The sequence below is a fragment of the Rhodanobacter glycinis genome, from assembly GCF_006438785.1.
GTDB lineage: Bacteria > Pseudomonadota > Gammaproteobacteria > Xanthomonadales > Rhodanobacteraceae > Rhodanobacter > Rhodanobacter glycinis_A.
In genome coordinates this window covers 1,479,265-1,532,792 of record NZ_RCZB01000001.1, presented here as the reverse complement: position 1 = coordinate 1,532,792, position 53,528 = coordinate 1,479,265, and the positions used below count along the sequence as shown (strand labels likewise).

The following is a 53,528-nucleotide window of genomic DNA, read 5'->3' as shown; positions in this document are numbered from 1 at the left end:
CCGCCAGGCGTTGCGCCGTGCCCCACGCGAGCACTGGCTGCAATGCCTGGCCCGCGCCTCGCGGATCGACCGCATGGTCAAGGGTCGCGAAGCCGGCAACCCATGGCAGGAGGCCGAACGGCTGATCGCCGCCATCGCCGAACCGCGCGCAGCCAAGGCGCTGGCGTGAAACCGCTGGCCATTTTTGGCGGCACCTTCGATCCGGTGCACCTTGGCCACCTCAGTGTGGCGTGGGAAGCATCCGAATTGCTCGATGCCGAGGTACGCCTGATGCCGGCCAGCGTGCCGCCGCATCGCCCACCGCCGATCGCTTCCGCGTCACAACGCGTGGCCATGCTGCGTGCCGCGCTGCAAAACCAGGCGCGCCTGGCTCTGGATACCCGCGAGTTGGAACGCGGAGGTCCGTCATACACGATCGACACCCTGGTCGAGTTGCGCATGGAGCAGGGTGAGCGCCCACTCGTGCTGCTGATCGGCGCCGATGCGTTCGCCGGCTTGCCCAGCTGGCATCGCTGGCGTGAGCTGTTCGACGTGGCGCATGTCGGTGTGTTGAGCCGGCCAGGCGTGGCGGCGGCGCTGCCGGATGATCTGCAGCGGATGGTGGCTCAGCGTCGGGTTGATGATGTCGCGACGTTGCGCGGCGTGCCTGCCGGCAAGGTGATCGAACTGGCAGTCACCCCGCTGGAAATTTCGGCGACCCGCATCCGCGAGCTGCTCGCCGCGGGGCGCGATCCGCGCTATCTGCTGCCTGCCGGCCTGTTCGACGATGCCGAGCTGCTGGCGCCGTATCGGCACTGATTGCCGACTGCGGGACCTGCGATCCAGCGCTCACCGTGCGGAGTCCGCTGTCCCTTCCGGCGCGCCGCGCCCGAGCACATCCGGCAACGCGTCGCCATCCTCGACAAAGCCCAGCGAGACCGAATTGAGGCAATGGCGGTTGCCTGTCGGCGGCGGACCATCGGGGAAGATGTGGCCCAGATGGCTGCCGCAGCGTGCACAGACTTCCTCGACGCGGATCATGCCGTAGCTGGTATCGCGAATGCTGCGGATGTGCGCTTCATCGTACGGCTGGAAGAAGCTCGGCCAGCCAGTGCCGGAATCGAACTTCGCGCTGGAGCGGAACAGTGGCAATCCGCAGAAGCGGCAGGTGTAGACGCCGTCCTTGTGGTTGTCCAGGAACACGCCACAGAACGCCGCCTCGGTGCCGTGTTCCAGCAGCACGCGCCTTTCGTCGGCGGCGAGGCCTGCGGTGATGTTGCGGCGCTGCTCGTCGCTGGGTGGGGCCAGGTCGAAGATGGTCATGCTGAACTCCTGTCCGGCCGAATGCCGGGGTGACGTCGTGCTTTCGATGTTGGGGTGGTTCCGGTTACCCCAACCCTTGTCCCGATGTGGCATTCAACTGCCCCTGCACCTCGTTGATCGAATCGCGGATGCGTTTGCTGAATACCGAATCGTCGTGGTGGATCAGAAGCAGGTGTTCGGTGGCGCGGGTCATCGCGACGTAGAGCAGGCGCGCCTCGTCGGCTTCGGTCTGGCCGGGCTTGGGCAGCGAGCCGAGGCCGGGGATGATCACGAACGGAAATTCCAGGCCCTTGCTGGAATGCATGGTGACCAGCTTGACGCTGTCCTCGACGACGAACAGGGTGTGTTTGCCGGTGCTGTCGGCAAGCCGGCTGGGAATGCCGATGCGCTGCAATGCTTCGTGCAGCTTCTCGCCTTCCCACTGGTTGCGGAACAGTACGGCCATGTCCGAATACGGGCGGCCGCTGGCATGCTCATCGCGCAGTCGCGCGATCAACACGTCGAGCTGGGCACCGGCGGTGTCGGTGCGAACGAGTTCGGGCAGGGCACCACGGCGGCCGGCGCTTTCCGGCGCGATCAGCGGCACGCCGTCGTCGTCGTCACCGCGCGAGTCGAGCAATTCGTTGGCGAACACACGCGCCACCGAGAGGATTTCCAGCGTGTTGCGGTAGTTGAGCTTGAGGATGGTGGTGCGGCCCTGCGCCTGCACGCCAAGGCTCTTCCAGCTGATCTTGCGGCGATCGGCGTTGCCGTAGATGTTCTGTGCGTCGTCGTACAGCACCAGCAGCGAATTGGTGGCCGGATCGATCATCTGCACGATCAGTTTGTACCAGTCCGGCTCGAAATCGTGACCCTCGTCGATCAGCACGGCGCCGTACTGGAAGCGCGGAATCTGGCCGCGATCCACGCCGGCGATCACCGCCGGCGGCAACGCTGCGAAGAATGCCTTGCCGTTGCCCGGCGGCAGCGGTTCGTTATAGGCCACCAGCATCTTGCGGCACCACTTGTGGAAGTTGTAGACCTGCACTTTCTCGCCGAGGCCGCGCTCGCCGATCAGCTGTTCGAGCCGCGCGGCCAGCGTCTTGTTGTAGCAGAGCACCAGGATCGGCTTGGCGAGCTCACGCGCGAGCTGCATAGCGCGGAAGCCGAGGATCATCGTCTTGCCGGAGCCGGCGACGCCGTGAATGATTCGGTGCTCGTCGCCGAGCGAACGCGCCAGCTGCTCCTGCTGTGAGTCCATCACCTTGACCAGGTCGGGAATCTCCAGCGGGCGCACGGCCGCAGCGGTGGGACCGAAGAGGCCGAACTGGCCGCTGCCCGGCTCCACCCGCAGCTCGGGAAACAGGTGCCAGCGCACGCGGTCGATCTGCGGCAGGGTCAGCGTCACCGGATATACCTGCGGGAACATCGCCCACAGCCGTTCCTGGAACGCCTCGGCGTCGACTGTTTCGTACAGTTCGTCGCGGCAGATCGCCAGATGCTCGGGCAGCACGTCGCCCAGCCCGCCGTCGTCGAATTGTTTGCGGGTGATGTTGGCCAGCACCACGCCCCAGGCCCACGGCATGATCAGCTTGCCGGCGTGGCGGGAGCCTTGCGGATGGCGCAGCGCGGGATCGCGCTCCAGCACCACGCCGATTTCCAGCGCATAGGCGCGCGCCTGCAGCAGCGGATTGTTCTCCTTGACCAGACCACGCTCGGTGACCAGGGTGAACTGGGTGCTGTCGGCATGGCGGATGGTGTCGGCCTTCCAATCCTTCACCTCCAGCACCAGCAGGCCGCGGCGCGGGTGGAACACCACGAAGTCCGGGTGGCGCTGTTTCAGCCCGACCGGTACGTCGTACCACAGCAGGTAGTCGTCCTCGAGCTTCTGTTCCAGCCGCTCGGAAACGCGTTTCTCGCCGCCGGTCATGCGCGGCAGGCAGCTGTTGCGGGTCGGAATGAGTGTTGCCACAGGCGCCCCTGGCTGACGTGTCCATGGGACGTTAGCCGATAGCGCGGGGCTGTCAATGCCACGCCGGCCGCCATGAATCTACGCCCAGTGCTGCAACTGCTCCGCTGGCACGTCCATGCGCCGGCAGGCGCGGCTGGCGATGCCGTCTTTCAACGCAGCGCGGAACACCGGCGCGACTGCCCACAGCGCGTGCTGCGCCAATCCGGCCTGGCGCTGTTGGCGGGGTGTGCGGCCCAACAACTCGATCGCCCAGTCCGGAAGAAGGGCAGCACCAGCGTGCAGAAACAGGTCGCGCGACAAGCCGGCAGCCGGGACCGGCAAACGTACCTGCGACAACAGGCCGAGCACGATACGCGAGCGTTCGGTGTATGCCAGTTCGGGCTGGATGCGTTGGAAGTACGCGTCGACAGTGTGTGCGGAGGCCGGCACCGAGCTGGCACCGAGTGCCTCGGCAATCCGCCGTACCTCGCTGTAGTAGCGATCGGCCGCGCCGACGGGCAGGGCTACATGGCTGTAGCGGCGGTAACCCTGCAGGAAGCTGTACGCCTCGGTGACATGCACCCAGGTCAGCAGCGCAGGATCGTTTGCCGCATATGGACGTCCATCTTCGCCATGGCCGGTGATGTGCATGTGGATCTGCCGCACGTGTTCGATCAGCGCCTCGGTCTGCGCGCTCGGCGCGTAGGTAGTGCCACCCACAAACGCGGTGGTGCGACGCAGGCGCCCGAGCAAATCGCCGCGGAAATTGGAGTGATCCCACACGCCGGCCAGCGCCAGCGGATGCAGCGACTGCAGAGTCAGTGCGGCCAGTCCTCCGGCCAGCATGCCGGGGAAATCCGAGTGCACGCGCCATGTGGCGCTATCCGGCCCGAACCAGCCCGGATCGCCATGCGGATGGTCGTAGTCGACGCTGCCGGCCTGGGCGCGCGGAAAAGCACTCAGCACCCAATGCCGGATCGCGGCGCGAACCGGACGGATCGGCGCGCCGGCAACCCGGGCAAGGAAACTCGATGGCGATGGCATGGCGCCAGTCTAACGGGCACGGTCACGCCCGCGCCGGTCGGGGGATCAGGCTTCCAGCGTCGCGTCCAGCGTGATGGTGGCCTTGAGCACCTTCGAGACCGGGCAGCCGAGCTTGGTTTCCTGCGCGATCTTCTCGAACGTGGCCGCATCGACACCCGGAACCTTCGCCTTGCAGTCCAGATGCACGGCGGTGATCGAGAACCCGTCGCCATCCTTCTCCAGCGTCACCGTCGCATGAGTGTCGATGCTGTCGGCAGTGAGCCCGGCATTGCCCAGTCCGAGCGACAGGGCCATCGAATAGCAGCCGGCATGGGCGGCCGCGATCAGCTCCTCCGGGTTGGTGCCGGGGCCATCCTCGAAACGGGACTTGAAGCCGTACGGTGCCTCGCGCAGCACATTGGTATCCGTCGAGATCGTTCCCTGGCCATCCTTGATGTCGCCAGACCAATGCGCAGATGCTGATTTCTTCATGGGGTGCTCCTGTTGGGCGATGGCAGACAGGCGCGCACTGTGCCGGATGGTTCATGCAGCTGGCGCGAACGGATCGGCGATCGGGCTTCACACGCGGTTGCCCCCTGCACACCGTATGCTTATGGATTGTCTTTCAGCCTGGAGTCCTTATGCCATTTGCCATCCAGCACGATCGCGCCGCACATCGTTTCGAGACGAAGGTTGACGGCGCCGAATGCGAACTCGACTACACCTTGACTACTGGCCTGGCTCCAGCGGTGATGACGATCACCCATACTGGAGTGCCGCCTGAAGTCGGCGGGCGCGGCATCGCGTCGGCACTGGTGCAGGCTGCATTCGAAGCAGCACGCAGCGAAGGCTGGAAAGTCGTGCCGGCGTGCTCGTATGCCGCTGCGTGGATCGGACGACACCCGGAATATCGCGATCTGTGCGCCTGAAACTCCCGCTATGATCGTTGCGTGCCGGCGCCGATGGTTGCGCCATGGAGGCTTGCGTGAGTAGCGACGAAACTGGCGTGGCGACTCCGCGGAAAAGGCGCCGCTGGCGGCCGTTCCACTATGTGAAGGCACGGCCGCGGATGGTCGTGTCGCTGATCATTTTCCTGGTGGCCAGTGCCGTGCTGGTGGACATGAAGCTGCGCGTGGCCACCGCCATCCTGCTGGCGTTCGACCTGGCCGCCGTGGTGTTCCTGAGCATCCTGGCACGGCTGTTCAACAAGGCTGAGACGAGCCAGATGCGCAGTCAGGCACAGGCGCAGGACACCGGGCGCTGGGGCATCCTGTGGAGCGGTATCGTGCTGTCGACGGTGGTGCTGGTGGCGCTGGGCAACGAACTGCACGCGGCCAAGGTCGGTGGCATGCTGGCGCTGGCAGTGGGGGCGCTCAGCGTGGTGTTGAGCTGGCTGTTCCTCAACACCATGTTCGCGATCCATTACGCGCACGGCTTCTACGGCGATTTCGGCGACAAGCACACCGGGCTGGATTTCCCCGGCACCGAGCAACCGGACTACTGGGATTTCGTCTATTTCGCGATCGTGATCGGCATGTGCTTTCAAGTGTCCGACGTGCAGATCACCAGCCGCTACCTGCGCCGCGTGGTGTTGCTGCACAGCGTGATCGCGTTCTTCTTCAACGTGTTCATCATCGCGATCACGGTGAACATCGTGGCTGGGCAGGGCGGCTAGCGCCGTCGCCTCGGCCCGGATTGCCGCCGATGTAACTCCCGGCCGGCGTGCGGCGAATGAAGGGGGAGACGGCATGACCGTCTCCCCCCTTTTTCTTGCCAGGACTTCCCATGAACGTTCGCCTTGCCACACTTCTCGCCGCCGCCATGACCTGCGGTCTTGCTGCCACCGCCTCGTTCGCGCAGGACGCGATGGCCGCCAGCTCCAGCTCCGCGATGTCGCACGACGCGATGCAGAAAGGCTCCATGAAGCACGACTCGATGAAGGCCGGCTCCATGAAGCACGGTTCGATGAAGCACGGTTCCATGAAAAAGGATGCGATGAAGCACGATGCCATGAAAGCCGATTCGATGAAGAAAGACGATGCGATGGACGCCGGTCACTAAGTTCGGTCATGGAGCGGGAGAGCTGCATGGCTCTCCCGCTCGCACAGACTTTCAGAGTCAGGAGAGGATCATGCGCATATCGACTCGCGCGCTGTTCTGGTTCGATTGGGCACCGCTGCCGCTGCGGCTGGTGATCGGGTTCGGTTTCATGGCGCACGGCTGGGCAAAATTCAGTCGCGGCCCGGACAAGTTCGCCGACCTGCTGCACTGGCTCGGGGTGCCGCTGCCGCACGTCGCTGCCTGGGTAGTCACGCTGCTGGAGCTTTCGACCGGGCTGGCCATGTTCGTGGGCGCCTTCGTCATGCTCATCAGCATTCCGATGGCCGCCACCCTGCTGGTGGCGATGTTCACGGTGCACCTGCCGTACGGCTTCAGTTCGGTCAACACGATCGGTCTGACCGCCAGCGGGCCGCAATTCGGTCCGCCCGGGTTCGAGGTCAATCTGCTCTATCTCGGTGGCTTGCTGATGCTGGCGATGGGTACAGGCGCCGGCGCGCTGTCGGTGGATCGCCTGCGCCGGCGCAGGCATGACGCGGCCGGTTGAACGTCATCGGTGTTCGACTGTCATCGTGACGGTATGTGGCCAGCGCCGCTCGTTGCCACGGGTTTATCTCCAGCCAGTCCACCGCGCATACTTGATCGCCCATTCATCGAACAGGTGCCGCGCATGACCTCGCCCTTCGCCGATCGGCTCGGCATCGAGCATCCGCTGATCCAGGCGCCGATGGCCGGCTCGACGCCGCCGGAACTGGTCGCGGCGGTATCCGGTGCTGGTGGCTTGGGCTCGCTCGGCGCCGGTTATCTGGAGCCGCAAACCATCCTCGCGCAGGCGACGCAGATCCGCGCACTCGGCGACCGGCCGTATGCGATCGGGCTGTTCGTGTTGCCGGATGAGTTCGATGCCGACATGGCGGCGGTAGCGAAGGCGCGCGAGCAGCTCGATGCGCTGATGGCGCGCGAAGGCCTCGACGTGCGCACCAGCCTGCCGCCGCGCTGGGCACCGCGCTTCTCCGACCAGTTCGCCGCGCTGTGCGAGGCGCGCCCGGCGGTGGCGATTTTCGCGTTCGGGGTGATCGCGCCGGCGCAGTTGCGCGAGCTGCATCAGCGCGGCATCTACGTGATCGGCACCGCCACGACGGTGGCCGAGGCGCGCGCCTGGGCCGACGCGGGCGCCGACGCGGTGTCCATGCAGGGCGCCGAGGCCGGCGGCCATCGCGGCAGTTTCCTGCACGACGCCGAGGACGCGATGATCGGCCTGTTCGCGCTGTTGCCGCTCGCCGTGCGCGCGATGACGGCACTTGTCCGGGATGTTCCGGTGATCGCCGCTGGCGGCATCATGGACGGCCGCGGCATGCTGGCGGCGGAGACTCTCGGTGCCGCGGCCAGCCAGCTCGGCACCGCCTTCCTCACTTGTCCGGAGTGCTCAGCGGCGGAGGCGTGGAAGCGGGATCTGCCCCACGTCGAGGATCATCAGGTCACCACGATCCGCGGCTTCTCCGGACGTGCAGCCCGTGGCTTGCGCAACCGCTTTGTCGAGGCGATGCCGGAGGCGGCGCAGGGTTTGCCCTATCCGGTGCTGAACGCGCTGACCGCACCGTTGCGCCGTGCTGCCGCGGAGGCCGGGCGCGGTGATCTGCTGTCCGAATGGTGCGGGCAGGCGGCCGGCCTGGTACGCCCGCAGCCGGCCGCCGAGCTGGTCGCGCGCCTGATGTACGAGCACCGGCTGGCCGCACGGACCCTGACGGGCACCCAAAATACCCCTTGACGGCTGGGCGGTTATACTGCGCACGCGCCATTTCGCGCTGCTCTCCCGCATTGAGGCTCACCCTCTTGAGTACTGCCCGTACGAACAAGTCCGTCACCACGGCCACCCTGCGCAAGTCGGTCATCGACGCGCTCGAAGAACTGAAAGCCAAGGATGTGCGCGAAATCGACGTTCGCGGCAAGACCTCCATCGCCGACCTGCTGGTGATTGCTTCCGGCACCTCCGCCCGCCACGTAAAGTCCATTGCCGACGAAGTCAGCAAGTTCGCCAAGAAAGCGGGCGTGGTGCCGCTGGGTGTTGAAGGCGAGCAGGAAGGCGAATGGGTACTGGTCGACCTGGGCGACGTGATCGTTCACGTGATGCTGCCGCGCATCCGCGAGTTCTACGGCCTGGAGCGGTTGTGGACGGTGGGCGACCACGGCCACGAAGTCGACGCTGCGCAAGCAAGCTGATTTTTGTGTGGGGTGAGCCGCAAGATTGGCCCCTCACCGCAATCCTCTCTCCGGCAGGGAGAGGAGGCCGACGCTGCACTACGTGCGTTTTATCTGATAAAGACGCGACATGCGCGCACGCCTGATTGCAGTCGGGGAACGTATGCCTGGCTGGGTGGCCGAAGGCTTTGCCGAATACCGCAAGCGGCTCTCGCATGAGCTGCCGCTGGAACTGATCGAATTGAAACCCGGCATGCGCGGTAAAGGCCGCGACGATGCGCGGGCGATCCAGGATGAAGGCGCCGCGATACTCGCCGCGTTGCCGCACGATTGCCATGTGGTCGCGCTCGATGGCCGCGGCAGGATCTGGTCCAGCGAAGAGCTGGCCGAACAACTGGCGAAGTGGCGCATGACCGGGCGCGATCTGGCCTTCCTGATTGGCGGCCCCGACGGCCACGCGCCCGAAGTGCTGGCGCGCGCGGACCAGCGCTGGTCGCTTGGCCCGCTGACCCTGCCGCACATGCTGGTGCGGCTGGTGCTGGCCGAACAGCTGTATCGCGCCACCACGATCATGGCCGGGCATCCCTACCATCGCGGCTAGAGGCCGGCGCTGCAGTGCGCATGACGGCGAAGGCGATATGCTTGCTCTACCCGGACTCCCCAGCGCGAACGCCATGCCCTTTCATATCCGCCAGGCCACCGTCCTCGACCTCGACACGCTGGCGCCGCTGTTTGACGGTTACCGCCAGTTCTATGGCCAGCCGGCCGATCTGGTACGGGCGCACGATTTTCTGGCCGAGCGCATCCACAAGCATGAGTCGCTGATCCTGCTGGCGCGTGGCGACCATGGCCAGGGGCTGGGGTTCACCCAGCTCTATCCGCTGTTTTCCTCGGTGCGCACCGTGCGCACCTGGCTGCTCAACGACCTGTTTGTTGCTGCATCGGCGCGTCGGCAGGGCGTGGCGGCGGCGCTGCTGGGTGCCGCCACGGAGCATGCGCTGGCCCTGGGTGCGGCCAGCCTGTCGCTGTCGACGGCGTTGGACAATGCGCCGGCGCAGGCGCTGTACGAATCGCTGGGCTGGCAACGCGACCGACAGTTCTGCGAGTACAGCCTCACCCTGTGAGCCGTTACGCTGGCGGCTACTCAGTCGGCTGGAATCCCCATGCTTCATCTCGCTTCGCAATCGCCGCGTCGTCGCCAGTTGCTGGAACAGATCGGAGTGGAGTTCGCCGTACTCGATGTCGAGGTGGTCGAGCAGCGTGCACCGGATGAAGCGCCGCAGGAGTACGTGAGCCGTGTGGCGCGCGACAAGGCGCGTGCCGGGTTGATCAGGCTGGGCCATGCAGACGATGTCGTGGTACTGGGCGCTGACACCGAAGTGGTGCTGGACGATGAAGTGTTCGGCAAGCCGCAGGATGCGGATGCGGCAGCGGCCATGCTGCGTCGACTGTCGGGGCGCACGCATGCAGTGGTCTCGGCGATCTGGCTGGTCGGTACCGCGCGGGAACAGTGTGAGGTGTGCGTGTCACAGGTGCGCTTTGCGACGCTGGACGAATCCACCATTGCCGCTTATGTCGCCACCGGTGAGCCGTTCGGCAAGGCGGGTGCCTATGCGATCCAGGGCCGTGGCGCGATGCTGGTCGAGCATTTGCAGGGCAGCTATTCCGGAGTGATGGGCTTGCCGGTGTTCGAGACGGCACGCCTGCTGCGTGGCTTCGGCATCGCGCCGGGATGAAGCCGTTCAGCCGGGCAGGTTGAGCGCCACGAACCAGCCTGCCACGCCCACCAGGTTGTTGAGGCCGTGGGCGAGCACGGCAGGCCAGATCGAGCCCGAACGCAGCCGCAACCAGGTCAGTGCCAGCGCCAGCAAGGCTAGGTCCGGCAATGCGTACCACTGGAACTGCAGGCCGGGCAGGTGGATCAGCGCAAACACCAGCGAGCTGATCACCACGCTCCAGCCGACATGCCAGCGTTGCAACAGTGCCGACAACAGCACGCCGCGGAACAGCAATTCCTCTGCCAGCGGCCCCACGCTCACCACCACCAGCACCAGTGGAATGCGCAGCTCCGGTGGCGTACTGCTGCCCAGTTGCTGGATGCCCTGCGTCACCGCATGGCCGTGTGCCAGCAACTGGGTCAACAACGCGCCCAGCCATGGTGCCGTCAATCCGACCGCAACAGCCAGTCCGAAGAACAGCCGACGGCGCGGCCACGCAACGCCGAAGCCTGGTGGCTGCGTCCGCGACCACAGTCGCGGCCATTTCCAGCGTGCCAGCAACAGCGTCAGCGGCGCGGCGATACCGAGCGAGAGCGTGGCCAGCAACGCCTGCATGGCAGGTTGTTCCAGCGTCGCGGGGATTGCATGGTCAAGGCCTTGCCAGCCGTGCTGGAAAGCCGTCGTCACGCTGATCGCCAGCACCGTCAACGTACTGGCCGCCACCTGCAGCACAAAATACGTTGCAATCAATCCCGCCGCGCTCCACAGGCTTGGAACGCGTCCTTGCGCAGGCGGCGCGAAAGCAGGCGGAGCGGGAGGCAGCGAGGCAGCTTGGGTGTGGATGACTTCCATGTGGGAACTATGCCTGACAAGCTGCGCGTTGACCGCTGCTACGAATGCCGCGATCGGCGTCGAGATGGTTACGCCATCAGTTGCTGCTTGCAGTGGGAAATCATGCCGGTAGCATCACTGACGCAGACGATCACAGGGGAGTGTCGATGGCGACCGATTTTGGCAGGATAGCCGGCGATTATGCGCGCCACCGGGCAGGGTTTCCCGATACCTTCTTCGAGCGCGTGTTCGCCGACGGCAGCGTACGCAAAGGTGATGTCGCGCTCGACCTGGGCACCGGTACCGGCACGGTCGCCCGTGGTCTGGCTCTGCGTGGCTGCGAGGTCACCGGGCTTGATCACTCCGCGCCGTTGCTGGCGCGGGCCGCCGAGATGGATCGCGCGGCGGGTGTGTTGGTGAAGCAGGTGCGCGCGCGGGTCGAGAATGCGGACTTTCCGCCAGCCTCGTTCGATGCGATCACCGCCGGCCAGTGCTGGCACTGGTTCGACCGCCCGCGAACGGCCGCGCTGGTGCGTCGCTGGTTGCGGCCGGGTGGACACCTGCTGATCGCGCATTTCGACTGGCTGCCGCTGGCCGGCAACATGGTGCAGGACACCGAACGCCTGATCCTCAGCTACAACCCCGGCTGGACCCTGCACAGCGGCAGCGGACTGTACCCGGCGTGGCTGAAGGATGTGGCCGAAGCGGGCTTTGTCGACTTGCGTACCTGGTCGTTCGATCTGGACGTGCCGTACAGCCATGCCGACTGGCGTGGCCGTATCCGTGCCAGCGCCGGCGTCGGCGCCGCGCTGGACGCAACAAGGGTGCAGCGCTGCGACGCGGAACTGGCCACGATGCTTGCGACCCATCATGCCGCGGAGCCGATGGCCGTGCCGCATCGCGTGTGGGCCTTGAGTGCGGTTGCGCCTGGCCTGCCGGGCTGAGCGCGGCACTCCGGGTTCAACCGATCAGCATGGCGCGACCTACACCGAACGCTGCCATTACCAGCACGGCAACCCAGGCAATCAGACCGAGCGTGAAGCCCGGGCCGCGCTTGCCGGCATCAGCGAGATAGGCCATCGCGTACCAGATCCGGCCGACGATCCATACCAGCCCGGCCACGCCAGCCCAGCCGCTGAAGCCGTAGTTCGCAGCGAGCCACAACAAGGGCAGGAACATCACGGTCTGCTCCAGCGTGTTCATCTGTACCCGATAGGCGCGTTCGAACGCCGGATCGCCACTGGTCGCCGGCGCCTTGATGCCGTACTTGCCGCGGGCATGGCCGACGGCCCACATGGTGCCGAACAGCAGTAGTACGGTGAGCAGGGTAACCAGGGCGGGCAGATGGGTCATGCGGGATTCCTCACGAAGGGTGGCCTACTTTAGCCGCAGCGCCACCTTGGCATTGGCGCGATCGACGCGCTATCGTCGCCCGACGGCGTCGGGACGCATGCATCGTCAACGAGGAACTTATGGATTGGCAGAAAGGCGGCAGCAGCAACAACGTCGAGGTCGACAGCGGCAGCGGTGGCGGAGGTCGGGGCTTTGGCGGCGGCGGGCGCATGGGAATCGGCGGCCTGATCGTGCTGGCCATCTTGGGCTGGGTCTTCTTCAAAAATCCGCTGGCGTTGCTCGATCAGGGCGGCAGCCAGTCGTATGCGCCGACGCAGACAAGCGTACCGGCGCAGGTCGATCCGCAGCAGAAGGCCTTCGTCAGCGCGATCCTGCATTCGACTGAGCAGACCTGGGGCGAAATTTTCCAGGCCAAAGGTGCGACCTATGTCGACCCCAAGCTGCACCTGTTCAGCGGCGGCGTGAGCACGGCTTGCGGCGGTGCCACCACGGCGGTGGGGCCGTTCTATTGCCCGAGCGACCAGAAGGTGTATCTGGATGTGGCGTTCTTCCAGCAATTGCAGGATGAGCTGCATTCTTCCGGCGATTTCGCCCGCGCCTACGTGATCGCGCACGAGGTCGGTCATCATGTGCAGAAGCTGACCGGTGTGTTCGACAAGGTCGACGCGGCACGTCGTAGTGGCGCGCCGATGGATGGCGCGGATGGCCTGTCCGTGCGGCAGGAGCTGCAGGCGGATTGCTACGCGGGCGTGTGGGCCAACCACAGCCAGCAGGAGCTGAACTGGCTGCAGCCGGGCGACATCGAGTCGGCGCTCAACGCCGCCAGCCATATCGGCGACGACACCCTGCAACAGCAGGCACAGGGTCGGGTGCGTCCCGACACGTTCACCCACGGCACTTCGGCGCAGCGGGTGAAGTGGTTCAAGACCGGCTTCAGCGGCGGCGACATGGACCAGTGCGATACGTTTGCCGGGAAACCGTAGGAAGGTTCGGCGTTCGTGAAGGAGGCCTGCCGTACGGCAGGCCTTTTACGTTCTAGAATCGCAGGCTGCGCGCCTCGGGGTGCGCCATGGTCGGCTTGATGAAACATCCCTGTCTGCGTTGCGGTGCGTGCTGTGCCTTCTTCCGTGTGTCATTCCACTGGTCGGAAGCGGATGCATCGCTCGGTGGATGCGTGCCGCCCGAGCTAACCGAGAAGCTTGATCCGCATCGGTCGGTGATGCTCGGCACCGATGCCGCGCAGCCGCGCTGCGTGGCTCTGCAAGGCACCATAGGTGTGGAAGCGCATTGTGGCATCTACGCGCGCCGGCCGTCGGTATGCCGCGAGGTGTCGCCGTCGTGGGAGTTCGGCACGATCAGCCCTCAATGCGACAAGGGACGCCTCGCGCATGGGCTGCCGGTGCTGACGCCGCAGGACTGGCTCGAACCATTCGATACCGATACGCCGCCGCTGCCGCAGGTCGCCTGATCGTTATCGGGGTGGATTCGCGGCCGGTGTGCCGGCATCGTTCTGGAAGGCGAGCACGAACTGCTTCAGATCGCCGGCGCTGACGTCGGAGATGGCGACATAGCGCATGCCTTCGGCTGTCCAGCGGATGACGGTGTACCCGTGGCGCTGCACTTCGGGTGGCGCTGTCGCTGTCGAATCCGCCGGCCACTGGTAGAGGTTGATCACATGCAGGTGCCGCTTGTAGATCAGGGCGGCGACACTGCGCCCGTCGATCGCATCGAGACGGCCACCGATCAACGGAAACCCTTCACTGGCCAGATCCTTCACGCGCGGCGAGAAATCGAGCTTGCCCTCGAACCAGGGTTTCACCGTGTGCTGGTCGGTCGACACCACGTCCATCAGGTGCTGCACCTGCAGCGAGCGGATGTGGCTGGAGATGGCCTCGGCCACGACCGGATTGCTGTCCGCGCCGGGCTGCTGCAAGACGATGATCCAGGCCGGGCTGGTGAGCAGCAGCGCACCGGCAAAGCCGGCAGCCATCGCGTAGACGAGCGGCGCGCGCCGGGACTGGAAGGATGCGGGCCTCGCCACGGGTTGCGCGAGACGCCAGCGTTCGCGCAACGCGTCCGGCGCGCGATGGTACAGCCCCGGTTGCGCCAGCGCCTTGCGCAGCCGGCCGTGGAGGCCATAGCTGGCCGCGCACGCGGGGCAGTCCTGCAGGTGCCGGGCCATGGCCGCGCTCTGCGCAGCGTCCAGCTCGTCATCGAGATAGGCGTGCATCAGCAGCTTGGTGTCATCACAGGTCATGACGACGTACCTCCTTGGGACGACAGGTCAGTTCTACTTTCAGGCGTTCGCGCGCACGGGCGAGCCGGGACATGACGGTGCCGATCTTCTGTTCGGTGATCGCGGCGATTTCCTTGTAGGAACACTCTTCCAGCTCGCGCAGCACGAGCACTTCGCGCAGCGGGGATGGCAGGCGTTCCAGCGCGAGCTGCAGCGTGCCGACGTCCACTGCCAGCAAGGTCAGGGTTTCCGGGGAAGGGCCTTCATCGACGAGCGCGTGGGTGTCTTCGTCCAATGACTCGTGCAGGCCGCTTTGCGGAGTTTTCGTGCGCAGTGTGTAGTAGGTGTTCCGCACAATGGCGAGCAGCCAGACCCGCACATCGTTGCCGTGGAAGCTGTCGAAATAGCGCAGCGCCCTCAGCATCGCTTCCTGCACCACATCCTGCGCATCCGCATCATTGCGCGCGAGCCAGCGTGCAAGATTGTAGGCCGCGTCCAGACACGGCAGCACGAGCACCTCGAAGCGTGCGCTGCGGACACTGTCCGGGTTTGGCGGCATGACATGCAAATCGGCGGGCATAAGAGGGATTACCTCGGCTGACTCGACTTTATTCCCGATGTGCGAAAGCGGGAATAGGCGATCCGGACGATCGGTAATGCATGGAGAAGGGCAGCAAGGCATACGCGGCCTCCCGATTCCCGGAGCAGTCGTTCGACCGCTCTCTCCTGCGGAGTGTTCATCATGCAAAACCACGACAACGAAGCCGGCAACCGCCGCCAGTTCCTCAAATGCATGGCCTGGGCCGGCGCCGGTACGCTCTGGCTGATGAAGGGCGGTGTGCTGCGCGCCCAGGCGTTCGGTGATGGCGCGACGACGGCATCCATGGCGGACGCCAGTTTCAGCTTCGCGCAGATCAGCGATTCCCATATCGGTTTCCACAAGGAGCCGAACATGGATGTGGTGGGCACGCTGCGTGCCTCGGTGGCACTGGTCAATGCGCAGGCTGCACGCCCGGACTTTCTGCTGCATACCGGCGATCTCACCCATCTGTCGAAGCCCGAGGAGTTCGACACGCTGGCCGGCGTGATGCAGGATTCGCACACCCGCAAGGTGTTCTACGTGCCGGGCGAACACGACGTGATCGGCGACAACGGTGCCGAATTCTTCCGCCGCTTCGGTGAACGCCAGCGCGCCGGTGGCTGGTACAGCTTCGACCATCGCGGCGTGCACTTCGTCGGTTTGATCAACGTGCTCAACCTCAAGGCCGGGGGACTGGGTTCGCTGGGAGCGGAGCAACTGGCCTGGCTGAAAAAGGATCTCGCCGGGCTATCCGCCGAAACGCCGTTGGTGGTATTCGCCCACATGCCGCTGTGGCCGCTGTATCCGCCGTGGGGCTGGGGCACGGACGACAGCACCGAGGCGATGTCGTACCTGCGGCGGTTCGGCTCGGTCAGCGTGCTCAATGGCCATATCCACCAGATCCAGCAGAAGGTGGAAGGCAACATCACGTTCTACACGGCGCGCTCGACCGCCTATCCGCAGCCGACACCGGGCGTCGGACCCGGACCTGGGCCGATGAAGGAGGTAGCGCCTGGTGCGCTGCATCACTATCTCGGCATCCGCGACGTGCGCCATGTGCAGGGCAGGCAGGCACTCGCCGTGACCGAGGAGGTGCTGTCATGAAAGCGATCGCCCATGGATATGCACGACTGCACGTGCCGCGTTGGCGCCTCGGCACATTGCTGGTGATGGGCGTGCTTTGCGGCGTCATCCTTGCATCGCCTGCCGTGATGGCGGCGAGTGCGTCTGCCTCCAGGAAGGTGCAGACGCAGCAGATCGAGATACGCAACTTTGCCTTCGCGCCCGCCACGCTGACGGTGCCGGCGGGTACCCGCGTGGTATGGACCAACCAGGACGAGGAGCCGCACGTGATCACCAGTGCCGGCTCGCTGTTCGCTTCCTCGAAGGGGCTGGATACCAGCGACTCCTACGCCGTGACGTTTTCCAAGCCGGGCACCTATGCCTACTACTGCTCGATCCACCCGATGATGGTCGGCACGATCATCGTGCAGTGAGCGGGGCGCGCGATTTGTCGGAGGTCGGGCCGTCGAAGCGGTAGATGTCCATCGCCAGCAGGCCCATGTCGATGCCCGCGTCGATCCGTTGCGCTTGTGCGTTCGCGCCCGCCGCGCCCAACGCCACGAACAACGGCAGCAGGTGCTCGTCGGTGGGATGGGCACGCTCGGCGAACGGTGCCTGGCGGCGGTAGTCGAGCAGCGCGTCGACATCGCCGGCGGCGAGCTTCTGTTCGATCCAGTCGATGAACGGCTTCACGTACGGCGCCTGCCGCTCGTCGCTGTAGCCGGCGCCGAGGTCGTGCAGGTTGTGGGTGATGCTGCCGGAGCCGATCACCAGCACGCCTTCGTCGCGCAACGGCGCCAGCGCCTGACCCAGCGCGTACTGATGTGCCGGGCCGAGTTCCGGCTGGATCGAGACCGGCACCACCGGAATGTCGGCGTCCGGATACAGCAGGCGCAAGGGCACCCAGGCGCCGTGATCCAGACCGCGTTCGGGATGGATCGCCGGGGCCAGGCCGGCGTGATCCAGCAACTGCATAATGCGCTCAGCCAGCGCCGGATCGCCCGGTGCCGGATAGCGCAGTTGATACAGCGCGGCAGGGAAGCCACCGAAATCGTGGATGGTCTCGGGCATGGCTGCACTGCCGACCTGCGGTCGTCGAGACAGCCAATGGGCGCTGGCCATCACGATCGCCTTCGGTCGCGGCAATACAGCGGCCAGCTCGGCCAGTCGTTTGCCGGTCAGACCGGGTTGCAGCGCGGTCATCGGCGAACCGTGCGAGATGTACAGGCTGGGCAGGGTGGTCATTCGGGGTTTGCTCCGCGGGAATCCATGCCGTCATGGTGGGGGCGCGTCGGAGATTTGCCGAGCCTGTTGGCGGAAACGATGTGTCGCCGGCAGCGCACGATCGTGGTGCATCACTTGATCGTGGGGATGCCCAGCCCGAATCGCAGTGGATCGAGCAACGTGCCGTAATGGGCCGCGCGTGCGGTATCGCGTTGCAGCGGTTGCCGCACCTGCGCCGCGCTGGCGGTGCGCACGCTGCGCGTTGCCTGGTGGTAGTCGAGGCAGGCTGGATCGAACGGCAGCCCGCAGAACGCCAGCAGCGCGCGGATCTCATGCTCCGGCCCGGCCAGCAGCGCTTCGTAGCGCTGGATGCGGATGCGTTGCGGATCGGCGGCCTGCCACAACGCCATCACGCGCTCGTAGTCGCGGATATAGGCGGCTATGTCGGTCAGGGTGCAGGCGAAATGAGGTAGCCGGTAGAACTGCTGCTTGTAGCAGGACCAGCCGGCCTCCAGCGCATCGCGGCGGGCGTCCACGATGCGCGCGCCGGGCAGCATCGCAGCGAGCACGCCGCTGAGCAGCCAGTTCGACGGCAGCTTGTCGGTATGTCGCGGCTTGGCCTGGCGCCAGCGCGCGGTGCGTTCCAGATAGCGCTGGCCCAGTCGCTGCCAGTCGTCGGCGCTGGCGATACCGATCCACTGCAGCAACGGCTGGCGGCGACGAGCGGATTCCTCGCTGAGCACCTGTTCCAGATCGGGCAGCTCACTGGCGCCTTCGACGTCGGGATGGGCGGCGAGGATCTGCTCGAACAGGGTGGAGCCGGAGCGCGGCAGCCCGACGATGAAGATCACCTCGTGACCGAGCGTGGCATCCGCCGGTGCCGGCAGTCTGGCCGAGGCGGCGAGCATCGCGTCGACGTGCGTGTGGAACGCCCCGGCATGCCATGTCGCCAGCTCGCGCAGCTGCGCGTTGGCTGCATTCAGTGCGGCAAACGCCCGCTCATGGTTACCCTGGTCTTCGCATACCTTGCCCAGCGCGAAGCCCATCGCGATGCGGTCAGGCGGATTGATGTCGGTGCGACGCAGCGCCGTCGCCAGCTGCTCGCGATCGGTCTCGGACAAGGGCCGCGTCTTCATGTTTGCCAGCCCACGCCAGGCGTCGCCGCAGGCCGGATGCAACGCGAGTGCCGCGCGATAGCGTGCATCGGCATCGTCGAAACGGCCGGCGTGCACCAGTGCGTCGCCAAGCAGGATCAACGCGGGCAAAAAATCCGGCGTCAGTGCATGCGCCTGCTGCAGCGCTTCGATCGCTCCGTCGGTATCGCCATGTTGCTGCAGATTGCGGCCGAGGTTGAACCACGGCATCGCTGCCTCCGGCGCCAGCACACAGGCGTGTCGCCAGCTGGCGAACGCCGCCTCCATTTCGCCGGCTGCCTGTTGTGCATTGCCCAGATCCGAATGGGCCAGCGCGTAGTCCGGCCATTGCGCGATGGCCCGCTGCAGCGCGGCCTGCGCTTCGGCATGTCGTTGCGCGCGGGTGTGCAGGATGCCGTACAGCCGCAACGCTTCCGGATGCTCCGGCGTCATGGCGAGGACAGCATCCAGAGCCTGCCTTGCGGTGCCTTCGGCACCATCACGGATGGCATGCGCCGCGACCCGCAACTGTCGCACGGCCGCCGGTGTGAGACCGGCAAGACACGGTTCGGCACGGCTGAGCTGGCGGTGTTCGACGGAAGGGCTGGACATGCGGCGGTTTCGCAGCGGCGATGATCCGGCCGATGGTACGTTGTCGCGAGGGTGCTTATCGAGCGGCCTGTCGCCTTCCTGTTTCAGCGTGCATCAATCGCAAAGACAAGATGTTCGCGCCGCTGGCAAGGGGCGAGCGGCGCGATCCGGAACGGTTACTTGCGACGCGGCGGTTTGCCGCCGCTCGGCCGCGGCTTGAAGCTGCCGGGTTTCTTGAAGCCGCCCGGCTTGTGCGATGGCGGTGCGCTGGTGCCGGTGTCGGTGCCGTCCCATTCGTGGATGCGCAACTGCTGCTGCACCACCCACACTTTCTTGAGGTGCTCGAACACTTCTGCCGGCATGCCGTCGGGCAGGTCGATCAGGCTGTAATGGTCGCGGATGCTGAGGCGGCCGATGAACTGGCTTTCCAGGCCGGCCTCGTTGGCGATCGCACCGACGATGTTGCCCGGCTTCACGCCGTGTTCGTGACCGACCTCGACGCGATACGTGCGCTTGCCTTCCTCGGTGGCATGCGCGCGCACCGGGCGATGACCGAAGTCGCGCGGCGGGGTGCTTTCATGCGCGCTGTGTCGCGGTGGTGCGTTCTCATGCGCGCCGTGTTCGCGCGGCCGCTGTTCATGCGGCCTGGACTCGCGTGGCGGATGGCTGGCGGCGGTTGCGTCGCGTCCACTTGGCGGACGTCGCTCGCTGCTCGTGCGCTCGCGTGGCACTGCGCGGTCGACGCGCTCACGCGAGGCGGGTTCGTACTTTTCACGCTTCGGCGGGGCCAGCAGCAGCGGCTGGTCGCCCTGGGCGATGCGCGCCAGCGCGGCGGCGATCTCGAGCGCTGGCACGTTGTGTTCCTGTTCGTACTGCTCGATCAGCTGCTGGAACTGGCCGAGGTCGCCCTGCGCCAGCATGTCGCTGATGCGCTGCTTGAACTTGCCGATGCGCACGTCGTTGACCACGTCGACCGACGGCAGCTGCATCTGCTCGATCGGCTGCTTGGTGGCCCGTTCGATCGCGTTCAGCATGCCCCGCTCGCGTGGACTGACGAACAGGATCGCCTCGCCGCTGCGCCCGGCGCGCCCGGTGCGACCGATGCGGTGCACATAGCTTTCGGTGTCGTACGGGATGTCGTAGTTGAACACGTGGCTGATGCGATCCACGTCGAGGCCGCGCGCGGCCACGTCGGTAGCGACCAGGATGTCCAGCTTGCCGTCTTTCAGCTGCTGGATCACCCGCTCGCGCTGCGGTTGGGCGATGTCGCCGTTGATCGCGGCGGCAGCCAGCCCGCGTGCCTGCAGTTTGCCGGCGAGTTCGTCGGTGGCCTGCTTGGTGCGCGCGAAGATGATCATCGCGTCGAACGGTTCGGCCTCCAGGATGCGTGTCAGCGCATCGAGCTTGTGCATGCCGCTGACGAACCAGTAGCGCTGGCGAATGTTCGGCGTGGTGCTGGCCGAGGACTTGATGTTGATCTCGATCGGGTCTTTCAGATGGCGCTGGGCGATCTTGCGGATGACGGTGGGCATGGTCGCCGAGAACAGCGCGACCTGGCGCTCCGGTGGGGTCGCCTGCAGCACTTTCTCGACGTCGTCGATGAAGCCCATGCGCAGCATTTCGTCGGCTTCGTCAAGCACCAGAAAACGCAACTCGGACAGATCCAGCGTGCCCTTGTTCATGTGATCGATCACACGCCCAGGCGTGCCGACCACCACGTGTACGCCGCGCTTGAGCGAGTGCAGCTGCGGGCCGTAGCTTTGGCCACCGTAGATCGGCAGCACCTGGAAACCGGGGATGTGCGCCGCATAACGCTGGAACGCTTCGGCCACCTGGATGGCCAGTTCGCGCGTGGGCGCGAGCACCAGTGCCTGCGGCTTGCCGGCGCGCGGGGTGAGGCGCGACAGGATCGGCAGCGCGAACGCGGCGGTCTTGCCGGTGCCGGTCTGCGCCTGGCCGAGCACGTCGCGGCCTTCCATCAGGGGAGGGATGGTGGCGGCCTGGATCGGCGAGGGCGATTCATAGCCGACGTCGGCGAGGACGCGCAGAACGTCAGGGTGCAGCGCGAGTGCGCCAAAACCGGACGGAACCGGGGCGTTGTCGGAAACGGGGGATGACATGGGGGTACCTCAAAACGGATGGCAGCGTCGGGAATGCGGCGCGCAAGTCGTGCATTCTATCAGTCTCCGCGCTGGCGCGTCCCGCTTATCGCTGAACGCGATCCGGCGCGGGTACACGGTTATGCTCTGCAGCTTGCCGAACGCGAGGATGCGCATGCTCGAAACGATCTCCGAACAGCGCCTTCACGGCGGCGTGCAGGGCTTTTACCGGCATCATTCGGAGGCCTGCGCCGGACCGATGCGCTTTGCCGTGTATCAGCCGCCGCAAGCCGCACGGCAACTGTGTCCGGTGCTGTATTTCCTGGCCGGGCTCGCCTGCAGCGAGGAAACCGCCACGATCAAGGCCGGCGCGCAACGGCTGGCCGCCGAACTGGGACTGGTGCTGGTGATGCCCGATACCAGTCCGCGTGCTACCGGCATCGACGGTGCCACCGGCGACTGGGAGTTTGGCGAGGGGGCGGGGTTCTACGTCGACGCCACCGTAGCGCCATGGTCGTCGCGCTTTCGCATGCACAGTTATGTGGCGGACGAGTTGCCTGCACTGATCGCCGCGCAGTTCCCGGTTGACACCTCGCGCAGCGGCATCTGCGGCCACTCGATGGGTGGCCATGGTGCGCTGACGATCGCCCTGAAGCACCCCCGGCGCTACCGCTCGGTGTCGGCGTTTGCGCCGATCGTGGCGCCCAGCCAGGTACCGTGGGGGCGCAAGGCATTGCCGCGTTATCTGGGCGACGATTCCGCTGCCTGGGCCGACTATGACGCCTGTGAACTGGTGCGGCGACAGACTTTTTCCGGCACGATCCTGATCGATCAGGGCGACGCCGACTCGTTCCTCGAAGCCCAGTTGAAACCCGAACTGTTCGACCAGGCCTGCGCCGAGGCAGGGCAGCCGCTGCTGCTGCGCCGACACGCCGGCTACGACCACAGTTACTGGTTCATCGCCAGTTTCATCGAGGATCACCTGCGCCATCACGCGGGGACGTTGCTGCCGTAAGGCTCCAAACGAATGTGGCGGCCATCAGGCCGCCACATTCGTTGTCACTCGAGCGATCGATCAGGCCTTGGCGGCCGGGCGCGAATTCGAACGACGTCGCTGATTGCCGGCGGCGTGATCGCCGCGCCCCTGGGGCGCATAGCCGTTCGGCCGGGCCGCGCCTGCGGGCTTGCCCTGACGCGGCGCGCGCGATTGACGTTGTCCACCGCCGCCACCGCCACCACCACCCTGCTTCGGGCGCGGCGCGCCGGCATCCAGACGCAGCGGTGCGGACGGCTCGTAGCCGGCGATCGGCGTGATCGCAATGTCCTGCTTGAGCAGTTTGCGGATATCGAACAGCAGGCCGGACTCGTCGTGACTGACCAGCGACACGGCGAGGCCTTCCATGCCGGCCCGACCGGTGCGGCCGATGCGGTGCACGTAGTCTTCGGCGACCGACGGCAGGTCGAAGTTGATCACGATCGGCAACTGCTCGATGTCGATGCCGCGCGCGGCGATATCGGTGGCCACCAGCACGGTGACGCGGCCGCTCTTGAAATCGCTGAGCGCGCGCGTGCGGGCATTCTGGCTCTTGTTGCCGTGGATCGCGGCGGTGCGCAGACCCGAGGCATTGAGGTAGGTCACCAGCTTGTCGGCGCCATGCTTGGTGCGGCTGAACACCAGCGACTGGCGGCGACTATCGGCCGACAGCAGGTGCAGCAACAGGTCGCGCTTGCGCGAGGTGTCGACCGGGTGCACCTGATGGCTGACCAGGGTGGCGACCGCATTCGGCGTCGAGACCGAGATCTCGCGCGGGTTGTGCATGAACTCCATCGCCAGCGTCTTGATCGCCGGTGCGAAGGTGGCCGAGAACAGCAGTGTCTGCCGCTTCTTCGGCAACGCCACGAGGATACGCTTCAGTGCGGGCAGGAAGCCCATGTCGAGCATGCGGTCGGCTTCGTCCAGAATCAGCGTTTCCACGCCGGAGAGGTCCAGCGTGCGCTGCTGCATGTGATCCATCAGCCGGCCGGGGGTGGCGATGACGACATCCACGCCACGACGCAGCGCATTGATCTGCGGACCCATGCTGACGCCGCCGAAGATGGTGGTGGCGCTGACCTGCATGTGCTTGCCGTAGTCGCGCAGGTTTTCATGCACCTGGGCGGCCAGCTCGCGGGTCGGGGTGAGTATCAGCGCGCGCGGGCGACGAGTCATCGTCTGACCGCTGGTGGACAGTTTCTGCAGCAGCGGCAGCGCGAACGCGGCGGTCTTGCCGGTGCCGGTCTGGGCCGCGGCGAGCAGGTCGTGACCTGCCAGTGCCAGCGGAATCGCGGCGGACTGGATCGGGGTGGGCTGGGTGTAGCCGTAATCGGCAAGCGCACGCAGCAACGCGGGCGCAAGGCCCAGCGAATCAAAAGACATGTAACACTCCTGAGCAACCCGGAGTGTTCATACCGTGTTGCAGACTAAGGGGAAAGGGCGGCAATGCGCCGCAGCAGTCAGGGCGACTGCGCCGGCAAGTATAGCGGGACAAGGGCCCGGCGTCTGCATGGGCGGCGATCAAACTGAACGGAACCGTTGTCGAGGGTCGTGAAGACGCCTCAGCGGTGCGCCCGCGCCACGATCAGATAGCTGTTGTACGGGGTGCGTCCGCGCAGTGATTCGATGCACACATCAAGCCCGGCGTCTTCCAGCGGCCTGCGCAATTCGGCCGCCGTGGGATAGTGCTGCGCGCCGCCGGGAATCCAGCCCGAGACGCGCAGGAAAAATTCCTCCACGCGGGTGGCATGAAAGCGCCAGTTCGGTTCGCGCAGCACACTGCGGATGACCAGACAGCCATCGGGCGCCAGGTGCCCTGTGGCTGCCTGCAGCAAACTGCGTTGTCGCTCGGCGCTCAGATAATGCAGCACGTCGAGCATGGCAACGTGGCCATGCATGGCGGGGGGTTCATCTGCGCCAGCATGTTGCAGGTTCACCACGGCGTCGAGTCCGCCGCGATGTGCAGCACTTTGCGCAGCAACGATCTTGCGGTGATCGTGGTCAATCCCGACGTACGGCTGCACATGTCCCATGGCGTTCAGGTACTGACCGAGCAGACCGAGGCCGCAACCGATGTCGAGCAACGGCAGCGGGGTGCCCGCGATGGCCGCCGCGGTGGCGGCGTACGCGGGGTCGACGCGGAGCTTCCAGCGCACATGGCATCGCTGCAGCCGACCGTCGTAGCGCCTGGCGATCATTTCGCGGGTGGTGCGATCCATCCTGATCCTGCGTGTCGGTGGATGCTGGCAGCCTAGGTCATCGCATGCGGGTGCGCCATCGACCGTCGCATGACCGCGGTTGCGCGGTTGGTCACTGCGGCGTTTACGATATGGCCTTGTGCCATACGTTCCGGGGAGAGTCCAGATGTCGCTGCTTGCACCCCTGCGTGAACTCGATTCCACCCAGCGGCACACGGTGCTGGCCAGTTTTCTCGGCTGGACGCTGGATGCATTCGACTACTTCCTGCTGACCTTCGTCATCGTCACGGTGGCGAAGGAGTTCGAGGTGGGTACGGCGCAGATCACCTACGCGCTGTTCCTGACCCTGGCTGCACGGCCGCTGGGCGCGTTGCTGTTCGGGCGGCTGGCCGACCGCTTCGGGCGACGGCCGATCCTGATGTTCGACGTGATCCTGTTTTCGGTGTTCGAGTTTGCTACGGCGTTCTCGACATCGCTCACCATGCTGCTGGTGCTGCGCTTCCTGTTCGGCGTGGCGATGGGCGGCGAGTGGGGCATCGGGGCGTCGCTGGCGATGGAGTCGATTCCGGCCAAGGCCCGCGGCGCGGTATCGGGCCTGCTGCAAAGTGGCTACCCCTGCGGCTTCTTCCTCGCCGCGCTGGCGAACTGGCTGCTGGTCGACCACATCGGTTGGCGCGGGCTGTTCGTGGTCGGTGCGATCCCGGCCTTGCTGGTGCTGTACATCCGCCGCAAGGTGCCGGAGTCGGCGGTATGGCAGGAAGGACGAAAGGCAGCGAAGCGGCCCGGCCTGCTGCAGGCCATGCGCGGCCAGTGGAAACTGGCGGTCTATCTGATGCTGCTGATGATGGCGTTCAACATGTTCAGCCACGGCTCGCAGGACATGTACCACACGTTCGAGGAGACCAACCTGCACCTGCCCACGGGCTCGGCGATGGCCTTTGTGCTGGTGGCGCTGCTGAATCTTGGCGCCTTGGTCGGTGGCCTGTATTTCGGTGCATTGTCGGAACGGATCGGTCGGCGCAGGGCGATGATGATTGCCGCATTGCTGGCGATACCGGTTATTCCGTTGTGGATGTATGGCGGCTCGTTGATCCTGCTGGGCATCGGCGCGTTCCTGATCCAGGTGATGGTGCAGGGTGCCTGGGGCGTGGTGCCGACCCATCTGAACGAACTGTCGCCAGCGGCAGTGCGTGGCACCTTGCCTGGGTTTGCCTATCAGATGGGCAACCTGCTGGCAGCCGTCACCGCCACCGCGCAGACCTGGCTGGCCCAGTGGCATGGCGGTGATTTCGCATTCGCGATGTCGCTGTGGATGGTGCTGGTGGCCTTGCTGCTGGCCTTGCTGCTGTGGTTGGGGCCGGAGGCGCGCGGGGTGGGTTTCGGTCAGGCAGAGTCATCCTCATGATCTGCGGCTGCGGGTCCACGTGCTGCTAGAATCCGCCGTTTGATCCCATCGACGAGACAGGCAATGAAGGCTGGCAAGGACAAGGTCATCGCAATTCACTACACCCTGACGGTGGACGGTGAAAAGGTTGAGAGCTCGCACGATCGCGACGAGCAACTGTGGATCCTGCTCGGTCACGGCCAGCTGATTCCTGGTCTGGAGAGCGCGCTGGAAGGGCATGAGGCTGGCGATACATTGTCGGTGGATGTGGCTGCCGCCGATGGCTATGGCGAGCGTCAGGAGGGCCAGATCCAGCGCATGTCGAAGAAGTATTTCCCGCAGGCCAATCGCCTCAAGCCGGGCATGGCCACCGTGCTGCAATTGAAGGATGGCGGCCAGCGCGCGGTGACCGTGCACAAGGTCGGCATGAGCACGATCGATGTGGACGTGAACCACCCGATGGCTGGCAAGACGCTGCATTTCGACGTGGCGGTCGGCGAAGTGCGCGATGCCACGGAAGAAGAGATCGAACACCGGCACGCGCATGCGCCGGGTAGCGACGCGCACTGAGCTGGGTGTGTTCGCAAACCAATGACGGCGCCTGCGGGCGCCGTCATTGTCTGGATGGTCGACGTGCCTGCCCCAATGGGCCTGTTTCAATCCAGCACGCGCTTGCCGTATGCAAAGTGATCGCCCCAGTACGGCCCGTCAATGTCGTCCAGTCGCACCGTTCCCCCGCTGTTCGGTGCGTGCACGAAACGGCCCTTGCCCACATACACGCCTACGTGGCTGATCGCGCCGTTGATGTCGAAGAAAACCAGGTCGCCGCTGGCCAGCTGGGTCATCCGGCGTACGTTGCGGCCGTCCATCGCCGCCATGTCATGCGAGGTGCGCGGCAGCTTGATGCGGGCGGCAGTGCGATAGATGTAATCGACCAGACCGCTGCAATCGAAACCGCCTGCCGGGGTGTTGCCGCCCCAGCGATACGGGGTGCCGACCAGCGCGATCGCGCGGAACAGGATGTCGTTCGCCTCACCGGCGCTGGCGGCCGACGGCGCACGTGGTGGCAGATCCGCCAGACCGGAGTGCGAGGTCCTGAAGGTGGGCTGGCGTCGATGCGGAGTGCTGGCGCAAGCGGCCAGCAACAGAATCAGGGCACCCAATGACAGCAACTTTGCGCCACCCGCTGGCGACAGCCTGGAGGTAAATCGGAATGCTGGGTGGGGGTGCATGCGATAACCTCGGCTTGAGTCAGGTCGAGGTTATCAAATCAATAAGTTGGATGGAAGTTCTCAGGAATTAGGCGAAGCATGGGGCGGCGCAGGCGGTAGCGGATCCAGGCTGAATTTGACGGGTACCCGGGCATGACTTTCGACCGGCTTGCCTCCTTTCGTACCGGGGCTGAAGCGCCATTGTGCTGCTGCTTCGCTGGCAGCCGCGATCAGACTTGGTGCTGCGTTGCTGCCGCGCTCCGCTTCGATCTTTCTTGGTGTGCCGTCCGTGCCTACCAGCACACTCAGCACCACGGTGCCCTCTTGCCTGTTCTTGACTGCATCCGCCGGATAACGAGGTTGGAATTGCGTGTTGTAGCCCACGTCGGCTGTGGCTTGCTGGTCAGGTGCGGGGGGTGTCGTGGCCTGCGCGAAGAACACGCTGCCGGCCATGATTGCGGTTAGACATACGAATCCGATCTGGCGACGTAAAATGCCGGGACGACGATGCTGGATCATGCTCAGTCGCTCCTTCAGTTGTGGCTCCGCGAGCCACGGAATCAATGCCGGCGCAGTGTTCTGGCCGGTACTGTGTAGCAGGGTGCGTGCATACCGCGCTGCGTCCTGCGGCGATTGGTGCAGCACGCGTTCGTCGCAGGCCAGCTCCTGATCCAGCCGTAGCCGTGGCAGCGCAAACCAGGCCAGTGGATGAAACCAGAGCAGGGCGGCTGCCAATTCGGCCAGCAGGCTCCATAACGCATCGCCGCGGCGCAGATGCATGCTTTCATGCTGCAGTACCAGCCGTCGTTCGTCGGCATCGAAGCGGTCCAGGAAATCTGCCGGCAGCAGCACCCGGCTTTGCGGTGCCCATAACACCGCCGGCCCAGCCGGGTGCAGCCGCAGGCGGCGCGGATCCAGGTCGCCCAGGTCTGCTTGCAATACGCACAGCATGTCAGCGGGCAGTTGGTGGCTCTGCCGCAACAGGCGTTCGTAATGCATCGTCAGGCGCAGCAGGCATGCCAGGGTGCCGATCAACCAGAGCAGCAGGGGCCAGCGCAGGGGCGACGCGGCTGACATGGACAGCGCGCCGAATGCCGCCGTCGCAGGCAGTACCAACAGCGTCGGCGTGGTTGCCCATGTCGCGGGCAATGTCGGCAACCATGGCCGCATCGTCAGCAGCGGCGGCAACAACCACAGCGTGAATGCCGGCCCGGCACCGAACATCCGTCGCGCCGGCTTGCGCCATGCCAGCACCAAGGCCAGTCCAAGAGTCACGTACGTCAGTACGCCAGGCATCGTCAGCGCCCCTTCTTCTCGATGGCGTCAATCAGCTTGCGCAGTTCGGCTACCTCTTTCGTCGAGAGTTTCTCGTGCTGACTGAAGTGCGTCAGTAGCGGCGCAACCTTGCCGCCAAACACGCGATCCAGCAGGCTGCGGCTCTCCTGCTGTTGCCACACCTCACGGCGCAACAGGGGCGTATAGAGGTAGCGCCGGCCGTCCTTCTGCGCGCTTACGGCACCCTTGCCGAGCAGGCGGTTGAGCAGGGTACGGATGGTCTTTTCGTGCCAGCCGGTGGGTTCCAGCAGGGTGGCAACGATGTCTTCCGAGGTTTGCGGTGCGCGCTGCCACAGCACATCCATCACCCGACTTTCGGCATCGCTGATGGCAATCTGCTTGTTCGGCATGGAGGGTTCCTGTTTAGGATTACACGTGTAGTTTAAAAGTGGACTGTATAGCACCTCCGTCGACTACTGCAATGCCCCTCTTGGGCAAACAGCGGCTTGCACAGGTGCATACGGGTGCAGGACAGACGAAGGCCAGGCTGCACTCCCGGCAGCGGCGATCACCCGCCAGGCGCCGCGTCAAATTGGCGCCTTCCTCCCACCGGTGCCGCGAACATCAAAGGCCGGCGATGCCGCCGCAGAGAAGTAATGCTTCACCGCGTGAATCAACCATCGGCGCATAGCTGCCATCCATAACAAATACCCTTGCGTGCAAGCGCAGGCAAACCTAATCTGGTGGCAGGTAACGCATGGGAAGCAAGTCATGCATCAGCGCCTGTTTACCGCTACATGGGTCTTGCTCGGGATTGCGTCTATCTGCGTTGAGGTCCACGCAGGGCAGAAAACGCTGGGAAACCTGCTTGAGGGTATACAGCCGCTTACCCAGGAACTCCCCCGTTACAGCTACCTTGTTGCGACGATACCCCTGCTGCCGAAAGCGGATCAGCCAATGGGTCAGCAGCTGCTGGCATCCAGCGAAGCCGAGTTGGGCCTGTACAGCGAGGCCGTCCGTGATTTTCCGCTACGCAGTCGTCTGCCGTCTGACTTGGTGCCGCCCAAGGCAGCAGACTGGCAAGCAGTGGACGCGGTTGATGCCATTGTCACCTTGGCCCGCGATCGCCGCATCGTGATGGTGAATGAGGCGCATCACGATGCGCATACGCGTGAGCTGACCCTGGCTCTGCTGCCGCGTCTGCGCGCCATGGGATTCACCTACTTCGCTGCCGAGGCCCTCGACGAACGAGAGGCTTCACTAATGAAACGAGGCTATCCGGTTAGCCAGAGTGGCAGTGAATATCTCCACGAGCCGTTGTATGGCGACATCGTGCGCGAAGCCATCAAGCTTGGCTTCGTCATCGTCCCCTACGATGCGGACGGAACACCACAGGAGCGCGAGGACGGTGAGGCCGAAAATCTGTACGAACGAGTCTTCGCCAGGAATCCCGAGGCGAAGTTGTTTGTGCATGCTGGCTACGCGCATATCGACAAGCAGCGCGGGAGACTCGGGCCGGTCAAGCCGATGGCCATGCAACTGAGCAAGCTCAGCGGAATCGCCCCTTTGTCCGTCGATCAGACCGACATCCGGGAAGAAAATCCCAGGAGCGAAGTACTGGCGTACAACGTCTTCAAACACGCACTGAAGAAGTTTGAAACCATCCAGCAGCCCATGTTGCCTCGGCCTGGCTGGGGTCCCGGCGACGTGCCGGAGCGGCCCAGCATGGATGCCTACGCCCTGATCATCGCCGAGTTTCACCCCACGCGTGCCATCGTGTTGCTGCATGACTCTGGCCGAACTCCCTGGAGCGCCAGGCCCACTGTCTATGACCTCAGCGTGATTCTGCCTCAGGCCAATTCAGCACCTTCCGATTACACACAAGGTGCGATCCAGCTGCGCATCGATAACCAGAGACGGCCGGTAATGCCACCAGCGAACGGGGGGCACCGTCCTGACTGGCTCTCGCTCGATGGTCAGCGTGTCGAGGTACCGGTCGACACCGAATTCTGTGCGCGGAAATTCCCATGCCTGGTCGAGGCGCACTACGCAGCAGAGTCAGCTGCCGCGATTCCAGCCGATCGCTACCTGTTCCTGCAGGATGCGAAAAATGTGCTCTATCTGCGTCCAGGCTCGTACCGGTTAAGCACAGTCGACGTCGACGGCGACACCTTGAACGAACAGGACATCCAGGTCGCGAATCCGTGATCGACCGGAATTCGTTTCACCGTGAATGATCGACCAACCGGTCTGCCCAAGTCCCCGACGAAGGACACTTGCCGGCTTGTCGGGAGTCGCGTGTGAACTATCGCGGTTGGACGTTGATGACTTGCTCGGAGAGGGTTCTGCCGCGGATATCCCAGGCTCGCAAACGGTAGCGCCCGGGTCGCAGATACAGCTTGCTCACCGTATCGCCCTGCATGAAGGTGTACCGATCGGCAGCGATGGCATCGTTGGACTCATCGATGTAGTGCGCATCGACGACACAGGGTGTGGTGACCTTGCAGAGCGTCGTGCTGACCGTATACGGAAAGCGCTGGTCATGCAGGGTGAGCCACTCGGGGCGCTGTGTATTGACGAAGTGCGCCAGCATGGGCTGGCTGCGCACCATGTCGTGCACGATCGTCGAGGGTTGCACGTATCCGCTCTCGACAGCTCCCAAGCCTGAGGGTGGCAGGATCACATTGAGGTCGTACAACTCCGGATGGGCGCTCCACGGTTGATTGCCGGCCCGGTTGAGCAAGACGGTAGGGCCCTCGGGTTTGAACGCAGCAATGAGGTTCTGGTAGGCGTCCTGCTCACTCGGGATCTGTTCGCGGAACTGGGTCTGGTCGATCGACAGTGGCACGATGCCGGTCAACTTCTGCAGCTGCACGGCCATCGGCAGGGTCTTGCCCAAGCGTCCCTTGGCCTTGTCGATATGCGCGTAGCCGGCGTGGACGAACAGACGGGCGTTGGGATCCCTGGCAAACACCTTTCGGTTCAGGTTCTCTGCCTGACCGAGTTCACGTTCCTGCGTGGTGCCGTTGTCCACATCGTAGGACACGACCTTGAAGCCCAGTTTGATCGCCAGGCGCACGATGTCGCCGTACGAGGGTTCGCGGAGGTATTCGGTGCCGCTGCTCTTGACCGGATAGCCTCGTTGCATCAGCTGATCATCCTTGTCCAGCAGCGCTTCGGCGGCGAAGTAGTTGAACCCAAGCGCCCGCAGGCGTGGCAGCAGGGCCAGCGTAAGTTGCCGGGTGTGGGCGTCGTGGTGCGCCTCGTTGATCAGCACGAGGCGATGGTCGCCGGCCAGCTTCGTGATGACGTCGGCGGCGTCGGCGGACTTCCATTCAGCCACGGTTGGAAGCGTGGTGTCTGCCGCCACATGACTCTTCAGCGGGAAGTCGCGGAGGGCTTCGTTGTACAGGCCGAGTTCGTCTTCGGTGGAGGCAAACATCTGCATCGCGAGCGCACGGTCGGATACCGGAAGTTCGGGCATCGTCCTGACCAGGTAGACGTAACGGGCCAGATCGTTGGGTTGCTGGTTCAGCGCGTTGAACATCGCGATAGCCGCGGGACTGAAGTTTTGTGCCAGCGCTGCCGGTATCAGCAACGCGCCGACACAGACCACGATGGAAACCATTCTGGACCGCGCTCGGATCGGCATGTTCAAACCCATGGGGATGATTCGGGTCAAGCGTGCCCGCGAATCAGCCGCCAAGCAAGCACCCGGCGACCTGGATTCGGTCGACCCGTTCGCGATGCGGTGAAGGCGAAAGGGTCGCAACCTGAAAGGTGGGCATTAGTGTCGGTTTGACGGTGACGCCAGCCGGCATGCGGTAGATTCGGAACAACTCACGAGGACGCTTCAATGACGGCAAGCCATGACCTGATCGTGCTCGGCGCTGGCTCCGGCGGCCTGGCTACCGCCTTTCGCGCCGCGCAGCATGGCGCGCGGGTTGCCTTGCTGGATCCGGGCGCGTTGGGTGGCACCTGCGTGCATCGCGGTTGCGTGCCAAAGAAGGCTCTGTGGTTTGCCGCGCAGTGGGCACAGGCGCAGCAGTTTGCGGTCGACGTGGGCTTCGCCTCGCAGCCGGGCTCGCTGGATTGGGAACGCTTCCGCCAGGTGCGCACACGCTACATCGACGCGATCGACCAGCGTTACGCGCAGCGTCTGCATGAGGCGGGTGTGGAATTGATTCGTCAGGCCGGCCGCTTCGTCACCGCCGACACGATCGAACTGACCGATGGCAGCCAGCTGCATGCCGCTCGGATCGTGATCGCCACCGGCGCCCGTCCGCGCACGTTGCCCTTGCCGGGTTTTCGGTTGGGCATGGTGTCCGACGATGTGTTTGCGTTGCAGGCATTGCCGCACCACCTGGCGATTGTGGGCGGTGGCTATGTGGCGGTGGAATTTGCCGGTTTGCTGCAGGCGCTCGGCAGTGAGGTGGAGATGTTGGCGCACGATCGCCTGCTGGAAGGCTTCGATGCGGAAATGGTGGACGCATTGCAGGAGCTGATGGCGGCGCAGGGCATTCGCATCACTATGCAAAGCGCCGTGCAGACGGTGCATCGTGCTGACGGCGGCATTCTGATCGACGATGCCGTGGCCGGTTCCCGCGGGCCGTACGACGCCTTGCTGTGGGCAGTCGGGCGGGTGCCCAACACCGAAGCATTGCAGCTTGGATCGATCGGCGTGGTTACCGACGACTGCGGTCATGTGCTGACCGATGCACGGCAGGACACCCATGTTGCGGGCGTGCATGCGGTCGGCGACGTGACCGCGCGCAAGGCGTTGACGCCGGTAGCCGTGGCGGCTGGTCGGCGGTTGGCGGATCGGCTGTTTGGCGGTCAACCAGACGCTCAGCTTAACTACGAAAATATTCCCAGCGTGGTGTTTTCCAAACCACCGCTCGGCATGGTCGGCCTGACCGAGGAGGCAGCTCGCGAGCTGCATGGCGATGCAGTCATCGTCTATCGCCGCCGATTTACGCCGATGCAGTGGGCGCTGACTGGTTGGCATGGACAGAGCCTGATGAAGCTGGTCTGCGTGGGCAGCGATGAGCGCGTGCTTGGCATCCACGTGCTGGGCCCGGGTGCTGACGAAATACTGCAAGGCTTTGCGGTTGCCCTGAAGCTAGGTCTGCGCAAACGCGATCTGGATGCGACAGTGGCGATCCACCCCAGCTCAGCGGAAGAACTCGTGCTGATGGACTGAGTACAATGCCACGCATGGCCAACTTCACTCTGCAGCGCGGCCGCGTGCCGCTGCTGATCAGCCTGCCGCATGACGGCAGCTTCATTCCGGACGACATCGCCGCGCGCATGCACCCCGCAGCGCGCCGCTCGCCGGATACCGACTGGCATGTGGGACGGCTGTACGAGCCGTTGGCGCAGGCGCTGGGTGCCGGCGTGCTGAAGCCGTTGGCGTCGCGCTACGTGATCGACCTCAACCGACCGACCGACGGGCACGCGCTATATCCGGGGCAACGCGAGACCGGCCTGATACCGACAATCGGATTCGATGGCGAACCGCTGTATCTGGAGGGAGGCGCGCCGGATAGCAGCGAAGTTCAATGGCGGATAAATGAATTCTGGCAGCCCTATCATCAGGCCCTGACGCATGAACTTGCGAGACTGTGTGCAGAACACGGTCGAGCGGTGCTGTGGGAGGGGCACTCCATCCGCGGCCAGGTGCCGATGCTGTTCGAGGGGCGCTTGCCCGACTTCAACCTCGGCACGGCGACGGGGGCGAGTTGCGGTACGTTGCTGCAATCGCAACTGCAGGCTTGCCTGGAATCGCAGCCGCGCTTCAGTTTTGCCGTCAATGGCCGGTTCAAGGGCGGCTACATCACCCGGCACTACGGCAATCCCGAGGCGGGCGTGCAGGCCGTGCAGCTGGAGCTGGTACAGCTCAATTACATGGATGAAGCAAGCTTCGAATACGACGAGGAGAGGGCACCGGCGGTGCAGGAATTGATTGGCCGGATGCTGCGGTTTTGCCTGGAATAGACGCAGGTTATTGCGTGTTCGATCGCGCTGGATGAAAGTCAAGATCTTGCGTGCGCCGGGTGTGGAGTGGCCCGCATGGCGTTCAGCCCCGGTATCTCGTTTTCGCCGCATTGTCGGTACGTCGCGCCACCCGAGTTGCCGGGTTCCGGCCGGGTTCGCGATACCTTGATCATTCGAGGCTCTACATCATGATGCGTAAACTTCTGATTGCTTCCCTGCTCGTTGTTGGCGTTGCGCTTTCCGGTTCCGTGCTGGCTCAGACTGCGGCTCCGCAGGCGGCTGCGTCAGCGGCACAGGCAGCACCTGCAGCCGCACCCGCCGCAGCTCCGGCGGCGGCTGCAGCGCCCAAGGCTCATCACCACAAGCACCACCATCACAAGGCCGCTGCCACCCCGGCTTCTGCCAGCACAGCGGGCTGACAGTCGGTTGGTTGAATTGTTGTGGACCGAAACCTCGCCGGTGCAGATCGGCGGGGTTTTTCATGAGTGCTGCCTGATCGGCTTGCATTCGCCAAGGGCGAAGTTGTCAGCCCTGGCTTGCTGAAAGCGCTGCGACGCATTTCAGTTCGATCGCGATCGGCGTCGGCAGGGCACTGATGCCCAGCGTGGTACGGCAGGCGTCGACCCCGGCAAAATATTCCGCATACAGCCGGTTGTAGGTGGCGAAGTCGCGTTGCATGTCGGTCAGGAATACGGTGACATCGACTAGGTCGGTCCACGCGGTTCCGCTGGCCTCCAGCACGGCGCGCACGTTCGCGAATACCTGTCGGCATTGCGCCTCGATGTCGTAACTCACCAGCCGACCGTCCGCGTCGTGCACGTTGCCTGGGATCACGTTGTCGCCGGGTTGGCGCGGGCCGACGCCGGAGAGGAACAGCAGGTTGCCGACACGGCGTGCATGTGGGTAGGCGCCGACGGGGGCGGGCGCTGCATCGGTGCGGATGCCTTCGCTCACCGCCGCGGTTCCGGTATCCGGACCAGCTGCTGCATCGCATTGTGGTAGGCGGGCAGCAGGGTTTCGCGCGAGGTGACGTGCATGTTCAGATCGTTCACGTGGCCGTTGTCCAGGCTGTAGCACCACGCATGCACAGACAGTTTCTGGCCGCGTTCCCAGGCGTCCATCACCATCGTGGTATGGCAGATGTTGGAGACCTGTTCGATTGCGTTGAGCTCGCACAGGCGGTTGTTGCGCAGCTGCATCAGGTCCAGCGCGGCGAGCATGGCGGAATGTTTCTCGGCCACCTCACCGACATGCCGCAGCCAGTTGTCGACCAGGCCGAGCCGGCGCTCGTCCAGCACGGCCTGGATGCCACCACAGCCGTAGTGTCCGACGATGATGATGTGCTCCACCTTGAGGACGTCTACCGCGAACTGCACCGTGCTGAGGCAGTTGAGATCGGTGTGCGAAACCACGTTGGCGACGTTGCGCTGCACGAAAATATCGCCCGGCGGCAGGTCGACGATCTGAGTCGCCGGCACGCGCGAGTCGGAGCAGCCGATCCACAGATACTTCGGTGCCTGCTGCTTGGCCAGGCGTTCGAAGAAATGCGGATCTTCCGCGCGTACGGCGGCCGACCAGCGTCGGTTGCTGTCGATCAGTGCTTGCAGGGGGCTGTTCAATATCCTGGTTCCCGTCAGTAGCGAATGCAGATGTTTTTCGGCTCGGTGAAGAACTGCAAGGCGTCGCTGCCACCTTCGCGTCCGAGCCCCGATTGCTTGGCGCCGCCGAACGGCGTGCGCAGGTCGCGCAACAGCCAGCAGTTGATCCACACGATGCCGTATTCCAGCTGGCCGGCGAGCCGGTGGGCACGCGACAGATCCTGCGTCCACAGCGAGGCGGCGAGACCATATCTGCTGTCGTTGGCGATCGCCAGCGCTTCGGCCTCGTCCTCGAACGGGATCAGGCTGACCACCGGGCCGAAGATTTCCTGCTGGTTGGTCTGCGCGGCGGAGGACAGGCCATCGATTACGGTCGGTGCGATGAACCAACCGTTGGCGCAGCGGCCGGGCAGGCTGATTGCCTCGCCGCCGCACAGCACGCGGCCGCCTTCGGTGCGGGCCTGCTCGATGCAGCCAAGCACCTTATCGTAGTGCGCTTGCGAGACCATCGCACCGAGATCGCTGTCGGCGTCGTCCGGATCGCCCACGCGCAGTGCCTGCACGCGCGCCAGATAACGTTCGCGGAAGGCTTCGAGGATCGATCGCTGCACCAGCAGGCGCGAGCCGCACAGGCAGATTTCGCCCTGGTTGGCGAAGCCCGAGCGCACGATGGTGTCCAGGTTTGCGTCGGAAAGATCGGCATCGGCGAACACGATCGCCGGATTCTTGCCGCCCATTTCCAGCGATACCTTCTTGAACTGTGCGGCAGTCATGCTGGCGATACGCGCGCCGGTGGCGGTACTGCCGGTGAAGGAGATCGCCTTTACCAGCGGATGTTCGGCGATGGCCTGGCCGACTGTGGGGCCACGTCCCTGCACGATGTTCAGTACGCCGGGTGGAAAGCCGGCCTCGATGCTCAGCTCGCCGAGCAGGGCAGCGGTGCACGGGGTCACCTCCGAGGGCTTGGCCACCACCGTGTTGCCAGCGGCGAGCGCGGGCGCAATCTTCCAGGTGAACAGGTACAGCGGCAGGTTCCACGGGCTGATGCAGCCGACCACACCGAGCGGCTGGCGCAAGGTGTAGTTGATCGCGCCGGTGCCGGCCATGCCGGTTTCCATCGCGTGAGACTCGCTGCTCCAGCCGGTGATCGCCGCCGCGAAATAGCGCAGATTGCTGACGGCGCGGGGAATGTCGAGCCGGCGCGCGAGACTGAGCGGCTTGCCGCTGTCGCGCGATTCCAGCGCGGCGAATTCCTCCAGCCGCGCCTCGATCAGGTCGGCCAGCCGCTGTAGCAGATGCACACGTTGTTCAATCGGGGTGTTGGCCCAACCCGGGGCCGCACGGGCGGCAGCTTCGACCGCGGTGTCGACATCGAGCGAACTTGAATCGGGACAAATCGCGAATACCGCCCCGGTAGCCGGCTCATGCACCTGCAGCCATGCATCGTGGTGTGGCGCCTGCAGGCGACCGTCGATCAGATTGGCAAGGCGCAGGGTGGGCATCTGCACAAGCTTAAAACCAGCGTGCCGCAAATGCACCGGACGCTGGCGTATGCGTGGCGTCCAGGGGTGTTGTCTGGCTCAACTCAACGCGCGGGTGCGCCCGCCATCGACCGCGATGCTGACACCGTTGACGTAGGCCGCCGCTGGTGTGCAAAGGAATGCGATCACTGCGGCGACTTCGCCAGCTTCGCCGAAGCGGCGAGCCGGGATGGTGGCAATCAGGCCTTGCGCGATCTCGTCCTCGCCCTGGCCACTGGCCGCCGCCTTGGCAGCCAGCAGGCCATCGAGGCGACTGGTGCGGGTGTAGCCGGGCAGCACGTTGTTCACCGTGATGCCATCGGCAGCGAGCTCGCCGGACAGGGTCTTGGCCCAGCCGGCAACGGCGGCGCGCACGGTATTGGAAACACCCAGCCCGGCGATTGGCTCCTTCACCGAGGTGGAGATCACATTGACGATACGACCGTAGCCGCTGGCACGCATGCCGGGCAGCAAGGCCTGCAGCAGCACCTGGCCGCCCAGCAGGTGTTGCCGGAACGCGCTCTCGAACTCGGCCGCGGTAGCCGTGCTTGCCGGTCCGCCTGGCGGTCCACCGGTGTTGTTGATCAGGATATGTACTGGTTCGCCGGCGGCGATCGCGGTGGCCGTCGCCTGCAGGCTGGCAGTGTCCAGCATGTCGACGCTGCGCCAGTCATGGTGCTGCCCGGCGTGCGCCCGCGGCAGGCTTTCGGCGACGGTCCGCAGCGCATCGGTTGAGCGCGCCAGCAAGGTGACGTTCGCGCCCAGTTCGGCCAGTTCGATCGCGCTGGCGCGGCCAATGCCTTGCGAGGCACCGCACACCAGCGCGTGGCGTCCACTCAGATCCAGTTGCATGCGGTGTTCCTCGAGGTCAGTGCAGCAGCAGGCGCATTGCCAGCGCTGCAAACCAGCACAGCCAGCCCAGCCATGGGCCGTAACGCCATGCATGACGCCAGCCATTGATGGTCGTATCGCCCAGTGCCGGCAACACGGGTGAGCGCAGTACATGCTGCATGCGGATCCAGGTGCGGAATGCCGAGGTCTTGCCGTGTTCCGGCTCGGCAATCACCTGCCAGTGCTGCGGATAGCGTTTGCGCAGCAGCGCGGCTAATCGGAACTGGGCTATGTACGACACTACGAACAGGCCAACGCCACCCACCAGCAGGGCGAGATACAGAACGATCATGGCGAGTTGGGGTGGCTGGTCTTGCCATCATTATCGGTGCCACCACTATTGCTGCTCCAGGGTAGCGGCAATGCGGCACGCAAGCTATTGAGCAAACCATCGCCTTCAGGCGCTTTCTTGCAGATTGCGCTTCCGATGGCTTTCTCGTAAGTCTTGTTCATCATGCCGACCCACAGCGAACCGTCCGGGCCATGCGGAATGCTGAAGCTGCCGGTGGAATTCATCTTCAGTGTCGCTGCGGTGGTGTTGGAAATCGACGCTGGCGATTGTTCCCAATAGGTCTTGCCGGACTGCTGTTCGGCGGAGCTGTAGACCAGCAGATAGCGAGCCTTCGGATCGCTGACCTTGAGGCTGCCGAAGGCGCCGGTGGTCTCGTCGCTCCAGCCCATGTGCTCGCACAGTCCGATGTCCTCGGAGTGGATCGGCTGAAAGCCCTCATCCAGCAGCACGACGGTGGGCGCGAACAGATAACTGGCATGCAGCCAGCGGCCATTCAATTCCGATTTCACAGCCACCTGGTATGGCAGCTTCACGTCAGCTGGCAGGCGGAAGGCGAGAAAATAGCTGTGCGTGCCGCTCAGGTTGGCGACCATGCTGCCGCCGCCCAGTGTGAACTTCTGCGGCTGCCAGGGCAGCATGCTGCGATAGGAGAAGTCGGCAAAGCTGCTGCAGCATGGCGTTGCCTGCAGCAACTGCTGACGGGCCTGCTTGAGCGTACTGGCGGAATCCTCCGCCGGTGGCCGCAGGTTTGGCGGAATCAGTACCTTGGCGCTGTGGCAGCCCGCCAGCAGGAGGACGAGAGCCAAGGCGACGATGGTGGCAGGTGAGCGATACGACATGGCAGACAAGATACTCAGAATTCGGCTGTTCCAGCCGCACGGGGATAGGGAATGGCATCACGGATGTTGGCCAGACCGCAGATGTAGACGAGCAAGCGCTCGAAGCCGAGGCCGAAGCCGGCATGCGGCACGGTGCCGTAGCGGCGCAGGTCACGGTACCAGTCATAGGTGGCGGGATCGAGGCCGAACTGGACCATGCGCCGGTCCAGATAATCCAGTCGCTCTTCGCGCTGCGCGCCACCAATGATCTCGCCGATGCCCGGCGCCAGCACATCCATCGCGGCTACGGTTCTCCCGTCATCGTTCAAGCGCATGTAGAACGCCTTGATCGCTTCGGGGTAATTCATTACGACCACGGGACGACCGATATGTTTCTCGGCCAGGTAGCGTTCGTGCTCGGTCTGCAGGTCGATGCCCCAGGCCACCGGGTACTCGAACTTCTCGCCCGACTTCTGCAGGATGGTGATCGCATCGGTGTAGTCGATGCGCTCGAACGGCTGCGCGATGAACGCTTCCATCCGGCTGATGGCATCCGGCTGCACGCGCTCGGCGAAGAACGCCATGTCGTCCGGGCGCTCGTCCAGCACCGCCTTGAAGATCGCCTTGAGGAAGGCCTCGGCGCAATCGGCATTGGCGGTGAGGTCGGCGAACGCGATCTCCGGTTCGACCATCCAGAACTCGGCCAGATGCCGCGCGGTGTTGGAATTTTCGGCGCGAAAGGTCGGGCCGAAGGTATAGACCTTGCTCATCGCCAGGCAGTACGCCTCGACGTTGAGCTGACCAGATACGGTGAGGAATGCCTCGCGGCCGAAGAAGTCCTTGCGGAAGTCGATCTTGCCTTGTTCGTCGCGCGGCAGGTTGGCCAGGTCCAGCGTGGATAGCCGGAACATGTCGCCGGCGCCTTCGGCATCGGAGGTGGTGATGATCGGGGTGTTGATCCAGAAGAAACCCTGCTCGGTGAGGTGGCGATGGATCGCCGTCATCATCGTGTGGCGTACGCGGGTGATCGCGCCGAACAGGTTGGTGCGCGGACGCAGGTGGGCGACCTCGCGCAGGAATTCCATCGAGTGCTGCTTGGGCTGGATCGGGTAGGTCTCCGGGTCATCGACCAGGCCGGTGACGGTCACTTCGTCTGCTTGCAGCTCGAAGCTTTGGCCCTTGCCCTGCGACGGCATTAGGGTGCCGCTGACGATCACGCTGGCGCCCGCGGTGAGGTGCTTCACCTCGCTGTCGTAGTTGGCCAGTGTGGCCGGCACCACGGTCTGGATCGGGTCGAAGCAGGAGCCATCGGTGACGTTGACGAAGGACAGGCCAGCCTTGGAATCGCGCCGCGTGCGCACCCAGCCGCGTACGGTTACCGTGCTGCCGGCTTCGAGCTTGCCGGAAAGAGCCTGTTTCACACTGACCACGGCCATGGATTGAAACTCCTGCTATTGCGCCGCGTGTCGGCACTTGGATGATGAACGGCGCGTGCGCTGCGACGCGCAAGGCCAAAGCGGCATGATAATGTAGCTGTTGCCCGTGCCGCGACTTTCCGGGCCATTAGCTGTACAGACCATCGAGGCAGGGTCCATCGTCATGAGCATCACCATCACCCCCGCTGCCAACGAACGCATGCGCCATTTCCTTTCGGGCACGCCTGCGGCCGCCGGGGTGCGTTTCGGGGTCAAGCGTACCGGTTGTTCCGGGTTTGCCTATGTGGTGGATCTGGCCGAGTCGATCGGCGAGGGTGATCGACTGGTCGAGGTGGACGGCCTGCCGTTGATCGTCAACGACAAGAGCCTGGCCATGGTCGAGGGCACGGTGATCGACTTCCAGCGCCAGGGCCTCAACGCCAGCTTCGTGTTCCACAACCCGAATGCCACTGGCGAATGCGGCTGCGGCGAGAGTTTCACCATCAGCTGATCGGCGTTTGCGCCGTAGCAGTCATGGTTTTCAATGACTTGCGCGATCATTCGCCGGCATCGTACAATCCCGCTTCTGTCTGCACCCGTCCGGGAGCTGACAGGACACTTGCCTCACCGCACCAGCGGGAGGCTGCGAGGCCGCAAGGCCGCATCCACAAGGAGTCAAACCACAATGACCCTGCGTCATTACGAAGTTGTGTTCATGGTCCACCCTGACCAGAGCGAGCAGGTTCCGGCCATGCTCGAGCGTTACAAGGCGCTGATCGAGACCGACGGCGGCAAGATCCACCGCCTGGAAGACTGGGGCCGTCGTCAGCTGGCCTATCCGATCGTGAACCTGGCCAAGGCACATTACGTGCTGCTCAACATCGAAGTGAGCCAGAACGCGCTGAACGAGCTGGAGTCGGGTTTCCGCTTCAACGATGCCGTGCTGCGCCATCTGGTCGTGCGTCGTGACGAGGCCGATACCGAGCCGTCCTTCATCCTGAAGTCGAAGGAAAAGGATGACGCCAAGTCCACCCGTCGCCGTGACGACGAGGGTGATGGCGAAGGCGAGGGCCGCCCGCGTGGGCGTGACCGCGACGACAACGATCGCGACAGCGACGACTGATAGGAATCCAGACCATGTCCAAGTTTTTCCGCCGCCGCAAGTTCTGCCGCTTCACCGCTGAAGACGTGAAGGAGATCGACTACAAGGATCTCAACACGCTGCGTCAGTACGTTACCGAGAACGGCAAGATCGTGCCGAGCCGCATCACCGGTACCAAGGCGCGCTATCAGCGTCAGCTGGCCACCGCGATCAAGCGCGCACGCTTCCTCTCGCTGCTGCCGTACACCGACAACCACGACGTCTGAGCGTGGCTGACCGCAGCCCCGTGCTGTGGTCAGCGGTTTCGCCCGGCCATGGCCGGGTGCGACTTCAGACACCCTTCGGACAACCGTCCCCTGGCTGCGCCGGACCACACCGGTGCTAACGAAAAGGAAGCATCATGGAACTCATTCTTCTGCAGAAAGTCCGCAATCTCGGCACGCTCGGCGACAAGGTCGACGTGAAGCCAGGTTACGGCCGCAACTACCTGTTGCCGCAGGGCAAGGCCGTGCGTGCCAACGCTGCCAATCTGGCTGCGTTCGAGCAGCAGCGCGCCGAGTACGAAGCGAAAGCCGGCACTATGCTGACCGACGCCGAGGCGCGCAAGGTCAAGCTGGCCGACGTCTCGGTGACGATCTCCGCGCACGCCAGTGCGGAAGGCAAGCTGTTCGGTTCGGTCGGCCCGCGCGATATCGCCGAGGCACTCGCCGCGGCTGGTCACAACGTCAACAAGGGTGAAGTGATCCTGGGCGAAGGCCCGCTTCGCAACACCGGCGAGTACGACGTGGTGGTGAGCCTGCACGCCGACGTGCAGACCACGGTCAAGGTGATCGTGGTCGGCGACAAGTAAGCCGATACCTCCATTTTCATTGATGGAAGCAAACGGGCGCCGCATGGCGCCCGTTTTCTTTTCGGCCCAGGCAACGGGGAAAGAAGTATGTGTTATCCCCAGCAACGCACAGCTTATCCACAGAGTTATTGTCTCGGTAGTTGAGATAGCGCCGCGTATGATGGCCATCAGTGCAGCCGTTCGCGCGATGTCCGCGTGCTGCCCGTTTTTCGTGAGGCAATCCCTCCGTGAGGTAAGTCGATGTCCTTCGTGCCCGAACGCAAACCCTCATCTCCTGCCATCGAGGCGTTGCGCGTGCCGCCGCATTCCATCGATGCCGAACAGGCGGTGCTTGGCGGTTTGATGCTGGCGCCGGATGCGTTGGACAAGGTGGCTGATCGGCTGGCCGAGCAGGATTTCTATCGCAAGGATCATCGGCTGATCTGGCGCGCGATCAACGAACTGGCGAACAAGGGCATGCCGTGCGACGCGGTGACCCTGGGCGACTGGTTCGACAGTAACGGCCTGGCCGAGATGGTCGGCGGCGCCAGCTATCTGATTGAACTCGCCAACAGTACGCCGAGCGCAGCGAATATCGCAGCCTACGGCGATATCGTGCGCGAAAAGTCAGTGATGCGGCAGTTGATCGATGCTGGGACCTCGATCACCGAGGACGGCTACCGACCCGAAGGCAAGAGCGTGCAGGAGGTGCTGGAGAGCGCCGAGCAGCGCGTGTTCCACATTGCCGAGTCGGGTGCGCGCGGCAAGAAGGATTCCGTCTCGATGCGCGAGGCGGTGAAGGATGCCTTCCGCCTGCTCACCGAGCGCTACGAGAATCGCGGCCAGCTCACCGGCATCACTACCGGCTTCAATGATCTGGACAACCTCACCTCGGGCCTGCAGCCGTCGGATCTGATCATCGTGGCGGCGCGACCGTCGATGGGCAAGACCGCGTTCGCGCTGAACATCGCCGAGACCGCCGCGCTGCGCAGCAAGAAGGCGGTGGTGGTGTTCTCGATGGAAATGTCCGCTTCGCAGCTGGCGTTCCGCCTGATCTCGTCGGTCGGCCGCATCCATCAGCAGCACCTGCGCAACGGCGATCTGCAGGAGGAAGACTGGCCGCGCGTTTCCAACGCGATCTCGATCCTGTCCGATGCCAAGATCTTCATCGACGACACGCCCAGCCTGTCGCCGGTGGAGCTGCGCTCGCGCTCGCGCCGGCTGCATCGCGAGCATGGCGGGTTGGGCCTGATCGTGATCGATTACTTGCAGCTGATGCAGGTGCCCGGCAACAAGGAGAATCGCGCCACCGAAATTTCAGAAATTTCGCGTTCACTCAAGGGCCTCGCCAAGGAGTTGAACGTGCCGGTGATCGCCCTGTCGCAGTTGAACCGCTCGCTGGAACAGCGAGCAGACAAGCGTCCGATGATGTCCGACCTGCGCGAGTCCGGCGCGATCGAGCAGGATGCCGACGTGATCATGTTCATCTACCGCGACGAGTACTACAACAAGGAATCGCCGGACAAGGGAATGGCAGAGATCATCATCGGCAAGCAGCGTAACGGCCCCACCGACACCTGCAAGCTGACCTTCCTCGGTCATTACACCAAGTTCGAGAACTACGCACCGGACTCGTTCGTCGGGTCGTTCGACTGATTCCGGACGTCTGTTTGCCATGAGTCGCACTACTGTCGCCACCATTCACCTCGGCGCATTGCGCCACAATCTGGCGCGGCTCAAGGCGCTGGCCGCGCCAGCGAAAGTGATGGCCGTGGTCAAGGCCGATGCCTATGGTCACGGACTGGAGCGGGTTGCCCGTGCGCTGAACGGCGAAGCCGAGGCGTTTGCCGTGGCCGCACTCGGCGATGGCCTGCGGCTGCGCGCGGCGGGACACCGGCAACGCATCGTGGTGCTGTCCGGGCCCGACAACGCTCGAGACATCACCGAAATGCAGCGACTGCAGCTGGACGCGGCGATCCATCACGAGGTGCAACTGCAGTGGCTGACGCAGGTCGAGCCGGCACGCGGACGTTTGCGCGTCTGGCTCAAGATCGACAGTGGCATGCATCGGCTCGGTTTCGCGCCGGAGCGTGTGGCCGAAGTGCATGCACAACTCGCCGCGATGCCGGGTATCGATCCCGAGATCGGACTGCTCACCCACTTCTCCGATTCCGAAGCGTTCGACGGCGAACAGACGCCAGCGCAGATCGCCTGCTTTACCGAGGCGACAGGGATGTTCGACGGTCCGCGTTCGCTGTCCAATTCCGCCGCGGTGCTTGGCTGGCCCGCCGCGCGCGGCGACTGGGTGCGCACGGGTGGCCTGCTGTACGGTTTGTCCGTGGTCGACGGCAAGACCGGCGCCGATTTCGGCTTTCGTCCAGCGATGACGCTGAGCACGCGCTTGATCGCGATCAATCCGATCAAATGCGGCGAGCGCATCGGCTACAACGGTACCTGGACCTGTCCCGAAGACATGCCGGTCGGTGTGGCCGCCGTCGGTTACGGTGACGGCTATCCGCGCAGTGCCATGGCCGGCACGCCGGTACTTGTCGGCGAGCAGCGTGTGCCGCTGATCGGTCGTGTTTCGATGGATCTGATCACGCTGGACCTGCGCCACGCGCCGGCCGCGAAAATCGGTGATCGCGTGCTGCTGTGGGGGCCGGAATTGCCGGTTGAACTGATCGCTGCGCAATCCGGCACGATCTCCTACGACCTTACCTGTGGCATGACCCGTCGGGTGCTGTTCGTCGAAGACGAAAGCTGACTGCGTCTGACGCCGCGGCGTCTCGCGGTTTGCGATGAGCGCAAGCTAAGCTGTTCGCATCACATAAAGTATCCAGCCGGGAACCCGCATGGCCAAAGCCAAGACCGCCTATGTCTGCACCGAGTGCGGCGCCGAGCACAACAAGTGGCAGGGTCAGTGCGTCGAGTGCGGGGTGTGGAACACACTCAGCGCGATCGTGCTGACGCCGGCATCGGCGGCAAAGTCATCGATGGGGGCGCAGCGTTCGAGCTATGCCGGCAGCGCGGCTGGTGCGCCGCAAATCACGCCGCTGACCGCGGTGGCATTGACCACCGAGGCACGCACACTCACCGGTATCGGCGAGCTGGACCGGGTACTCGGCGGCGGGCTGGTGCAAGGCTCGGTGGTGTTGGTCGGCGGCGACCCAGGCATCGGGAAATCCACCTTGCTGCTGCAGATGTTGGGCACGCTGGGTGCGCATCTGCCCAGTGTGTATGTCACTGGCGAGGAATCGCTGTCGCAGGTCGCCGCGCGCGCGCAGCGCCTGGGCCTGCCGCTGGAGCCGCTGCGGGCATTGGCCGAAACCTGCATCGAGCGGATTCTCGAGCAGGCGATGGCAACGCGACCACGGGTGCTGGTGATCGATTCGATCCAGACCATCTGGACCGAGTTGCTGCCCGCCGCGCCCGGTTCGGTCAGCCAGGTGCGCGAATCGGCAGCAAAGCTCACACGCTTTGCCAAGGAAACCGGCACCTCGGTATTCCTGGTCGGTCATGTCACCAAGGAAGGCGGCATTGCCGGCCCGCGCGTGCTGGAGCACATGGTCGACGCGGTGCTGTATTTCGAGGGCGAAGCGGGTAGCCGTTTTCGCGTGCTGCGCGCGTTCAAGAACCGCTTTGGTGCAGTCAACGAGCTGGGCGTGTTCGCGATGTCCGACAAGGGTTTGCGCGAAGTGCCAAATCCGTCGGCCATTTTCCTGTCCACGCACAGCGGCCCCACTTCAGGCAGCGCGGTAATGGTGACGCGCGAAGGCACCCGCCCCTTGCTGGTCGAGGTGCAGGCGCTGGTCGATCAGTCGTCACTGGGCAACCCGCGCCGCTTCGCACTGGGGCTGGATCAGAACCGCTTGGCCATGCTGCTGGCGGTGCTGCACCGGCACGGTGGCGTGGCGGCCTACGATCAGGACGTGTTCGTCAATGTCGTGGGTGGCATCCGTGTGCAGGAGACTGCGGCCGACCTGCCAGTGGTGCTGGCTGTGTTGTCCAGCTTGCGCGACCGGCCATTGCCGGAACAGGCCATCGTGTTTGGCGAGGTCGGTCTGTCCGGCGAGATTCGTCCGGTGCCGAACGGCGAGGAGCGCCTCAAGGAAGCCGCCCACCACGGTTTTCGCCGCGCGATCGTGCCCAAGGCAAACGCGCCCAAGAAGGGTCGGGTTGGCGAGATGGAAGTGATCGGAGTGGAACGGCTGGCCGAGGCGATTGAAGCCTGTCGTTGAACGATCCGGTTACGCCCCGCGATGCAGGATCAACTCCAGCACCGCCTTGCTGCCGAAGAACGCAAGCAGCAACACCGCCATGCCGGTCAGCGTGAGATTGACGGCGCGCTGACCGCGCCAGCCATGCCGCCAACGGCCATACAGCAGGATGCCGAATACCAGCCACGCCACGATCGACAACACGGTCTTGTGGACCAGATGCTGGCCGAACAGGTTGTCGACGAACAAGGCGCCGGTCAGCAGGGTCAGCGTCAGCAGCACGAAACCCGCGCCGATCAGGCGGAACAGCAAGGTCTCGGTCAAGGTCAGCGGTGGCAGCGCGCGCAGCCATGGGCCGAACTGGCGATGGCGCAGTGCACGTTCCTGCACGGCCAGCAGGATGGCCAGCACAGCGGCAATCGACAGCACGCCGAATGCGATCAAGGCGACCGTGACGTGCAATTTGATCTGCCAGTCCATCGACTGCGGCAGAGTCGGCGGGGCGCCGAAGCTGTCCACCGCGAGCAATATCGCAGTCAGTGGAAACACGATCACGCCGAGCGCAGCAACCGGACGCGAAGCGTTCACCAACAAGGTCAGTGCCGAGACCACGAAAGCGACCAGCGACAGTGCCGCGAAAAAATGCAGATCCAATGCGCCGCGATGCATGCCCAGCAGGATGCCCGCATGGATCAGCACCGCCCCACCGGCCAGGCCGAGCGCCAGTCGGTTCAACGGCTGCTCGCCGCTCAGCAGAGGGCGTGCCAGGCCTGCGGCGGCGGCCAGATAAAGCGCGATGGCGAGCAGGGCAAGGACGTGAATGATCATAGCCATGCAGTGTCGCACAGGCCTTGGCCAGCATGCATGCCAAGCGGGCCACTGCGTCCGCTATAATCGAACACTTTCCTGTTCGCCGGTTCCGCCATGTTCGAGTCACTCAGCCAACGTCTTTCCACCACCGTCAACCGCCTGCGCGGCCGCGGCCGGCTGACCGAGGAAAATATTCGCGAAGCATTGCGCGAGGTGCGTATCGCGCTGCTCGAGGCGGACGTGGCGCTGCCGGTGGTGCAGGCGCTGATCCAGCGGATCAAGGTGCGCGCGGTTGGCCAGGATGTGATCAAGAGCCTGTCGCCGGGCCAGGCGCTGGTCAAGGTAGTCAGCGACGAGCTGACCGTGGTGATGGGCAGCGCCAACAGCGAGCTGAACCTGGCCCAGCAGCCGCCGGCGGTGGTGCTGATGGCGGGTCTGCAGGGCGCCGGCAAGACCACTACGGTGGCGAAGCTGGCGCGCCTGCTGACTGAGCGCAAGAAGAAAAAGGTGATGGTGGTGAGCTGCGACGTCTACCGTCCGGCCGCGATCGAGCAGTTGCGCACGCTGGCCGAGCAGGTCGGGGTGAAGTTCTTCCCGTCCGAGGCGGGCCAGGACCCGGTCGCCATCGCCAGGGCCGCCGTCGCGGCAGCCCGTCGCGAAGTGGTCGATGTGCTGATCGTCGACACCGCCGGTCGCCTGCATGTGGACGAGGCGATGATGGCCGAGATCAAGGCGCTGCACGCCGCGATCACGCCGGTCGAAACCCTGTTCGTGGTCGACTCGATGACCGGCCAGGATGCGGCCAACACTGCCAAGGCGTTCAACGAGGCGCTGCCGCTGACCGGCGTGATCCTGACCAAGACCGACGGCGACGCCCGCGGCGGTGCGGCGCTGTCGGTACGTTATGTCACCGGCAAGCCGATCAAGTTCCTTGGCGCGGGCGAGAAGAGCGACGCGCTGGAACCGTTCCATCCGGATCGCCTGGCCCAGCGCATCCTCGGCATGGGCGACGTGCTGTCGCTGGTCGAGGAGGTCGAGCGCAAGGTCGACCAGGACAAGGCGCAGAAGCTGGCCCAGAAGGTGATGAAGGGCAAGCGCTTCGATCTGAACGACATGAAGGACCAATTGGAACAGATGGGCAATATGGGCGGCCTGGCCGGCCTGATGGACAAGCTGCCTGGCATGGGCAACCTGCCGGACAGCGTGAAATCCAAGGTCAACGACGGCGAGATGAACAAGATGATCGCGATCATCTGTTCGATGACCAAGAAGGAACGCCGCCACCCGGACCTGCTGAACGGCTCGCGCCGCGCCCGCGTGGCCCGCGGTTCGGGCACCCAGCCGGCCGACGTCAACCGCCTGCTCAAGCAGTACATGCAGATGGAAAAGATGATGTCCAAGCTGTCCAAGGGCGGCACCAAGGGTCTGATGCGGCAGATGCGTGGTGCCATGAAGGGCGTGGGTGGGATGGGCGGGCTGCCGCCCATGCGTTGAACGAAAGCGGGAGTAGGGACAGGACAGGAGCTTTACAGCTTTATGCTGTTCCCCGCTCCCTATAGCTAGGCCTTCCCTTTTCCCGAAAACCCGCTAAAATGCCCCGTTTACCGCGCACGTCTCTCGTGTGCCTGCCGCTCATTCGGCAATTCTGGAGTTTTACCATGGTCAAGATTCGTCTTTCGCGCGGTGGCGCCAAGGGCCGCCCGTTCTACCACGTCGTCGTGACCGATCAGCGCAGCAAGCGCGACGGCCGCAACATCGAGAACATCGGCTATTACAACCCGGTTGCATCGGGCAAGGACAAGCGCCTTGAGCTGAACGTTGAGCGCGTCAGGGAGTGGGTGGGCAAAGGCGCGCAGTTGACCGACAAGGTCGCGGCCTTGGTCAAGGAAGCTGGCAAGCTGCAGCAGCCGGCCGCCTGAGCGTGGTCGCAGCCAGTCGGCGCGTCCTGATCGGGCGCATCGTCGGGCTGTACGGTGTGCAGGGTTGGCTCAAGATCGAATCCTGGGCTGAGCCGCGCATGCGGATCTTCGACTACCAGCCGTGGCTGCTCACTGCAGCGCCGGGTGTGGAGATGCAGATCTCGGGAGTGAAGGGTCGAACGCAAGGCAAGGGCATGGTGGCCCAGCTGCCTGGAGTGGACGACCGCGAACAGGCAGCAGCGTTGATCGGCAATGACATCTATGTCACCCGTGATCAGCTGCCTCCTCCCGCGAAGGATGAGTATTACTGGGTCGATCTCGAAGGAGTTGAGGTCGTCACCACGGAGGACGTGAAGCTGGGGCGGGTCAGTCACCTGTTCGCCACTGGTGCCAACGATGTCGTGGTGGTGAGGGACGGCGAGCGCGAGCGGCTGATTCCTTTCATCCAGGGTTCGTATGTGCGTTCGGTGGATTTGTCCGCAGGGCGCATGGTGGTGGACTGGGATCCTGAATTCTGACGTCGCCGGGTTGCGGGACTTGAGGACAAGGATCATGCGCATCGATGTCGTCAGCCTGTTTCCCGACTTCGTGCGTCAGTGTGCTGCTGTTGGTGTGGTGGGACGCGCGCAGCAACGCGAGTTGCTGCAGGTAGAAACCTGGAACCCGCGCGACTACAGCACTGACAGGCACCGCACCGTGGACAGCAGCTCGTATGGCGGCGGTCCCGGCATGGTGATGATGATTGAGCCGTTGCGCACGACCCTGGCGGCCATGCGTGACGCGGCGCCGGAACCGGTGCATCTGATTTATCTCAGTCCGCAGGGAACGCGGCTGACGCAGGGCAGGGTGGAAGCGCTGGCAAAACTGCCGCGCATCGGCCTGCTTTGCGGACGTTACGAAGGTGTGGACGAGCGTCTGCTGGCGCACGAGGTCGACGAGGAGCTTTCCATCGGCGACTATGTGCTGTCCGGTGGTGAGCTGGCTGCCGCGGTGATCATCGACGCGGTGGGACGCTTGCAGGACGGCGCGTTGAACGACGTGCTGTCGGCCGAGCAGGATTCATTTTCGGATGGCCTGCTGGATTGTCCGCACTATGGAAAACCGGTGCACGATGCGCTGGGTGATGTACCGGAGGTGTTGCTGTCAGGTGACCATGCGGCGATCGCGCGCTGGCGCCTCAAGCAATCGCTGGGACGAACCTGGTTGCGCCGCCCGGACTTGTTGTCGCAGCGTGGGCTGGATGCGAAATCCCGGGCCTTGCTGGATGAATTCCGCCGTGACCATGCTCAACAGGAGCGGTCACGGCAAGACGATGCGGCCGAATGACGGCCGCAGCATTGATATCGCTAAAGTGAACCGACAGGTGCGCCATGAACAAGATCATTGAACAGTTCGAATCCGAGCAGATCACCCGCCAGCTGCCGGACTTCGGCCCCGGCGACACCGTGGTGGTCAACGTCAAGGTGAAGGAAGGCAACCGCGAGCGCGTGCAGGCGTTCGAGGGCATCGTCATCGCCAAGCGAAGCCGTGGCCTGCATTCGGCCTTCACCGTGCGCAAGATTTCGCATGGTACCGGCGTGGAGCGCGTGTTTCAGGCGCACAGCCCGGCCATCGACTCGCTGACCGTGAAGCGCAAGGGCAAGGTGCGCGGCGCCAAGCTGTATTACCTGCGTGGCCTCGAAGGCAAGGCTGCCCGCATCAAGGAAGACATCGCTGCTGCCGCCGCTGCCAAGGTCAACGCCAAGGCTGCCGCCGCCGCTGCTTCAGCCGCGGAGTAATCTGCTCCGTCGTTGCTGTGGCATGAAAAAACCCGCGGAGCGATCCGCGGGTTTTTTGTTGCCGCAATGAATGCGGTGAGGCTAATCGGTGCGCCAGACCGGGCTCACTCGTCCAATCGCTGGGGCTGCTGAAGGAAGTTGCCCTGCACGAAGTCCACGCCGCAGGCAAACAGCAACGACGTGCTGGTCGCATCCTCCACCCATTCGGCGATGGTCTGACGTTTCAGTTCGCGCGCCTGCTGGCAGATCTCGGTGATCTTGCGCTGGCTATCCGGGTGTTGCGGCAGTTCGGCCATGTAGCTGCGGTCGATCTTCAGGTAGTCCGCGTCGACATGGTTGAGCAACTGGAACGAATTCAGGCCCGAGCCGAATTGCTCCAGTGCGAAACGGCCGCCCAGTTTTTTCCAGCCCTTGACGAACTCCTGCGCCGGCCGCAGCAGCGTCATCACCTTGCTCTCGGTCATTTCCAGCACGAGGTGACCGCGCTTCAGTGCTGCCTGTCCCAGGCGGTCGCCCAGCCACGGCAGCAAGGTGTCGTCCTGCAGCGAGGCGGCGGTGAGCTTGATGAAGAAGGTGGTCTGCTGCCCCTGCGCCTCGCGTGCCTGCAGTGAGCTGATGGCACGGTCGAGCACCCAGCGGTCGATCGCGCCGGTGAGGTTGTGCTTCTCGGCTATCGGCATGAAGAATCCGGGCAGTACCTCGCCTTGCGGGCCGTTCATGCGCAGCAGGATTTCCGAATAGTCGCCCTCGGCATCCTGCAGGCTGATGGTTTGCTGGTGATAGAGCATCAGGCCATTCGATGCCAGAGCCTGCTGCAGCAGTTCGAGCCAGTAGCGGTCGCGCTCTTCGTCCGCTTTTTCGCGCGCAGCCGGATCATGCAGTTCGACCTGGCTGCCGCCCAGACTCTGCGCGGTGCGCAAAGCCTGACTGGCCTGGTTGAGCAGCAGCTCGGTGTTGGCGTTCTTCTCGCCCAGCAAGCTGCCACCGATGCTGGCGGTGACCGTGATCGAGCGGGTGCCGGCATCAAAGATCTCGTTGCTGACGCTGTGCTGCAGCTTGGCGATCCATTCCTTGATCCCCTCATCCGTGCGCGAATCGAGTACCACGCCCAGCGTGTGTTCGGCGAGCATGCCGGCGACATCGTCGGCACCCAGCAGCATGCGGATGCGGTCGGCGAAGCCGGCAAGCAGCTCATCGGCCTTGCCGAGCCCGATACCACCCACGAGCGAGGCCCAGTTGTCGGGCTCGACCAGCAGCAGTGACTGGCCCTTCTTGCCCTTGGCTGCCGCAGTCACTGCATCATCGACGCATTCGAGCATGCGGGCGCGGTTGAACAGCCCGGTAACCGGGTCGCGTTGCAACTGCGCGAGTACGGCCTGGTCGACCAATTGCCGGCGGAACACGATCTGCAGGCAGGGCTCGCCCTCGAACGTGGCCGGGGCGAACTCCACCGTGGCGTCGAAGTGGCTGCCGTCGGCGCGTCGCGCGTGCAGGGCGAGATGCGATGGCATCTTTTCCTGGCGTGCATGGCCGCGCAGCAGCGCCTTGAATTCGTCCGCATTGGTCGCGTCGATCATGTCCAGCACGGGCAGTCCCAGCAGGTCGTCGAAACTGTCGTAGCCGAAAGTCTCCAGATAGGCCTGGTTGGCGCGTACATGCATGCCTTCGTGGACATACGCAATCGCATCGGTGGACGAGTCGAGCAGCGCATCGCAGCGGCGCTCCGATTCGCGCAACGAGGTTTCGAGCCGGCGCACCTGACGGCGCGTCTGCAGCGATTCGAATTCCCTTTGCAACACCGCAATCAGTTGTTTTGGCTGGTTGCGCGACGCCACGCCGCGGGCACCATGCACAAACAAATCTGCGATGACCTGATTGTCGAAGGTATTGACCAGTCCGAGC

The 53,528-nt window shown here is 64.5% G+C and carries 61 protein-coding genes (2 of these 61 only partly in view); 35 read left to right on the top strand and 26 right to left on the bottom strand.

Annotated features, from left to right (window positions below):
* On the top strand, positions 1-169 hold the 3' end of the coding sequence (gene holA, locus EAH75_RS07390) for a DNA polymerase III subunit delta (RefSeq protein WP_140649979.1). Its footprint begins 842 nt before the window's first position; the window shows 169 of its 1,011 coding nt (coding positions 843-1,011); the start codon falls outside the window, past its left edge; it ends in the stop codon at positions 167-169.
* Positions 166-798, top strand: a complete 633-nt coding sequence (gene nadD, locus EAH75_RS07385; RefSeq protein WP_240046162.1) for a nicotinate-nucleotide adenylyltransferase — start codon at positions 166-168, stop codon at positions 796-798. The genes holA and nadD overlap by 4 nt, the downstream gene beginning before the upstream one ends.
* Positions 799-828: 30 nt before the next feature.
* Here the strand turns inward: nadD and msrB are convergent, their stop codons facing one another.
* The 4 genes from msrB to EAH75_RS07365 all read right to left on the bottom strand — a co-directional run bounded on the left by msrB (position 829) and on the right by EAH75_RS07365 (position 4,747).
* On the bottom strand, positions 829-1,302 hold the full coding sequence (gene msrB, locus EAH75_RS07380; RefSeq protein ID WP_140649983.1) for a peptide-methionine (R)-S-oxide reductase MsrB: 474 nt from the start codon (positions 1,300-1,302) through the stop codon (positions 829-831).
* Positions 1,303-1,366: 64 nt separating this feature from the next.
* A complete protein-coding gene (locus EAH75_RS07375) occupies positions 1,367-3,253 on the bottom strand; it encodes a 3'-5' exonuclease (RefSeq protein ID WP_205043175.1) in 1,887 nt (628 codons plus the stop codon).
* Positions 3,254-3,331: 78 nt separating this feature from the next.
* Positions 3,332-4,276, bottom strand: coding sequence for an oxygenase MpaB family protein (locus EAH75_RS07370; RefSeq protein ID WP_140804922.1), 945 nt, complete (start codon positions 4,274-4,276; stop codon positions 3,332-3,334).
* Between the two features lie 45 nt (positions 4,277-4,321).
* On the bottom strand, positions 4,322-4,747 hold the full coding sequence (locus EAH75_RS07365) for an OsmC family protein (RefSeq protein WP_140649988.1): 426 nt from the start codon (positions 4,745-4,747) through the stop codon (positions 4,322-4,324).
* 149 nt (positions 4,748-4,896) lie between these two features.
* Between EAH75_RS07365 and EAH75_RS07360 the strand changes: the two genes are divergently transcribed.
* From EAH75_RS07360 to EAH75_RS07320, 9 genes are all read left to right on the top strand, one after another.
* The gene (locus EAH75_RS07360) at positions 4,897-5,184 is read left to right on the top strand and encodes a GNAT family N-acetyltransferase (RefSeq protein ID WP_140649990.1); all 288 of its coding nucleotides are present in this window, start codon (positions 4,897-4,899) and stop codon (positions 5,182-5,184) included.
* Positions 5,185-5,324: 140 nt separating this feature from the next.
* On the top strand, positions 5,325-5,930 hold the full coding sequence (locus EAH75_RS07355) for a DUF1345 domain-containing protein (RefSeq protein ID WP_240046173.1): 606 nt from the start codon (positions 5,325-5,327) through the stop codon (positions 5,928-5,930).
* A gap of 110 nt (positions 5,931-6,040) precedes the next feature.
* Positions 6,041-6,316 carry a pentapeptide MXKDX repeat protein gene (locus EAH75_RS07350; RefSeq protein ID WP_140649994.1) on the top strand — a complete coding sequence of 92 codons (276 nt, stop codon included), beginning with the start codon at positions 6,041-6,043 and terminating at the stop codon, positions 6,314-6,316.
* 70 nt (positions 6,317-6,386) lie between these two features.
* A complete protein-coding gene (locus EAH75_RS07345; protein ID WP_140804920.1) occupies positions 6,387-6,860 on the top strand; it encodes a DoxX family protein in 474 nt (157 codons plus the stop codon).
* Positions 6,861-6,983: 123 nt separating this feature from the next.
* Positions 6,984-8,081 (top strand): NAD(P)H-dependent flavin oxidoreductase, encoded by a 1,098-nt coding sequence (locus tag EAH75_RS07340; protein WP_140649998.1) that lies wholly within the window; start codon positions 6,984-6,986, stop codon positions 8,079-8,081.
* Positions 8,082-8,146: 65 nt separating this feature from the next.
* Positions 8,147-8,533: a ribosome silencing factor gene (rsfS, locus tag EAH75_RS07335; protein ID WP_140650000.1), complete on the top strand. Its 387-nt coding sequence runs from the start codon at positions 8,147-8,149 to the stop codon at positions 8,531-8,533.
* A 109-nt stretch (positions 8,534-8,642) separates the two neighbouring features.
* Positions 8,643-9,113: a 23S rRNA (pseudouridine(1915)-N(3))-methyltransferase RlmH gene (gene rlmH, locus EAH75_RS07330; protein ID WP_140650002.1), complete on the top strand. Its 471-nt coding sequence runs from the start codon at positions 8,643-8,645 to the stop codon at positions 9,111-9,113.
* 73 nt (positions 9,114-9,186) lie between these two features.
* Positions 9,187-9,636 carry a GNAT family N-acetyltransferase gene (locus EAH75_RS07325; protein ID WP_140650004.1) on the top strand — a complete coding sequence of 150 codons (450 nt, stop codon included), beginning with the start codon at positions 9,187-9,189 and terminating at the stop codon, positions 9,634-9,636.
* A 39-nt stretch (positions 9,637-9,675) separates the two neighbouring features.
* Complete coding sequence (locus EAH75_RS07320) at positions 9,676-10,248, top strand: Maf family protein (protein WP_140650005.1); 573 nt, start codon at positions 9,676-9,678, stop codon at positions 10,246-10,248.
* Positions 10,249-10,254: 6 nt separating this feature from the next.
* Here the strand turns inward: EAH75_RS07320 and EAH75_RS07315 are convergent, their stop codons facing one another.
* Positions 10,255-10,980 (bottom strand): CPBP family intramembrane glutamic endopeptidase, encoded by a 726-nt coding sequence (locus tag EAH75_RS07315; protein ID WP_240046163.1) that lies wholly within the window; start codon positions 10,978-10,980, stop codon positions 10,255-10,257.
* A 248-nt stretch (positions 10,981-11,228) separates the two neighbouring features.
* Here EAH75_RS07315 and EAH75_RS07310 point away from each other — a divergent pair, with 248 nt between their 5' ends.
* Complete coding sequence (locus EAH75_RS07310; protein WP_140650009.1) at positions 11,229-12,005, top strand: class I SAM-dependent methyltransferase; 777 nt, start codon at positions 11,229-11,231, stop codon at positions 12,003-12,005.
* A 16-nt stretch (positions 12,006-12,021) separates the two neighbouring features.
* Here the strand turns inward: EAH75_RS07310 and EAH75_RS07305 are convergent, their stop codons facing one another.
* Positions 12,022-12,414: an MAPEG family protein gene (locus EAH75_RS07305; RefSeq protein WP_140650012.1), complete on the bottom strand. Its 393-nt coding sequence runs from the start codon at positions 12,412-12,414 to the stop codon at positions 12,022-12,024.
* Positions 12,415-12,533: 119 nt separating this feature from the next.
* Here EAH75_RS07305 and ypfJ point away from each other — a divergent pair, with 119 nt between their 5' ends.
* Positions 12,534-13,397, top strand: coding sequence for a KPN_02809 family neutral zinc metallopeptidase (gene ypfJ / locus EAH75_RS07300; RefSeq protein ID WP_140650014.1), 864 nt, complete (start codon positions 12,534-12,536; stop codon positions 13,395-13,397).
* Between the two features lie 98 nt (positions 13,398-13,495).
* The gene (locus tag EAH75_RS07295) at positions 13,496-13,882 is read left to right on the top strand and encodes a YkgJ family cysteine cluster protein (RefSeq protein WP_140650016.1); all 387 of its coding nucleotides are present in this window, start codon (positions 13,496-13,498) and stop codon (positions 13,880-13,882) included.
* Between the two features lie 3 nt (positions 13,883-13,885).
* On the opposite strand, the gene EAH75_RS07290 is transcribed toward EAH75_RS07295, so the two are convergent.
* Positions 13,886-14,671, bottom strand: coding sequence for an anti-sigma factor family protein (locus EAH75_RS07290; protein ID WP_140650018.1), 786 nt, complete (start codon positions 14,669-14,671; stop codon positions 13,886-13,888).
* A complete protein-coding gene (locus EAH75_RS07285) occupies positions 14,661-15,230 on the bottom strand; it encodes a sigma-70 family RNA polymerase sigma factor (RefSeq protein WP_205043177.1) in 570 nt (189 codons plus the stop codon). Before EAH75_RS07285 ends, EAH75_RS07290 begins: the two co-directional genes overlap by 11 nt.
* 162 nt (positions 15,231-15,392) lie before the next feature.
* Between EAH75_RS07285 and EAH75_RS07280 the strand changes: the two genes are divergently transcribed.
* Both EAH75_RS07280 and EAH75_RS07275 read left to right on the top strand, forming a co-directional pair.
* Positions 15,393-16,334, top strand: a complete 942-nt coding sequence (locus EAH75_RS07280; protein WP_140650020.1) for a metallophosphoesterase family protein — start codon at positions 15,393-15,395, stop codon at positions 16,332-16,334.
* Positions 16,331-16,726, top strand: a complete 396-nt coding sequence (locus EAH75_RS07275) for a cupredoxin domain-containing protein (protein ID WP_240046164.1) — start codon at positions 16,331-16,333, stop codon at positions 16,724-16,726. Before EAH75_RS07280 ends, EAH75_RS07275 begins: the two co-directional genes overlap by 4 nt.
* On the opposite strand, the gene EAH75_RS07270 is transcribed toward EAH75_RS07275, so the two are convergent.
* The 3 genes from EAH75_RS07270 to EAH75_RS07260 all read right to left on the bottom strand — a co-directional run bounded on the left by EAH75_RS07270 (position 16,713) and on the right by EAH75_RS07260 (position 21,360).
* A complete protein-coding gene (locus EAH75_RS07270; protein WP_140650022.1) occupies positions 16,713-17,537 on the bottom strand; it encodes a dioxygenase family protein in 825 nt (274 codons plus the stop codon). The genes EAH75_RS07275 and EAH75_RS07270 overlap by 14 nt on opposite strands.
* A 110-nt stretch (positions 17,538-17,647) precedes the next feature.
* Positions 17,648-19,261: a tetratricopeptide repeat-containing sulfotransferase family protein gene (locus EAH75_RS07265; protein ID WP_140804918.1), complete on the bottom strand. Its 1,614-nt coding sequence runs from the start codon at positions 19,259-19,261 to the stop codon at positions 17,648-17,650.
* A gap of 155 nt (positions 19,262-19,416) precedes the next feature.
* The gene (locus EAH75_RS07260; RefSeq protein WP_140650024.1) at positions 19,417-21,360 is read right to left on the bottom strand and encodes a DEAD/DEAH box helicase; all 1,944 of its coding nucleotides are present in this window, start codon (positions 21,358-21,360) and stop codon (positions 19,417-19,419) included.
* A 148-nt stretch (positions 21,361-21,508) separates the two neighbouring features.
* On the opposite strand from EAH75_RS07260, the gene fghA reads away from it, so the two are divergent.
* Positions 21,509-22,354 carry an S-formylglutathione hydrolase gene (gene fghA, locus EAH75_RS07255; protein ID WP_140650027.1) on the top strand — a complete coding sequence of 282 codons (846 nt, stop codon included), beginning with the start codon at positions 21,509-21,511 and terminating at the stop codon, positions 22,352-22,354.
* Positions 22,355-22,414: 60 nt separating this feature from the next.
* Here the strand turns inward: fghA and EAH75_RS07250 are convergent, their stop codons facing one another.
* Both EAH75_RS07250 and EAH75_RS07245 read right to left on the bottom strand, forming a co-directional pair.
* Positions 22,415-23,755, bottom strand: coding sequence for a DEAD/DEAH box helicase (locus tag EAH75_RS07250; RefSeq protein WP_140650029.1), 1,341 nt, complete (start codon positions 23,753-23,755; stop codon positions 22,415-22,417).
* 179 nt (positions 23,756-23,934) lie between these two features.
* A complete protein-coding gene (locus EAH75_RS07245) occupies positions 23,935-24,591 on the bottom strand; it encodes a class I SAM-dependent methyltransferase (RefSeq protein WP_140804916.1) in 657 nt (218 codons plus the stop codon).
* Between the two features lie 145 nt (positions 24,592-24,736).
* On the opposite strand from EAH75_RS07245, the gene EAH75_RS07240 reads away from it, so the two are divergent.
* Together EAH75_RS07240 and EAH75_RS07235 are read left to right on the top strand one after the other, a co-directional pair.
* Entirely contained in the window at positions 24,737-25,975 is a 1,239-nt protein-coding gene (locus tag EAH75_RS07240) for an MFS transporter (protein WP_140804914.1), read from the top strand.
* A gap of 63 nt (positions 25,976-26,038) precedes the next feature.
* Complete coding sequence (locus EAH75_RS07235; protein WP_140650035.1) at positions 26,039-26,524, top strand: FKBP-type peptidyl-prolyl cis-trans isomerase; 486 nt, start codon at positions 26,039-26,041, stop codon at positions 26,522-26,524.
* 86 nt (positions 26,525-26,610) lie between these two features.
* Here EAH75_RS07235 and EAH75_RS07230 read toward each other — a convergent pair whose 3' ends face one another.
* The 3 genes from EAH75_RS07230 to EAH75_RS07220 are packed head-to-tail and all read right to left on the bottom strand — an operon-like array spanning position 26,611 to position 28,850.
* Positions 26,611-27,186: a C40 family peptidase gene (locus EAH75_RS07230; RefSeq protein WP_140650037.1), complete on the bottom strand. Its 576-nt coding sequence runs from the start codon at positions 27,184-27,186 to the stop codon at positions 26,611-26,613.
* Between the two features lie 60 nt (positions 27,187-27,246).
* Positions 27,247-28,461 (bottom strand): M56 family metallopeptidase, encoded by a 1,215-nt coding sequence (locus EAH75_RS07225; protein ID WP_140804912.1) that lies wholly within the window; start codon positions 28,459-28,461, stop codon positions 27,247-27,249.
* A gap of 2 nt (positions 28,462-28,463) precedes the next feature.
* Positions 28,464-28,850, bottom strand: coding sequence for a BlaI/MecI/CopY family transcriptional regulator (locus tag EAH75_RS07220; protein WP_140650041.1), 387 nt, complete (start codon positions 28,848-28,850; stop codon positions 28,464-28,466).
* 361 nt (positions 28,851-29,211) lie between these two features.
* On the opposite strand from EAH75_RS07220, the gene EAH75_RS07215 reads away from it, so the two are divergent.
* A complete protein-coding gene (locus EAH75_RS07215; RefSeq protein WP_140804910.1) occupies positions 29,212-30,648 on the top strand; it encodes a hypothetical protein in 1,437 nt (478 codons plus the stop codon).
* A 97-nt stretch (positions 30,649-30,745) separates the two neighbouring features.
* On the opposite strand, the gene EAH75_RS07210 is transcribed toward EAH75_RS07215, so the two are convergent.
* The gene (locus EAH75_RS07210; protein ID WP_241668905.1) at positions 30,746-32,068 is read right to left on the bottom strand and encodes a hypothetical protein; all 1,323 of its coding nucleotides are present in this window, start codon (positions 32,066-32,068) and stop codon (positions 30,746-30,748) included.
* Between EAH75_RS07210 and EAH75_RS19730 the strand changes: the two genes are divergently transcribed.
* The 3 genes from EAH75_RS19730 to hutG all read left to right on the top strand — a co-directional run bounded on the left by EAH75_RS19730 (position 32,058) and on the right by hutG (position 34,437).
* Positions 32,058-32,195, top strand: a complete 138-nt coding sequence (locus EAH75_RS19730; protein ID WP_170212217.1) for a hypothetical protein — start codon at positions 32,058-32,060, stop codon at positions 32,193-32,195. The genes EAH75_RS07210 and EAH75_RS19730 overlap by 11 nt on opposite strands.
* Positions 32,196-32,296: 101 nt before the next feature.
* The gene (gorA, locus tag EAH75_RS07205) at positions 32,297-33,643 is read left to right on the top strand and encodes a glutathione-disulfide reductase (protein ID WP_140804906.1); all 1,347 of its coding nucleotides are present in this window, start codon (positions 32,297-32,299) and stop codon (positions 33,641-33,643) included.
* 14 nt (positions 33,644-33,657) lie between these two features.
* Positions 33,658-34,437 (top strand): N-formylglutamate deformylase, encoded by a 780-nt coding sequence (gene hutG / locus EAH75_RS07200; RefSeq protein WP_140650050.1) that lies wholly within the window; start codon positions 33,658-33,660, stop codon positions 34,435-34,437.
* Positions 34,438-34,962: 525 nt separating this feature from the next.
* Here hutG and EAH75_RS07190 read toward each other — a convergent pair.
* The 7 genes from EAH75_RS07190 to asnS all read right to left on the bottom strand — a co-directional run bounded on the left by EAH75_RS07190 (position 34,963) and on the right by asnS (position 40,992).
* On the bottom strand, positions 34,963-35,391 hold the full coding sequence (locus EAH75_RS07190) for a RidA family protein (RefSeq protein WP_140650052.1): 429 nt from the start codon (positions 35,389-35,391) through the stop codon (positions 34,963-34,965).
* Entirely contained in the window at positions 35,388-36,056 is a 669-nt protein-coding gene (gene can / locus EAH75_RS07185) for a carbonate dehydratase (protein ID WP_140804904.1), read from the bottom strand. Before can ends, EAH75_RS07190 begins: the two co-directional genes overlap by 4 nt.
* A 14-nt stretch (positions 36,057-36,070) precedes the next feature.
* On the bottom strand, positions 36,071-37,537 hold the full coding sequence (locus tag EAH75_RS07180; protein WP_140804902.1) for an aldehyde dehydrogenase: 1,467 nt from the start codon (positions 37,535-37,537) through the stop codon (positions 36,071-36,073).
* 78 nt (positions 37,538-37,615) lie between these two features.
* Positions 37,616-38,407: an SDR family oxidoreductase gene (locus EAH75_RS07175; protein ID WP_140650059.1), complete on the bottom strand. Its 792-nt coding sequence runs from the start codon at positions 38,405-38,407 to the stop codon at positions 37,616-37,618.
* Between the two features lie 16 nt (positions 38,408-38,423).
* On the bottom strand, positions 38,424-38,738 hold the full coding sequence (locus tag EAH75_RS07170) for a hypothetical protein (protein ID WP_140650061.1): 315 nt from the start codon (positions 38,736-38,738) through the stop codon (positions 38,424-38,426).
* Complete coding sequence (locus tag EAH75_RS07165) at positions 38,735-39,577, bottom strand: MalM family protein (RefSeq protein ID WP_140650063.1); 843 nt, start codon at positions 39,575-39,577, stop codon at positions 38,735-38,737. The genes EAH75_RS07170 and EAH75_RS07165 overlap by 4 nt, the downstream gene beginning before the upstream one ends.
* A gap of 14 nt (positions 39,578-39,591) precedes the next feature.
* Positions 39,592-40,992, bottom strand: coding sequence for an asparagine--tRNA ligase (gene asnS / locus EAH75_RS07160; protein WP_140650066.1), 1,401 nt, complete (start codon positions 40,990-40,992; stop codon positions 39,592-39,594).
* Between the two features lie 163 nt (positions 40,993-41,155).
* Between asnS and EAH75_RS07155 the strand changes: the two genes are divergently transcribed.
* The 7 genes from EAH75_RS07155 to radA all read left to right on the top strand — a co-directional run bounded on the left by EAH75_RS07155 (position 41,156) and on the right by radA (position 47,140).
* The gene (locus EAH75_RS07155; RefSeq protein ID WP_140650068.1) at positions 41,156-41,482 is read left to right on the top strand and encodes a HesB/IscA family protein; all 327 of its coding nucleotides are present in this window, start codon (positions 41,156-41,158) and stop codon (positions 41,480-41,482) included.
* A gap of 174 nt (positions 41,483-41,656) precedes the next feature.
* The gene (rpsF, locus tag EAH75_RS07150) at positions 41,657-42,094 is read left to right on the top strand and encodes a 30S ribosomal protein S6 (RefSeq protein ID WP_140650069.1); all 438 of its coding nucleotides are present in this window, start codon (positions 41,657-41,659) and stop codon (positions 42,092-42,094) included.
* A gap of 14 nt (positions 42,095-42,108) precedes the next feature.
* Positions 42,109-42,339 carry a 30S ribosomal protein S18 gene (gene rpsR, locus EAH75_RS07145; RefSeq protein ID WP_007081973.1) on the top strand — a complete coding sequence of 77 codons (231 nt, stop codon included), beginning with the start codon at positions 42,109-42,111 and terminating at the stop codon, positions 42,337-42,339.
* A 134-nt stretch (positions 42,340-42,473) separates the two neighbouring features.
* On the top strand, positions 42,474-42,923 hold the full coding sequence (gene rplI / locus EAH75_RS07140; protein WP_140650071.1) for a 50S ribosomal protein L9: 450 nt from the start codon (positions 42,474-42,476) through the stop codon (positions 42,921-42,923).
* A gap of 240 nt (positions 42,924-43,163) precedes the next feature.
* Positions 43,164-44,558, top strand: a complete 1,395-nt coding sequence (locus tag EAH75_RS07135) for a replicative DNA helicase (RefSeq protein WP_140650073.1) — start codon at positions 43,164-43,166, stop codon at positions 44,556-44,558.
* Positions 44,559-44,577: 19 nt separating this feature from the next.
* The gene (gene alr / locus EAH75_RS07130) at positions 44,578-45,666 is read left to right on the top strand and encodes an alanine racemase (protein WP_140650075.1); all 1,089 of its coding nucleotides are present in this window, start codon (positions 44,578-44,580) and stop codon (positions 45,664-45,666) included.
* A gap of 88 nt (positions 45,667-45,754) precedes the next feature.
* Entirely contained in the window at positions 45,755-47,140 is a 1,386-nt protein-coding gene (radA, locus tag EAH75_RS07125; RefSeq protein ID WP_140650078.1) for a DNA repair protein RadA, read from the top strand.
* A gap of 9 nt (positions 47,141-47,149) precedes the next feature.
* Here the strand turns inward: radA and EAH75_RS07120 are convergent, their stop codons facing one another.
* Positions 47,150-47,947, bottom strand: coding sequence for a cytochrome C assembly family protein (locus EAH75_RS07120; protein WP_140650447.1), 798 nt, complete (start codon positions 47,945-47,947; stop codon positions 47,150-47,152).
* A 96-nt stretch (positions 47,948-48,043) separates the two neighbouring features.
* On the opposite strand from EAH75_RS07120, the gene ffh reads away from it, so the two are divergent.
* The 5 genes from ffh (at position 48,044) to rplS (ending at position 51,626) form a co-directional block, all read left to right on the top strand.
* The gene (gene ffh / locus EAH75_RS07115; RefSeq protein ID WP_140650080.1) at positions 48,044-49,423 is read left to right on the top strand and encodes a signal recognition particle protein; all 1,380 of its coding nucleotides are present in this window, start codon (positions 48,044-48,046) and stop codon (positions 49,421-49,423) included.
* A 164-nt stretch (positions 49,424-49,587) separates the two neighbouring features.
* The gene (gene rpsP / locus EAH75_RS07110) at positions 49,588-49,848 is read left to right on the top strand and encodes a 30S ribosomal protein S16 (RefSeq protein ID WP_140650082.1); all 261 of its coding nucleotides are present in this window, start codon (positions 49,588-49,590) and stop codon (positions 49,846-49,848) included.
* Positions 49,849-49,850: 2 nt separating this feature from the next.
* Positions 49,851-50,366: a ribosome maturation factor RimM gene (gene rimM, locus EAH75_RS07105; protein WP_140650084.1), complete on the top strand. Its 516-nt coding sequence runs from the start codon at positions 49,851-49,853 to the stop codon at positions 50,364-50,366.
* A gap of 34 nt (positions 50,367-50,400) precedes the next feature.
* Positions 50,401-51,174 carry a tRNA (guanosine(37)-N1)-methyltransferase TrmD gene (gene trmD, locus EAH75_RS07100; protein WP_140650087.1) on the top strand — a complete coding sequence of 258 codons (774 nt, stop codon included), beginning with the start codon at positions 50,401-50,403 and terminating at the stop codon, positions 51,172-51,174.
* Positions 51,175-51,218: 44 nt separating this feature from the next.
* The gene (rplS, locus tag EAH75_RS07095) at positions 51,219-51,626 is read left to right on the top strand and encodes a 50S ribosomal protein L19 (RefSeq protein ID WP_140650089.1); all 408 of its coding nucleotides are present in this window, start codon (positions 51,219-51,221) and stop codon (positions 51,624-51,626) included.
* A 104-nt stretch (positions 51,627-51,730) separates the two neighbouring features.
* Here the strand turns inward: rplS and EAH75_RS07090 are convergent, their stop codons facing one another.
* On the bottom strand, positions 51,731-53,528 hold the 3' portion of the coding sequence (locus EAH75_RS07090; RefSeq protein WP_140650091.1) for an EAL domain-containing response regulator. The gene runs 248 nt beyond the window's last position; the window shows 1,798 of its 2,046 coding nt (coding positions 249-2,046); its start codon lies off the right edge, out of view; its stop codon occupies positions 51,731-51,733.

Excerpts from the sequence above, each read along its gene's own strand:
- EAH75_RS07320 (WP_140650005.1), top strand. The coding sequence starts at position 9,676 with ATGCTTCATCTCGCTTCGCAATCGCCGCGTCGTCGCCAGTTGCTGGAA.
- EAH75_RS07135 (WP_140650073.1), top strand. The coding sequence starts at position 43,164 with ATGTCCTTCGTGCCCGAACGCAAACCCTCATCTCCTGCCATCGAGGCG.
- rpsR (WP_007081973.1), top strand. The coding sequence starts at position 42,109 with ATGTCCAAGTTTTTCCGCCGCCGCAAGTTCTGCCGCTTCACCGCTGAA.
- EAH75_RS07225 (WP_140804912.1), bottom strand. The coding sequence starts at position 28,461 with ATGCCTGGCGTACTGACGTACGTGACTCTTGGACTGGCCTTGGTGCTG.
- EAH75_RS07285 (WP_205043177.1), bottom strand. The coding sequence starts at position 15,230 with ATGCCCGCCGATTTGCATGTCATGCCGCCAAACCCGGACAGTGTCCGC.
- gorA (WP_140804906.1), top strand. The coding sequence starts at position 32,297 with ATGACGGCAAGCCATGACCTGATCGTGCTCGGCGCTGGCTCCGGCGGC.
- EAH75_RS07340 (WP_140649998.1), top strand. The coding sequence starts at position 6,984 with ATGACCTCGCCCTTCGCCGATCGGCTCGGCATCGAGCATCCGCTGATC.
- EAH75_RS07170 (WP_140650061.1), bottom strand. The coding sequence starts at position 38,738 with ATGATCGTTCTGTATCTCGCCCTGCTGGTGGGTGGCGTTGGCCTGTTC.
- EAH75_RS07245 (WP_140804916.1), bottom strand. The coding sequence starts at position 24,591 with ATGGATCGCACCACCCGCGAAATGATCGCCAGGCGCTACGACGGTCGG.
- EAH75_RS07250 (WP_140650029.1), bottom strand. The coding sequence starts at position 23,755 with ATGTCTTTTGATTCGCTGGGCCTTGCGCCCGCGTTGCTGCGTGCGCTT.
- fghA (WP_140650027.1), top strand. The coding sequence starts at position 21,509 with ATGCGCATGCTCGAAACGATCTCCGAACAGCGCCTTCACGGCGGCGTG.
- EAH75_RS07265 (WP_140804918.1), bottom strand. The coding sequence starts at position 19,261 with ATGTCCAGCCCTTCCGTCGAACACCGCCAGCTCAGCCGTGCCGAACCG.
- trmD (WP_140650087.1), top strand. The coding sequence starts at position 50,401 with ATGCGCATCGATGTCGTCAGCCTGTTTCCCGACTTCGTGCGTCAGTGT.
- EAH75_RS07275 (WP_240046164.1), top strand. The coding sequence starts at position 16,331 with ATGAAAGCGATCGCCCATGGATATGCACGACTGCACGTGCCGCGTTGG.
- EAH75_RS07270 (WP_140650022.1), bottom strand. The coding sequence starts at position 17,537 with ATGACCACCCTGCCCAGCCTGTACATCTCGCACGGTTCGCCGATGACC.
- rlmH (WP_140650002.1), top strand. The coding sequence starts at position 8,643 with ATGCGCGCACGCCTGATTGCAGTCGGGGAACGTATGCCTGGCTGGGTG.
- EAH75_RS07345 (WP_140804920.1), top strand. The coding sequence starts at position 6,387 with ATGCGCATATCGACTCGCGCGCTGTTCTGGTTCGATTGGGCACCGCTG.
- ffh (WP_140650080.1), top strand. The coding sequence starts at position 48,044 with ATGTTCGAGTCACTCAGCCAACGTCTTTCCACCACCGTCAACCGCCTG.
- EAH75_RS07310 (WP_140650009.1), top strand. The coding sequence starts at position 11,229 with ATGGCGACCGATTTTGGCAGGATAGCCGGCGATTATGCGCGCCACCGG.
- EAH75_RS07180 (WP_140804902.1), bottom strand. The coding sequence starts at position 37,537 with ATGCCCACCCTGCGCCTTGCCAATCTGATCGACGGTCGCCTGCAGGCG.
- EAH75_RS07175 (WP_140650059.1), bottom strand. The coding sequence starts at position 38,407 with ATGCAACTGGATCTGAGTGGACGCCACGCGCTGGTGTGCGGTGCCTCG.
- EAH75_RS07260 (WP_140650024.1), bottom strand. The coding sequence starts at position 21,360 with ATGTCATCCCCCGTTTCCGACAACGCCCCGGTTCCGTCCGGTTTTGGC.
- EAH75_RS07230 (WP_140650037.1), bottom strand. The coding sequence starts at position 27,186 with ATGCACCCCCACCCAGCATTCCGATTTACCTCCAGGCTGTCGCCAGCG.
- rplI (WP_140650071.1), top strand. The coding sequence starts at position 42,474 with ATGGAACTCATTCTTCTGCAGAAAGTCCGCAATCTCGGCACGCTCGGC.
- EAH75_RS07165 (WP_140650063.1), bottom strand. The coding sequence starts at position 39,577 with ATGTCGTATCGCTCACCTGCCACCATCGTCGCCTTGGCTCTCGTCCTC.
- EAH75_RS07360 (WP_140649990.1), top strand. The coding sequence starts at position 4,897 with ATGCCATTTGCCATCCAGCACGATCGCGCCGCACATCGTTTCGAGACG.
- EAH75_RS07290 (WP_140650018.1), bottom strand. The coding sequence starts at position 14,671 with ATGACCTGTGATGACACCAAGCTGCTGATGCACGCCTATCTCGATGAC.
- asnS (WP_140650066.1), bottom strand. The coding sequence starts at position 40,992 with ATGGCCGTGGTCAGTGTGAAACAGGCTCTTTCCGGCAAGCTCGAAGCC.
- rpsF (WP_140650069.1), top strand. The coding sequence starts at position 41,657 with ATGACCCTGCGTCATTACGAAGTTGTGTTCATGGTCCACCCTGACCAG.
- EAH75_RS07365 (WP_140649988.1), bottom strand. The coding sequence starts at position 4,747 with ATGAAGAAATCAGCATCTGCGCATTGGTCTGGCGACATCAAGGATGGC.
- EAH75_RS07295 (WP_140650016.1), top strand. The coding sequence starts at position 13,496 with ATGAAACATCCCTGTCTGCGTTGCGGTGCGTGCTGTGCCTTCTTCCGT.
- hutG (WP_140650050.1), top strand. The coding sequence starts at position 33,658 with ATGGCCAACTTCACTCTGCAGCGCGGCCGCGTGCCGCTGCTGATCAGC.
- EAH75_RS07305 (WP_140650012.1), bottom strand. The coding sequence starts at position 12,414 with ATGACCCATCTGCCCGCCCTGGTTACCCTGCTCACCGTACTACTGCTG.
- rpsP (WP_140650082.1), top strand. The coding sequence starts at position 49,588 with ATGGTCAAGATTCGTCTTTCGCGCGGTGGCGCCAAGGGCCGCCCGTTC.
- EAH75_RS07120 (WP_140650447.1), bottom strand. The coding sequence starts at position 47,947 with ATGATCATTCACGTCCTTGCCCTGCTCGCCATCGCGCTTTATCTGGCC.
- msrB (WP_140649983.1), bottom strand. The coding sequence starts at position 1,302 with ATGACCATCTTCGACCTGGCCCCACCCAGCGACGAGCAGCGCCGCAAC.
- EAH75_RS07210 (WP_241668905.1), bottom strand. The coding sequence starts at position 32,068 with ATGGTTTCCATCGTGGTCTGTGTCGGCGCGTTGCTGATACCGGCAGCG.
- EAH75_RS07355 (WP_240046173.1), top strand. The coding sequence starts at position 5,325 with ATGGTCGTGTCGCTGATCATTTTCCTGGTGGCCAGTGCCGTGCTGGTG.
- EAH75_RS07215 (WP_140804910.1), top strand. The coding sequence starts at position 29,212 with ATGCATCAGCGCCTGTTTACCGCTACATGGGTCTTGCTCGGGATTGCG.
- EAH75_RS19730 (WP_170212217.1), top strand. The coding sequence starts at position 32,058 with ATGGAAACCATTCTGGACCGCGCTCGGATCGGCATGTTCAAACCCATG.
- EAH75_RS07350 (WP_140649994.1), top strand. The coding sequence starts at position 6,041 with ATGAACGTTCGCCTTGCCACACTTCTCGCCGCCGCCATGACCTGCGGT.
- EAH75_RS07325 (WP_140650004.1), top strand. The coding sequence starts at position 9,187 with ATGCCCTTTCATATCCGCCAGGCCACCGTCCTCGACCTCGACACGCTG.
- EAH75_RS07235 (WP_140650035.1), top strand. The coding sequence starts at position 26,039 with ATGAAGGCTGGCAAGGACAAGGTCATCGCAATTCACTACACCCTGACG.
- ypfJ (WP_140650014.1), top strand. The coding sequence starts at position 12,534 with ATGGATTGGCAGAAAGGCGGCAGCAGCAACAACGTCGAGGTCGACAGC.
- EAH75_RS07220 (WP_140650041.1), bottom strand. The coding sequence starts at position 28,850 with ATGCCGAACAAGCAGATTGCCATCAGCGATGCCGAAAGTCGGGTGATG.
- EAH75_RS07155 (WP_140650068.1), top strand. The coding sequence starts at position 41,156 with ATGAGCATCACCATCACCCCCGCTGCCAACGAACGCATGCGCCATTTC.
- rplS (WP_140650089.1), top strand. The coding sequence starts at position 51,219 with ATGAACAAGATCATTGAACAGTTCGAATCCGAGCAGATCACCCGCCAG.
- EAH75_RS07240 (WP_140804914.1), top strand. The coding sequence starts at position 24,737 with ATGTCGCTGCTTGCACCCCTGCGTGAACTCGATTCCACCCAGCGGCAC.
- radA (WP_140650078.1), top strand. The coding sequence starts at position 45,755 with ATGGCCAAAGCCAAGACCGCCTATGTCTGCACCGAGTGCGGCGCCGAG.
- EAH75_RS07280 (WP_140650020.1), top strand. The coding sequence starts at position 15,393 with ATGCAAAACCACGACAACGAAGCCGGCAACCGCCGCCAGTTCCTCAAA.
- EAH75_RS07370 (WP_140804922.1), bottom strand. The coding sequence starts at position 4,276 with ATGCCATCGCCATCGAGTTTCCTTGCCCGGGTTGCCGGCGCGCCGATC.
- alr (WP_140650075.1), top strand. The coding sequence starts at position 44,578 with ATGAGTCGCACTACTGTCGCCACCATTCACCTCGGCGCATTGCGCCAC.